The 51,314-nt window shown below is 55.9% G+C and carries 50 protein-coding genes and 1 tRNA gene (1 of these 51 cut by a window edge); 20 read left to right on the top strand and 31 right to left on the bottom strand.

From position 1 onward, the window contains the following. The coding region (locus GOV38_RS22230) for a hypothetical protein (protein ID WP_217352108.1) at positions 1-344 on the top strand (344 nt) is incomplete at its 5' end. Here GOV38_RS22230 and msrQ read toward each other — a convergent pair. Together msrQ and msrP are read right to left on the bottom strand one after the other, a co-directional pair. Beyond that, a complete protein-coding gene (msrQ, locus tag GOV38_RS19090) occupies positions 257-871 on the bottom strand; it encodes a protein-methionine-sulfoxide reductase heme-binding subunit MsrQ (RefSeq protein ID WP_171209258.1) in 615 nt (204 codons plus the stop codon). The genes GOV38_RS22230 and msrQ overlap by 88 nt on opposite strands. A 3-nt stretch (positions 872-874) precedes the next feature. After that, positions 875-1,777 (bottom strand): protein-methionine-sulfoxide reductase catalytic subunit MsrP, encoded by a 903-nt coding sequence (msrP, locus tag GOV38_RS19085; protein ID WP_171209259.1) that lies wholly within the window; start codon positions 1,775-1,777, stop codon positions 875-877. A gap of 150 nt (positions 1,778-1,927) precedes the next feature. Between msrP and GOV38_RS19080 the strand changes: the two genes are divergently transcribed. Further along, the gene (locus GOV38_RS19080; RefSeq protein ID WP_217352107.1) at positions 1,928-2,983 is read left to right on the top strand and encodes a hypothetical protein; all 1,056 of its coding nucleotides are present in this window, start codon (positions 1,928-1,930) and stop codon (positions 2,981-2,983) included. 63 nt (positions 2,984-3,046) lie between these two features. Here the strand turns inward: GOV38_RS19080 and clpB are convergent, their stop codons facing one another. Then, positions 3,047-5,665: an ATP-dependent chaperone ClpB gene (gene clpB / locus GOV38_RS19075; RefSeq protein WP_171209261.1), complete on the bottom strand. Its 2,619-nt coding sequence runs from the start codon at positions 5,663-5,665 to the stop codon at positions 3,047-3,049. A 128-nt stretch (positions 5,666-5,793) separates the two neighbouring features. Continuing rightward, positions 5,794-6,099 carry a hypothetical protein gene (locus tag GOV38_RS19070; protein ID WP_171209262.1) on the bottom strand — a complete coding sequence of 102 codons (306 nt, stop codon included), beginning with the start codon at positions 6,097-6,099 and terminating at the stop codon, positions 5,794-5,796. Positions 6,100-6,209: 110 nt separating this feature from the next. Between GOV38_RS19070 and pyrF the strand changes: the two genes are divergently transcribed. Then, positions 6,210-6,914 carry an orotidine-5'-phosphate decarboxylase gene (pyrF, locus tag GOV38_RS19065; protein ID WP_171209263.1) on the top strand — a complete coding sequence of 235 codons (705 nt, stop codon included), beginning with the start codon at positions 6,210-6,212 and terminating at the stop codon, positions 6,912-6,914. A 277-nt stretch (positions 6,915-7,191) separates the two neighbouring features. On the opposite strand, the gene GOV38_RS19060 is transcribed toward pyrF, so the two are convergent. Continuing rightward, a complete protein-coding gene (locus GOV38_RS19060; RefSeq protein ID WP_171209264.1) occupies positions 7,192-7,587 on the bottom strand; it encodes an NUDIX hydrolase in 396 nt (131 codons plus the stop codon). An 88-nt stretch (positions 7,588-7,675) separates the two neighbouring features. On the opposite strand from GOV38_RS19060, the gene GOV38_RS19055 reads away from it, so the two are divergent. Then, positions 7,676-8,929 carry a DNA polymerase IV gene (locus tag GOV38_RS19055; protein WP_171209265.1) on the top strand — a complete coding sequence of 418 codons (1,254 nt, stop codon included), beginning with the start codon at positions 7,676-7,678 and terminating at the stop codon, positions 8,927-8,929. A 3-nt stretch (positions 8,930-8,932) separates the two neighbouring features. On the opposite strand, the gene GOV38_RS19050 is transcribed toward GOV38_RS19055, so the two are convergent. After that, complete coding sequence (locus tag GOV38_RS19050) at positions 8,933-9,793, bottom strand: N-formylglutamate amidohydrolase (protein ID WP_171209266.1); 861 nt, start codon at positions 9,791-9,793, stop codon at positions 8,933-8,935. Between the two features lie 147 nt (positions 9,794-9,940). Between GOV38_RS19050 and GOV38_RS19045 the strand changes: the two genes are divergently transcribed. Together GOV38_RS19045 and ykgO are read left to right on the top strand one after the other, a co-directional pair. Beyond that, a tRNA-Val gene (locus tag GOV38_RS19045) sits at positions 9,941-10,015 on the top strand. Positions 10,016-10,105: 90 nt separating this feature from the next. Then, positions 10,106-10,231 carry a type B 50S ribosomal protein L36 gene (gene ykgO, locus GOV38_RS19040; RefSeq protein WP_008755722.1) on the top strand — a complete coding sequence of 42 codons (126 nt, stop codon included), beginning with the start codon at positions 10,106-10,108 and terminating at the stop codon, positions 10,229-10,231. A gap of 76 nt (positions 10,232-10,307) precedes the next feature. Here the strand turns inward: ykgO and GOV38_RS19035 are convergent, their stop codons facing one another. Continuing rightward, complete coding sequence (locus GOV38_RS19035) at positions 10,308-10,631, bottom strand: SemiSWEET transporter (protein WP_171102421.1); 324 nt, start codon at positions 10,629-10,631, stop codon at positions 10,308-10,310. A 319-nt stretch (positions 10,632-10,950) separates the two neighbouring features. Here GOV38_RS19035 and GOV38_RS19030 point away from each other — a divergent pair, with 319 nt between their 5' ends. The 3 genes from GOV38_RS19030 to GOV38_RS19020 all read left to right on the top strand — a co-directional run bounded on the left by GOV38_RS19030 (position 10,951) and on the right by GOV38_RS19020 (position 13,153). Beyond that, positions 10,951-11,967, top strand: a complete 1,017-nt coding sequence (locus GOV38_RS19030; protein ID WP_171209267.1) for a Fe(3+) ABC transporter substrate-binding protein — start codon at positions 10,951-10,953, stop codon at positions 11,965-11,967. A gap of 116 nt (positions 11,968-12,083) precedes the next feature. Continuing rightward, on the top strand, positions 12,084-12,638 hold the full coding sequence (locus GOV38_RS19025; protein ID WP_171102423.1) for a helix-turn-helix domain-containing protein: 555 nt from the start codon (positions 12,084-12,086) through the stop codon (positions 12,636-12,638). Further along, a complete protein-coding gene (locus tag GOV38_RS19020) occupies positions 12,635-13,153 on the top strand; it encodes a GNAT family N-acetyltransferase (protein WP_171209268.1) in 519 nt (172 codons plus the stop codon). Before GOV38_RS19025 ends, GOV38_RS19020 begins: the two co-directional genes overlap by 4 nt. A gap of 7 nt (positions 13,154-13,160) precedes the next feature. Here GOV38_RS19020 and GOV38_RS19015 read toward each other — a convergent pair whose 3' ends face one another. After that, complete coding sequence (locus GOV38_RS19015) at positions 13,161-13,415, bottom strand: BolA family transcriptional regulator (protein WP_171102425.1); 255 nt, start codon at positions 13,413-13,415, stop codon at positions 13,161-13,163. Positions 13,416-13,522: 107 nt separating this feature from the next. On the opposite strand from GOV38_RS19015, the gene GOV38_RS19010 reads away from it, so the two are divergent. From GOV38_RS19010 to GOV38_RS18990, 5 genes are all read left to right on the top strand, one after another. Beyond that, complete coding sequence (locus tag GOV38_RS19010) at positions 13,523-14,149, top strand: J domain-containing protein (protein WP_171102426.1); 627 nt, start codon at positions 13,523-13,525, stop codon at positions 14,147-14,149. Positions 14,150-14,184: 35 nt separating this feature from the next. Further along, on the top strand, positions 14,185-14,991 hold the full coding sequence (locus tag GOV38_RS19005; protein WP_171209376.1) for a ferritin-like domain-containing protein: 807 nt from the start codon (positions 14,185-14,187) through the stop codon (positions 14,989-14,991). A gap of 123 nt (positions 14,992-15,114) precedes the next feature. Further along, complete coding sequence (locus GOV38_RS19000) at positions 15,115-15,720, top strand: isoprenylcysteine carboxylmethyltransferase family protein (RefSeq protein ID WP_171102427.1); 606 nt, start codon at positions 15,115-15,117, stop codon at positions 15,718-15,720. A 145-nt stretch (positions 15,721-15,865) separates the two neighbouring features. Beyond that, positions 15,866-16,852 carry a cobaltochelatase subunit CobS gene (cobS, locus tag GOV38_RS18995; RefSeq protein WP_171209269.1) on the top strand — a complete coding sequence of 329 codons (987 nt, stop codon included), beginning with the start codon at positions 15,866-15,868 and terminating at the stop codon, positions 16,850-16,852. A 7-nt stretch (positions 16,853-16,859) separates the two neighbouring features. After that, a complete protein-coding gene (locus GOV38_RS18990) occupies positions 16,860-17,561 on the top strand; it encodes an aspartate/glutamate racemase family protein (protein WP_171209270.1) in 702 nt (233 codons plus the stop codon). 68 nt (positions 17,562-17,629) lie between these two features. Here the strand turns inward: GOV38_RS18990 and GOV38_RS18985 are convergent, their stop codons facing one another. Further along, positions 17,630-18,559 (bottom strand): PleD family two-component system response regulator, encoded by a 930-nt coding sequence (locus GOV38_RS18985; protein WP_171209271.1) that lies wholly within the window; start codon positions 18,557-18,559, stop codon positions 17,630-17,632. 563 nt (positions 18,560-19,122) lie between these two features. On the opposite strand from GOV38_RS18985, the gene GOV38_RS18980 reads away from it, so the two are divergent. Next, a complete protein-coding gene (locus tag GOV38_RS18980) occupies positions 19,123-19,872 on the top strand; it encodes an acyl-homoserine-lactone synthase (protein ID WP_254430573.1) in 750 nt (249 codons plus the stop codon). 278 nt (positions 19,873-20,150) lie between these two features. Beyond that, complete coding sequence (locus GOV38_RS18975; protein ID WP_171209272.1) at positions 20,151-21,236, top strand: PleD family two-component system response regulator; 1,086 nt, start codon at positions 20,151-20,153, stop codon at positions 21,234-21,236. Positions 21,237-21,239: 3 nt separating this feature from the next. Here GOV38_RS18975 and GOV38_RS18970 read toward each other — a convergent pair whose 3' ends face one another. Then, positions 21,240-22,577 (bottom strand): cytochrome P450, encoded by a 1,338-nt coding sequence (locus GOV38_RS18970; protein ID WP_256368676.1) that lies wholly within the window; start codon positions 22,575-22,577, stop codon positions 21,240-21,242. Between the two features lie 296 nt (positions 22,578-22,873). Between GOV38_RS18970 and GOV38_RS18965 the strand changes: the two genes are divergently transcribed. Next, on the top strand, positions 22,874-24,301 hold the full coding sequence (locus GOV38_RS18965) for a cell wall metabolism sensor histidine kinase WalK (RefSeq protein WP_171209274.1): 1,428 nt from the start codon (positions 22,874-22,876) through the stop codon (positions 24,299-24,301). An 11-nt stretch (positions 24,302-24,312) separates the two neighbouring features. Here GOV38_RS18965 and GOV38_RS18960 read toward each other — a convergent pair whose 3' ends face one another. The 5 genes from GOV38_RS18960 to xylF form a co-directional block, all read right to left on the bottom strand. Beyond that, positions 24,313-25,794, bottom strand: coding sequence for a hypothetical protein (locus GOV38_RS18960; protein WP_171209275.1), 1,482 nt, complete (start codon positions 25,792-25,794; stop codon positions 24,313-24,315). Between the two features lie 132 nt (positions 25,795-25,926). Beyond that, positions 25,927-27,234, bottom strand: a complete 1,308-nt coding sequence (gene xylA, locus GOV38_RS18955) for a xylose isomerase (protein WP_171209276.1) — start codon at positions 27,232-27,234, stop codon at positions 25,927-25,929. An 8-nt stretch (positions 27,235-27,242) separates the two neighbouring features. Beyond that, positions 27,243-28,046, bottom strand: coding sequence for an ATP-binding cassette domain-containing protein (locus GOV38_RS18950; RefSeq protein ID WP_171209277.1), 804 nt, complete (start codon positions 28,044-28,046; stop codon positions 27,243-27,245). Further along, positions 28,046-29,344, bottom strand: coding sequence for a sugar ABC transporter permease (locus tag GOV38_RS18945; protein WP_171209278.1), 1,299 nt, complete (start codon positions 29,342-29,344; stop codon positions 28,046-28,048). Before GOV38_RS18945 ends, GOV38_RS18950 begins: the two co-directional genes overlap by 1 nt. A 63-nt stretch (positions 29,345-29,407) precedes the next feature. Beyond that, entirely contained in the window at positions 29,408-30,427 is a 1,020-nt protein-coding gene (gene xylF, locus GOV38_RS18940) for a D-xylose ABC transporter substrate-binding protein (RefSeq protein ID WP_171102439.1), read from the bottom strand. 149 nt (positions 30,428-30,576) lie between these two features. On the opposite strand from xylF, the gene GOV38_RS18935 reads away from it, so the two are divergent. Then, on the top strand, positions 30,577-31,794 hold the full coding sequence (locus tag GOV38_RS18935; protein ID WP_171209279.1) for an ROK family transcriptional regulator: 1,218 nt from the start codon (positions 30,577-30,579) through the stop codon (positions 31,792-31,794). Beyond that, positions 31,784-33,295 (top strand): CRTAC1 family protein, encoded by a 1,512-nt coding sequence (locus tag GOV38_RS18930; RefSeq protein WP_171209280.1) that lies wholly within the window; start codon positions 31,784-31,786, stop codon positions 33,293-33,295. Before GOV38_RS18935 ends, GOV38_RS18930 begins: the two co-directional genes overlap by 11 nt. Here the strand turns inward: GOV38_RS18930 and GOV38_RS18925 are convergent, their stop codons facing one another. The 16 genes from GOV38_RS18925 to GOV38_RS18850 all read right to left on the bottom strand — a co-directional run bounded on the left by GOV38_RS18925 (position 33,296) and on the right by GOV38_RS18850 (position 50,208). Then, entirely contained in the window at positions 33,296-34,594 is a 1,299-nt protein-coding gene (locus GOV38_RS18925; protein ID WP_371808525.1) for a cytochrome-c peroxidase, read from the bottom strand. Further along, entirely contained in the window at positions 34,591-35,520 is a 930-nt protein-coding gene (locus GOV38_RS18920) for an aldose epimerase family protein (RefSeq protein ID WP_371808526.1), read from the bottom strand. The genes GOV38_RS18925 and GOV38_RS18920 overlap by 4 nt, the downstream gene beginning before the upstream one ends. 21 nt (positions 35,521-35,541) lie before the next feature. Beyond that, positions 35,542-36,999 carry a xylulokinase gene (xylB, locus tag GOV38_RS18915; protein WP_171209282.1) on the bottom strand — a complete coding sequence of 486 codons (1,458 nt, stop codon included), beginning with the start codon at positions 36,997-36,999 and terminating at the stop codon, positions 35,542-35,544. Between the two features lie 62 nt (positions 37,000-37,061). Next, complete coding sequence (locus tag GOV38_RS18910; RefSeq protein WP_171209283.1) at positions 37,062-38,216, bottom strand: Gfo/Idh/MocA family protein; 1,155 nt, start codon at positions 38,214-38,216, stop codon at positions 37,062-37,064. Then, positions 38,216-39,271 (bottom strand): sugar phosphate isomerase/epimerase, encoded by a 1,056-nt coding sequence (locus tag GOV38_RS18905; protein ID WP_171209284.1) that lies wholly within the window; start codon positions 39,269-39,271, stop codon positions 38,216-38,218. The genes GOV38_RS18910 and GOV38_RS18905 overlap by 1 nt, the downstream gene beginning before the upstream one ends. A 27-nt stretch (positions 39,272-39,298) precedes the next feature. Further along, the gene (locus GOV38_RS18900; RefSeq protein ID WP_171209285.1) at positions 39,299-40,357 is read right to left on the bottom strand and encodes a LacI family DNA-binding transcriptional regulator; all 1,059 of its coding nucleotides are present in this window, start codon (positions 40,355-40,357) and stop codon (positions 39,299-39,301) included. Positions 40,358-40,364: 7 nt separating this feature from the next. Further along, on the bottom strand, positions 40,365-41,987 hold the full coding sequence (locus tag GOV38_RS18895) for a dihydroxyacetone kinase subunit DhaK (protein ID WP_171209286.1): 1,623 nt from the start codon (positions 41,985-41,987) through the stop codon (positions 40,365-40,367). Positions 41,988-41,998: 11 nt separating this feature from the next. After that, positions 41,999-42,991: an ABC transporter ATP-binding protein gene (locus GOV38_RS18890; RefSeq protein WP_171209287.1), complete on the bottom strand. Its 993-nt coding sequence runs from the start codon at positions 42,989-42,991 to the stop codon at positions 41,999-42,001. Beyond that, the gene (locus tag GOV38_RS18885; protein ID WP_171209288.1) at positions 42,984-44,081 is read right to left on the bottom strand and encodes an ABC transporter ATP-binding protein; all 1,098 of its coding nucleotides are present in this window, start codon (positions 44,079-44,081) and stop codon (positions 42,984-42,986) included. The genes GOV38_RS18890 and GOV38_RS18885 overlap by 8 nt, the downstream gene beginning before the upstream one ends. After that, entirely contained in the window at positions 44,074-44,442 is a 369-nt protein-coding gene (locus GOV38_RS18880) for a VOC family protein (RefSeq protein ID WP_171209289.1), read from the bottom strand. The genes GOV38_RS18885 and GOV38_RS18880 overlap by 8 nt, the downstream gene beginning before the upstream one ends. Next, entirely contained in the window at positions 44,443-44,637 is a 195-nt protein-coding gene (locus GOV38_RS18875) for a hypothetical protein (protein WP_171133047.1), read from the bottom strand. Continuing rightward, complete coding sequence (locus GOV38_RS18870; RefSeq protein ID WP_171209290.1) at positions 44,634-45,572, bottom strand: carbohydrate ABC transporter permease; 939 nt, start codon at positions 45,570-45,572, stop codon at positions 44,634-44,636. Before GOV38_RS18870 ends, GOV38_RS18875 begins: the two co-directional genes overlap by 4 nt. Then, the gene (locus GOV38_RS18865) at positions 45,569-46,516 is read right to left on the bottom strand and encodes a carbohydrate ABC transporter permease (RefSeq protein ID WP_171102468.1); all 948 of its coding nucleotides are present in this window, start codon (positions 46,514-46,516) and stop codon (positions 45,569-45,571) included. Before GOV38_RS18865 ends, GOV38_RS18870 begins: the two co-directional genes overlap by 4 nt. A gap of 78 nt (positions 46,517-46,594) precedes the next feature. Next, positions 46,595-47,914 carry an ABC transporter substrate-binding protein gene (locus GOV38_RS18860; protein ID WP_171209291.1) on the bottom strand — a complete coding sequence of 440 codons (1,320 nt, stop codon included), beginning with the start codon at positions 47,912-47,914 and terminating at the stop codon, positions 46,595-46,597. Positions 47,915-48,244: 330 nt separating this feature from the next. After that, positions 48,245-48,934 carry a D-lyxose/D-mannose family sugar isomerase gene (locus GOV38_RS18855; RefSeq protein ID WP_171209292.1) on the bottom strand — a complete coding sequence of 230 codons (690 nt, stop codon included), beginning with the start codon at positions 48,932-48,934 and terminating at the stop codon, positions 48,245-48,247. Next, entirely contained in the window at positions 48,931-50,208 is a 1,278-nt protein-coding gene (locus tag GOV38_RS18850) for an amylo-alpha-1,6-glucosidase (RefSeq protein WP_171209293.1), read from the bottom strand. The genes GOV38_RS18855 and GOV38_RS18850 overlap by 4 nt, the downstream gene beginning before the upstream one ends. A 579-nt stretch (positions 50,209-50,787) precedes the next feature. Between GOV38_RS18850 and GOV38_RS18845 the strand changes: the two genes are divergently transcribed. Further along, a protein-coding gene (locus tag GOV38_RS18845; protein ID WP_171209294.1) for a LacI family DNA-binding transcriptional regulator crosses the window boundary here: on the top strand, positions 50,788-51,314 show its 5' portion. It continues 508 nt past the right edge of the window; 527 of the gene's 1,035 nt are visible here — the first part of the coding sequence; it begins with the start codon at positions 50,788-50,790; its stop codon lies off the right edge, out of view.

Here is a 51,314-nt window from a genome sequence, read left to right as displayed (position 1 = left end):
CCGTCACACCGTCTCTCCAGTGGGTCCGCACAACCTCAGCTGCGCCGGTGAAGGGCGTTCTAAGTAATACTCAAAACTTCCGCAAGAAGAAAAAACATGAAATCCGAGAAAAAGCGAAAAAATTATCAAATATATTATTTATCAATAGCTTAAATGCCCATCCACCAGCGAAACCTGTTGATGAAGGCAAGATCATCACCCCGGAGAAGAGCGGCACGATGCTTATACACATGGTTACCCACAGACTCAGGTCCTGTCAGGCGGAATCGATCCGTCTTGAGCGCGTCATCAAGCTTGAAAGCGGCAAGCGCAGCAGCAGCAGGCCGGATATGACCGAAAGGTAAATCAAGGGTTCTGGTTGAAACCCTTTGGCCAGCATCACGTAATGGAGCCCGCCTAACAAAACCGCCGGATAAACGAGGACATGCAGTTTGCGCCATCGCGGGCCCAAACGCCGAACAGACCAATTGTTCGACGTTACTGCCAAAGGAACCAGCAAAAGAAATCCAGCCATGCCGACGGTGATGTATGGACGCTTAAGGATGTCCGCCCAAATCTGACCCAGCACCTGAACATCCAGAAACAGCCAGACCAAAAGGTGCAGAGTGACATAGGAAAAGGCGAGAACGCCAATGGCCCGGCGGAATTTCAGCAGGTTCAAACCCAGATACTGGCGCAAGGGCGTTACTGCCAGGCCAAGGACCAACAATTGCAGAGCCAACTCGCCCAGCTTGTGTTCAAGCGCGGAGATCGGCTCGACGCCCAGACCACCCGTAAGCGCGCGATAGAGAAGCCAAGGAGCAGGTATCGCCCCAAAAAGATACACTGCCCAAACCGGGATTCTGCGAAGAGCCTGGTTCACTGCTGACATGGTTTAGTAGTTCTCCCTCAGGTCCATGCCTTCATAGAGGCCAGCAACTTCTGCTTCGTAGCCATTGAACATCAGCGTCGGAATGCGCTTGGCAAAGAGGCCACCGCCAACCTGGCGCTCGCTGGCCTGCGACCAGCGCGGGTGGTTCACATTCGGGTTTACGTTGCTGTAGAATCCGTATTCGTGCGGTGCTGACATGTTCCAGCTTGTGGGTGGTTCGTCTTCGGTCAGGGTGATCTTTACAATCGACTTGATAGACTTGAACCCGTATTTCCACGGAACCACCAACCGCAGAGGCGCGCCGTTCTGGTTCGGGATCGGACGATCATAGATACCGGTTGCCATGATCGTCAGCGGGTGCATCGCCTCATCCAGGCGCAATCCTTCACGGTAAGGCCATTCCAAAACCGGAAAACGCGTGCCGGGCATCTCGTCCGGGCGATAGGCCGTTTCGAAGGCCACGTATTTGGCACCTTCTTGCACACCTGCCATGTTAAGCAGGTCCGCCAGTTCGAACCCATTCCACGGGATCACCATCGACCAGGCTTCGACACAGCGAAAGCGATAGATGCGCTCTTCAACCGTCATCTCGGACATGATGTCTTGGAAATCATAGTCTCCAGGACGATCGACAAGGCCGTCGATTTGGACGCTCCATGGTTCGGTGACCAGAGTATGCGCGTATTTCGCAGGGTCGTCTTTGCGCGTCCCGAATTCGTAGAAATTGTTGTAGCTTGTGATTTCTTCCCAAGTGTTCGGCTCCAGCGCCTCTTGCGCGGCAGCTGAGCGTGCCATCGCCGTCAGCCCGACACCTGCCAGGCCGGCCATGATTTGTCGCCGGTTCAGAAACGCCGATCGCGGCGTTACGTCAGCATGTGTCAAAGTGTTGGTCCAGCGATGCGCCATTCCGGTCTCCGTCTGATAACTTTGCTCGGTGTTCGAGATAGCGTTTGTTAGCACAGAGCCAAGGAAACACGCGTAACGATTAAGAGACTAAGCTGTAATGAAAACCCAAAGACCGTTGCTGCGGCGCTAAAGCAACTCTGCGCAAAACGATTGCGAATTTTCCGCCATTCCTGTCGAAAGCATTCCTGCGATCGAATATCTTGCGTCGCAAACAAAGTTTATTTTGGGATAGTCGAATTGCTTGTGTTCAAAGCCTTCCCGCTGTCATTTTCCATATTGTGGCGGTTTGTTCTTGTCTTTCCGGTCATGCTTGTTGCCCTATTCCTGTATGGGCTGGCGGGCGGATTGGTGGGTTTGTTGATAAACCTGCTGCTATCAGGTCTCTATTTCATTGTTTTCTTTTTCATCAGTGTTTCATCTGCTGTGATCCCTATTCTGGTAGGAAACCGACTTGGGTTTCTGGCAAGAAACATGACCCCGCGTGGCGGTTACAAAAAGCTCGTGGCCCCCGCTCTTATGTACGGGGCAACCGAGGCTATCCTGGGCGGCTTGTTGTTGGCCCCAATCATTGGGCTGCAATTGACCACCTCACTAACCGGATTGAGCAACGGCTTCGAATCCGCTCCTGTCGAACCACTCAGCGCCGTGCTTTCAGAGCACAACCCTGTGGTGGCGCTGATTGTCATCTTGGGGTTCTCGGCAGTGCGCGCGCTTCTGATGGTGCCGATGGCAGCGGCCGCACTCGGCCTTGATCCCAATGACCGGCCCTACACACCGTTTAGAAATATCGGGAAGTCCTTTCTGCCTTTATTCAGTCTGATAACGCTAAGCTACGTGCTGATGGTGGTCCTGATTATCGCCGCAGGCATTGGGTTTGCTGCATATGCCGACGGAAACCCCGCATTTGCCAATCCGCCTGTGTATAAGGCCGATCCTTCCTGGTCGAATATGATAGCGGTGTTTCAGCACTATTGGGTCATAGTTGTAGCGGTCTTTATTATCGGTATTTGGACGCTCAGCCTACAATGCGCGGGTGGCGTTCTAGCCTATTTGAAACTTCGCGGTGGCGGTGCGTTTGTCCCAATGCCAGAGACTAAGGATCAGCCGCTTGCCGCGGCTCCATTTGGCGCACAACCTTCGGGCCCGCGAATGTCAGCTGAAGATCTCCGCGCCTTGCGCAAAAGTCGTGAATTTCGCGATAGCTAGCAAATTACCAAAATAGGTAAGCCCTGCCAGGGTGGCAGGGCTTGTCTTATTTATTCGGACAGATCAATGCACGACGGCATCGTCGGGACGTGGGCGTTCTGAAGTGCCCAGGCGATCCCCGATGATCAGCCCATCCGAACCGGCAGTCACAGGGATGGTCTCGCCGTCCTTGATCTCACCAGCCAGCAGCGCCTCTGCCAGAGGGTTCTGCAGCGCACGCTGGATCACACGCTTGAGCGGACGTGCCCCAAAGACCGGGTCATAGCCTTCATTGGCCAGCCATTCCCTTGCGCTATCGTCCAAAGCCAGCTCGATCTTGCGGGCAGCCAGACGTTTCTGCAAACGTGCCATCTGGATATCGACGATGCCATCCATATCGGCCCGCTTGAGCCGGTCAAAGATGATGGTCTCGTCCAGGCGGTTCAGGAATTCGGGCCGGAAATGCGCCCGGACCGCGTCCATCACATCCCGCCGTGCCTGTGCGCTATCTGCACCCTCGGGCAATTGGCTGAGCGCCTGAGACCCGAGGTTCGACGTCAGGATGATCAGCGTCTGTTTGAAGTCCACGGTGCGGCCCTGACCATCGGTCAGAACACCATCATCGAGAACCTGCAACAGAACGTTGAACACATCCGGATGCGCCTTTTCGACCTCGTCAAACAGCACGACCTGATAGGGCCTGCGCCGCACCGCTTCGGTCAGCACACCGCCTTCGTCATATCCGACATAGCCCGGAGGGGCACCGATCAGACGAGCAACCGCGTGCTTCTCCATAAACTCAGACATATCGATGCGCACCATCGCATTGTCATCGTCAAACAGGAAATTCGCCACGGCCTTGGTCAGCTCGGTCTTACCTACTCCGGTCGGCCCAAGGAACAGGAACGAGCCCAGCGGGCGCCCTTCGTCGTTCAGACCCGCACGCGCACGGCGCACCGCATTGGCCACGGCGGTGACCGCCGCATCCTGACCGATCACGCGGGAGTGCAGATCGTCTTCCATCCGCAGCAGCTTCTCACGCTCGCCTTCCAGCATTTTGGCGGTCGGGATACCTGTCCAGCGCTCGACCACGGATGCGATCTGTTCCGGCCGCACGGTTTCCTCGGCCATCATTGCGTTGCTTTCGGCGTTCTCGGCCTCGGTCAGCTGTTTCTCAAGCTCGGGTATGATGCCATAGGACAGCTCACCCGCTTTCGCCAGATTGCCTTCGCGCTTGGCGATCTCAAGGTCAGCCCGTGCCTTGTCGAGCTGCTCTTTAAGATCACGCGCGCCGGCAAGCTTGTCGCGCTCGGCCTGCCACTGGGCGGTCATCTCGGCAGATTGCTCCTGCAGGTCTGCCAGATCCTTTTGCAAGGTTTCCAGACGATCCTTCGACGCCGCATCATCCTCAAGCTTCAGCGCTTCTTCCTCGATCTGCATCTGCAAGATCTGACGGTCCAGCTGGTCCAGCTCTTCGGGCTTACTATCAACCTCCATCCGCAAACGCGACGCCGCCTCATCGACCAGGTCGATGGCTTTGTCGGGCAGGAAACGGTCGGTGATATAGCGATGCGAGAGCGTCGCAGCCGACACCAGCGCCGAATCCGAGATGCGCACGCCGTGGTGCAGTTCGTACTTCTCCTTGATACCGCGCAGGATGCTGATCGTGTCCTCGACCGTCGGCTCCTGCACCATCACAGGCTGAAAGCGACGGGCAAGGGCTGCGTCTTTTTCAACGTATTTGCGATATTCATCCAGGGTTGTCGCACCAATACAATGCAGCTCACCCCGGGCAAGCGCAGGCTTGATCAGGTTGGCAGCATCCATCGCGCCATCGGATTTACCGGCCCCAACAAGCGTATGCATCTCATCAATGAACAAGATGATCTCACCAGCAGCTTCGGTGACCTCGGTCAGAACCGCCTTGAGGCGTTCTTCGAACTCTCCCCGGTATTTCGCACCGGCAATCAGCGCGCCCATGTCCAGCGCGAGCAGTTTCTTGTCTTTCAGCGATTCCGGCACGTCACCGTTGATGATGCGCAGGGCCATGCCCTCGGCAATTGCGGTTTTACCGACGCCGGGTTCCCCGATCAGAACCGGATTGTTCTTGGTACGGCGCGACAGAACCTGCATCGAGCGGCGGATCTCTTCGTCGCGCCCGATGATCGGGTCGATCTTGCCTTCGGCAGCGGCCTCGGTCAGGTCACGTGCGTATTTCTTGAGCGCGTCATAGCCCTCCTCCGCCGACGCGGTGTCAGCGGTACGCCCTTTGCGGATGTCATTGATCGCCTCATTGAGTTTCTGGGCGGATACGGCCCCGGCCTCCAAGGCCTCTTTGGCTTTGGACTTCACCATGCACAGCGCCATCAGGACTCGTTCGACCGGCACAAAACTATCGCCCGCCTTAGTGGCTATCTTCTCGGCCTCGTCCAGAACCTTGGCGGTCTGACTGTCCATATAGATCTGGCTTGCATCACCGCTGACTTTCGGGATCTTGCCCATCGCAGCGTCCAGCGCTTCAACCACGCGGCCCGGCGCGCCGCCCGCGCGTGTGATCAGGTTGCTGGCCAGCCCCTGATCGTCATCCATCAATGCCTTGAGTATGTGTGTGGGCTCCAGCCTCTGGTGCCCTTCGCGCAGTGCAATGGTCTGCGCCGCCTGCACGAATCCCCGTGCCCGCTCGGTGAACTTGTTCAAGTCCATGCGTTCTCTCCTTTTCAAAGCGCCTCTTGTATTCTGCGCCCGCTTGGCGGCACGCATCGGTCGAGGCCTCACATTCAATCTGGGAAATATCTCTGCCGGTTCAAGAGGCTGATCCGCAAATTCCCACCCTATCTGCGAGGTACTGAATAGAGAGTGTATCCCCCTGTCATCGCAACCTCGCGAGCGCCATACATCTCGACCAAAGACCGCGCCACATCGCTGCCGGAAGGGCACGAGACAAGATCAGCCGCGTCATCCAGAAAATTCACGGTGAACGCGGTTTCACCGGTCAATTGACACTCATCATCTGTGGACCGATAGCCGCCGACAAATCGCAGATCGTCATTCGGAGGGACAACCGCATCAACCGAGGTTTCAGAAGGTGTTTCCTGACAGGCAGCCAAGGCAAGACAGAACAAAACCAGCTTTTTCATATCGGTCCCTTTCAAAGAATACCCCAGTTTATCACGAGACCGCACCACTTGCATGGACACAAGCGCCCGAACCCGCTAGGACGCAGACGTTTGCCAAAAAGGAGCCCCCCATGTCTGATGACCGTCTGATCGTTGCCCTTGATGTTCCCAACGCCCTGCAGGGGCTGGCACTGGCCGAACGGCTGGGCGACAGCGTGTCTTTCTATAAGATCGGGCTTGGTATGCTGACCGGTGGCGGGCTCGCTTTGGCCAATGAACTGAAACAAGACCATGGCAAACGCATCTTTCTGGATATGAAGCTGTTTGACATTGGCAATACGGTCGAAAACGCCGTGCGGGGGTTGGCGCAGTTTGATCTGGATTTTCTGACGGTTCATGGCGACCCACATGTGGTGCGTGCGGCAAAAGAGGGTGCCTCGGGGAAGGATCTGAAAATCCTGGCGGTGACAATTCTTACTTCTCTTAACCGAGACGATCTGGACGCCAGTTTGCTCAAAGCTGGCGATGTCCAGGATCTGGTTGTCGAGCGCGCGGCCAAGGCGCTGGAGGCCGGGGCCGACGGTGTAATTGCCAGCCCGCAGGAGGCCGCCCTGATCCGTTCCCTGCCCCAAGCCGATGGCCGTCTGATCGTCACCCCCGGTGTGCGCCCGGTAGGGGCAGCGTTGGGGGATCAGAAACGCGTGGCCACACCCGCCAGCGCCATCAGTGACGGCGCAGATCACATCGTTGTCGGCCGCCCGATCCATCAAGCGGATGATCCAAAAGCGGCCGCGCAGGCGGTTCTGAACGAGTTAAATTCTTTGACACGGCATTGAACGCACCGGCGGTTGGCCACAAAAATCTTACAGCTTCGCGGTCCAACAGGTTGACCTTACGTCAGTTTTGCCGATTCTACGCCAATTTGCCCCTGTGCCCGAAACCACACAACACATTCCGTAGATTGCACACATGCGGTTCCACGCTATCGAAAAACTGTGTTTTCGGCGATTCTAGCAGGGAATACTCCCCGCGGGCCGTGTCTTCCTGAGGTCCGTCACCTTCCCCCGCACTCTTTAATGCGGGGGGTTTCTTTCAAACAGATGATGTTTCGGTTCAGTGCTGGGTATCCGCAAGGTAGTCCTGCAGCCGTGTTATCAGGTGAGGAACTGCCAAAGGGTGCGCCTCGAATCCTTTGGGCGTCATCATCATCCATCCCTGCCCTTCGTCCCCGAACACGATCTGATCCCGATCTGTTTGCGGTCTTTGGGCGACAAAAAACCAGTTCTGATTGTATTGCCGTGACCAGACAAAATCAGAAGGCATCAAACTCAGCCCTAATTCCTCAAGCGTTTCGCGTATCACGCAATCCTGTGGGCTCTCGTCGTCCTCTCGGCCGCCTCCCGGAAAATCCAGATGCCCCGGAAACGGTATGGGTTTGTGACTGTCGCGTTGAATGACCAAAAGATCGGCGCCCAAGAACAACGCCACCTTCGCTCCGCTGAACTCCATCACTGGCTTTCCCTTTTGCACCCGACACATTAGCCTTTAGGGCATATCCCACTTCGCGCCAAAGCGCATTATACTGGATCAATGTAACATGCCCGGCCTGTGCCGAGATTGCCTGACATGTCTTGATGAGGACCGGCGCTGCCCCAGTTGCGGCAGCCCACTGGTCACCTCACATCCTGAACTGTTCGACCTCACCATCGCGCATATGGATTGCGATGCGTTCTATGCCTCGGTCGAAAAACGCGACAACCCAGAGCTGGCCGACAAGCCTGTGATCATCGGCGGTGGAAAGCGCGGGGTCGTTTCCACGGCCTGCTATGTGGCGCGTATTCGCGGTGTGCGCTCGGCCATGCCGATGTTCAAAGCCCTGCAGCTTTGTCCCGACGCCGTTGTGATCCGGCCGCGGATGTCGGTCTATGCCGAGGTGTCGCGGGAGATCCGCAAGATGATGGATGAGCTGACACCCGTGGTCGAACCACTGTCGTTGGATGAAGCGTTTATGGATCTGTCCGGCACGCAGCGTCTGCACGGTGCCTCACCTGCCGTCATGCTGGCGCGCCTCATCAAACGCATGAAGGATGAGCTGGGCCTGACCGGCTCGATCGGGCTGAGCCACAACAAATTCCTCGCCAAGGTGGCCTCGGACCTCGACAAGCCGCGCGGGTTCTCGGTGATCGGAAAGGCGGAAACGGCGTCCTTCCTGCATGACAAACCGGTACGTTTGATCTGGGGGATCGGCCCTGCTGCGCAAGAGTCACTGGAGCGCGCTGGCATTCGAACCTTCTCGGACCTCTTGCGCTGGGACCAAGAGGCGCTGACCGCAAGGTTTGGATCAACAGGGTATCGGCTGTGGCATCTTGCGCGGGGGCAGGACAAACGCCGCGTCTCGGCCCATGAACCGATGAAGTCTATCAGCAATGAGACCACATTCTTCGAAGACACTGCCAGCACCATCATACTGGATGGCCATATCTGGCGTATGTCTGAAAAAGTGGCCGATCGGGCCAAAGCCAAAGGGCTGGCGGGGCGCGTGGTCACTCTGAAGCTGAAGAAAGCCAATCACAAGATTATCACCCGGCGCGTGTCGCTGCGCGATCCGACGCAGATTGCAGACCGCATCTATCGCACCGCGCGCGCATTGTTCGATCAGGTTGGTGACGAGGGTCCCTATCGGCTGCTGGGCTGCGGCCTGTCGGATCTTTGCTGCGAAGATCAGGCCGACATATCGGGCGACCTTCTTGATCCCGGCGCGACCCAAAGGTCGCAGGCCGAGCGCGCGACGGATGAAATCAGAAAGCGGTTTGGTTCGGACGCGATCCTGAAAGGCCGCGCATTGCGCTGAACGCTATTCGGCTGCCAACGGTGTTTGGTTCTGGCACAGACGGCAAATGTCTGAGATCACGTCTTGCAGAACCTGCCGGAAGTTCAGGAAATTGGCATTCGGTTCGATCCGGTCTTCGTCCATATAAAGCGCCCGATCAATCTCTATCTGAACCGCGTGCTGATTCCGCATCGGGCGACCATACGTCTGCGTGACATATGCCCCGGCAAAAGGTGCATTCCGTGCAACCCTGAAACCGGCCGCGACAAAGGCGCTTTCGATATGATCGACAATCTCAGGTGCTGCAGACGCACCAAACCGATCACCCAGAACAATCTCGGGATGCTTCGAGTTGGTGGGTCCGCTCAGCGCGACAGCTTCATGTGGCATCGAATGGCAATCCACCAGAATCGCGTGCCCGAACCTTTGGTGAGACTCATGCAGAAGCGATTTGAGCCGCGTATGATAGGGGCGCCAATAGGTATCGATGCGCAAGCGCGCCTCATCCATTGTCAGCTTGCCCCGGTAGATGGCCCGCCCATTGGCGACAACGCGGGGAATCACACCCAGCCCTGACGCGACACGCGGATTGTGCCCCTGCCTCCGCGCGCCCTGGATCAAGGCGGGGTCAAGCTCTTCCGCGCTGCGATTCAGATCCAGATAAGCCCGCGGCATCGCAGCTGCGATCAACGGAGCGCCATGTGCTGGTGCCGAGGCAAACAATTGATCTACAAAGGCATCTTCCGAAGACCGAATCGCATGTTGCCCCAGTACCGAGTGCCGTAAAAGCGAGTCAGGATAGCGCCGACCGCTGTGAGGTGAAGCAAACACCACGCATGAACTGCGCGTTTCGGGCATATCCAGAACGTAGGCTGAACTGTGCATAAGGTCTCCTTGTCGGATACGAACATAGACTGGAAAATAGTTCTTCCAAACCCCTTGATCCCCTTTCCGACTCCTTTTATAGAGCCCGCTACCGGCGCGGGGTTCCGCGCCCCATTTCGTTATGGGGCAGGTCACGCAAAGGTTCATGGGCGGTTAGCTCAGCGGTAGAGCACTTCGTTGACATCGAAGGGGTCACAAGTTCGATCCTTGTACCGCCCACCATGATTTCACTGTTCCGGGCTTCCGGGACACCCGAGTAACCCAGGCGCTGGCCACGTCCTTGATGAAGGCGCCGCAGATTGGAGACAGACCATGAAGGTCAAGAACTCGCTCCGCTCGCTCAAGAACCGGCACCGCGATTGCCGTATTGTGCGTCGCAAAGGCCGCGTCTACGTGATCAACAAGACGCAGCGCAAGTTCAAAGCACGTCAGGGCTGAGAACAGCATAAATCGAATTCAAAAAAACCGCGCTTTTGGGCGCGGTTTTTTTGTTTTTGGCCCAAACGATTTCCAACTAGAACGTATAGCCCGCGTGCAACATGATTCCAAAAACCATAAGCAGGTTCAGGACCATGGAAATCCCGTTGCCCAGATAGATCGGCAATTTGCCCACCACCAAACCATAGACGAACCACAAAAGGGACAGCAGCGCATAGAGCGACCAGGATATAAGCGACTGGCCTTCGGCATGTTGGGAATGGGTGAAGTAGAGCTTGATAAGCTGCGGCACCGTCGCGAACGGGCCCGCGACGCCGACAAAGATCATAAAGCTTTCAAACCGCGCCAACCAATGGCCAAGATCCGACTTTTCCAGTTTTTCAGCAAGCGTTTCCGCCATGAGAACCCTCGTCGTCCATGTGATGCATCGTTCCGGCCGTGACCGAATAAAATCACGCAAACCCTAGCCCGAACACCCCCGACAACCAATACCTTTGAAATCGCAGTTTGCGCGACTTTTCTTGTGCGATGCCAGCTTCGCGTTCACCGGAACACGAGACATCAAGCCGGTGAAAACGTGGAAGAATGCCGAAGCGAAAACCGCCCCTGGGTTTAAGTTTACTAATTCTGTCAGTTTTACTTGCATCCTCAGCAAAATGGTATAATTGACTGAAACAGTCGGGTTGAAGCCCGCCACGAAATTCAACTTGGGAATCGATATGTTGAAATCTTCCACCTGCGTTGCTGCGGCGCTGACCGCTCTGATCGCAGCTTCAGCCGCCGCCGAAGGTGAGCTGAACCTATACTCTTCGCGCCACTATGACACGGACGAACGGCTATACACCGATTTCGAAGAGGCCACCGGCATCACGATCAACCGCATCGAAGGCAAAGCCGACGAGTTGATCTCGCGGATGGAGGCCGAGGGCGCGAACTCTCCTGCCGACATTCTGCTCACCGTGGATACGTCGCGTCTTGAACGCGCCAAGAACGCTGGGATTCTGCGAACGATTGACAGCGACGTGCTGGAAGATCGCATCCCTTCCAACCTGCAAGACAGCGATAACCAGTGGTTTGGCTTCTCGCAGCGCGGACGCATCATCTTTTTCAACAAAGAGACGGTTGATACTCCACCAGCCACCTATGCGGATCTGGCGAAGCCCGAGTTCAAGGGCATGGTCTGCATCCGCTCGTCGACCAACACTTATAACCAGACCCTGCTGGCATCGATCATCACGCATGAAGGAACCGAGGCCGCCAAAGATTGGGCCGCAGGAATTGTCGAGAACATGGCCCGCGACCCACAAGGTGGCGATACAGATCAGCTGCGGGGCATCGTTTCGGGTGAGTGCGATATCGCCGTTTCAAACACCTACTACTTTTCCCGCGCGATCCGCACGGATGTCAAAGGGGTTTCCGCCGAACGTGACATGATTGGGTGGGTCTTTCCCAACCAGGACAGCTATGGCGCTCATATGAACCTGTCGGGCGCTGGCGTTGCCGCGAATGCGCCAAACAAGGACAACGCGGTCCTGTTTCTGGAATACCTGGCCAGCGATCAGGCCCAACAATATTTCTCGGCAGGCAATGATGAGTTCCCGGCTGTCGTCAACGTCGAACTTGCGGACTCGGTCAAAGCTCTGGGTGAATTCAAGGCCGATGAGATTGATCTTTCGGATGTCGCCAAGAACATTCCCGAAGCGCAGAAGATCTTCAACGAAGTCGGCTGGAAGTAACCAAAATCCACTCACTGATCTACTGGGGGCGCAATTTCGCGCCCCTTTTTCTGTTGATTGTCGTATAGTTTTATAGCACTATTCTCATATTCGCGATTCATTCTCACTTTAGGTCGATGCTAGATAACCTGTCAAACCGCCTCGCTACCAGATTGAATGAGCTACGCCAGTCTCGCGATTGGTCCCTCGACCACCTGTCGCAGGCCAGCGGTGTTAGCCGGGCAACACTGTCCCGCATGGAACGGGGCGATGTCAGTCCAACAGCAGAAACGCTGGGGCGCCTTTGCGCCGCTTACGGCCTGCCGATGTCGCGTCTGTTGATGATGGTCGAAGACAGTTTCGATCCCAAGATCCCTTTTGAACGCCAACCCGAATGGCGTGACCCCGAAACTGGCTTTACACGCCGTTCGGTCTCACCGCCTGCGACGGGGCTGAGCGGCGAGGTGCTTGAGGGGCATTTGCCACCGGGTGCAACCATTTCTTACGAGACACCTCCGCGCCCGGGGCAGGAACATCATCTGATTTTGCTGGATGGCGCGTTGACGCTTACGGTGGACGGCACGGCACACGCACTCAATGCCGGGGATTGCCTACGCTATCATCTGGCTGGGCCAACGCGATTTGAAACCGGCCCCGCACGCGGGGCCCGCTATCTTTTGGTGCTGATATGATTACCCGCCTGACCGATGCCTATTTCGACAGCGCCGTGGATGACCTGACCGAGATATTGCATGCCTGTGTTCATACCGGTGCCAGCATTGGGTTCATCCTGCCCTTCCCGCGCGATCACGCGCGCAGCTATTGGCAGGATACAGTGCGACCTGGCGTGCAGACCGGGGCCGTGGACCTGTTTGCAGCTTACGAAGACGGGCGTATCCTTGGCACAGCACAGTTGATCCCGGCAGGGATGCCCAACCAACCACATCGCGCCGATGTCGCAAAGCTGTTGGTTCATCCAGAGGCGCGCCGGCGCGGGTTAGGCCGCAGCCTAATGCAATCGCTTTTTGACCGTGCCTCCGAACTAAACAGAACCGTACTTGTGCTGGACACCCGCAGTACCGATCCGTCGAAACTCTTGTACCAACAGCTTGGGTTTCAAATCGCGGGTGAAATCCCGGATTATTGCCGTAACCCCTTCGACGATCGATTGGAGCCTACAACCTATATGTTCAAGCACTTGGGCTGAACCTGCATCAGGTATCAATATCCAACGCAAGCGCATGAATACGCGGCACGATATCGCCCAAGGCCTTATGAACAGCGCGATGACGCGCGACACGTGACTGCCCATCAAATGCAGCCGCCCGAATCCGCACATTGAAGTGGCTTTCACCACCCTCTTGATACCCTGCATGGCCGCGATGGCTTTCGCTGTCGTCCACGACCTCCAGTTCAGTGGGGTCAAAGGCCGCCTGCAGGCATTCCCGAATTTCATCCGTCACAGTCATTTTTCCGCTCGACGGCAAAAAACTTGCCGCTCCCCTCTTCTACTTTCTGAGCCTTAGATTAAACTGCTGCCTCCGAGTCGAAAAGACGCGTTCGAAGGAGCAGGCCCATGACGAAATCAGATCCGTTCGGATTCGATATGTCCGTATCCAGCGCAAAGAAAAAGAAACCGCGCGGACGTCGGGGCATGTCGGGCGCGTCCGAAACTTCGGTCCGCATCTGTGACCACCCCGATTGCGAAGAACCGGGCAAGTTTCGCGCCCCAAAGGCACCTGATGTGTTGGACGATTTTTACTGGTTCTGTCAGCAGCATGTGCGCGAATATAACCAGAAATGGAACTTTTTCGACGGCACGACCGAGGCCGAGCTGAACGCACAACGCTCGAAAGACAAGGTGTGGGAGCGGGAAACCAAGCCCATGGGCGACCCCGAGGCGCGGGCCTGGGCGCGGCTGGGCATCGAAGACCCGCATCAGGTTCTGGGTGCAAACGGGACGCAGAACAAAGGCCGCACAGCCGGTACCGGTGGTCGCCGCCTGCCCCCGACCGAACGACGCGCGATCGAAATTCTCGAAGCCAATGACAGCTGGTCCAAGGCAGAAGTGCGCAAGGCCTATAAGAAATTGATCAAGGTTCTGCACCCTGACATGAATGGCGGTGACCGAAGTCAGGAAGAACAACTGCAAGAGGTCGTTTGGGCCTGGGATCAAATCAAGGACAGCCGGAACTTTAAGTGACTTTGGCCGAGCAACAGCCTCAGACGTTGACGGCCATGGCCATCGACGTGCTGACCACGGCAGATGGCCGTGAAAAAACCGCGAAGTCGCGAGACTATGCTGCGCGCTGGCAGGCCGCTCGGGCTGCGTGTGAACTGATTGAGATTGGCGCTGCAACGCCCCCCGATCACCCCTCGCGCCCGGAAAAGCCCGAACTGCTCAGCCCGCGCGATGTGCCAAAGCGCAAGCCGGGATCCCCGGCAGGGCGTATCGCGTTGCTGCATGCGGTGGCGCATATCGAGTTGAACGCTGTGGATCTGCACTGGGACATCATCGCGCGCTTTTCCCATGTGCCGATGCCCATGGGATTTTACGACGATTGGGTGAAGGCGGCCGATGAGGAATCCAAGCATTTCAACCTGATCTGCGATTGCCTTGAAAACATGGGCAGCTTTTATGGCGCCCTGCCCGCCCATGCAGGCATGTGGCGAGCGGCCACCGATACGATGGAAGATTTGCAAGGCCGCCTGGCTATCGTCCCCATGGTGCTTGAAGCACGCGGGTTGGATGTAACCCCTAGCATGATCGAAATTTTCCAGAAGGCCGGTGCAACCGACGCCGTTGATAGCCTGAAGGTCATCTATGCCGAAGAGGTCAGCCATGTGGCCTATGGGGCCAAGTGGTTCAACTTTGGCTGTGGGCGCGACAATAGCGACCCCAAAGAGGCGTTCCACGCGCTGGTCAGAAAATACTTCAAAGGCGGGCTGAAGCCGCCATTTAACGAAGAAAAGCGGGCCGAAGCCGGGCTGCCACCCGATTTCTACTGGCCCCTGGCTGATGAGTTGCCCGCTTACGTGCGCTGATCCAGCGCATAATCTGACGCCCCCTCCTTAGACGTCCTTTCTTTGTTACAAATGCCTGTTACCGCCCCGAGTATGGGCCGGTGTTCAGGCCCATATCCGATTTGTCCGAAAGGAGATTTAGATATGGAAAACCTGATCTTCTCAGTTCACGCGACGGCATTATGGTGCGCCTTGGGCGCGGCCCTGCTGCTTTGTGGTTATCTTTCCTTGAACCTGCAGCGCCCGCAACTTGGGCTCTGGCCAAGCGCCAGCGGCTGGCGACATCATACCGCCTTTGGATTGTTCCGGTTGTTTTGCGGGGCAACCGTAGTCTTTGCGTTTAGCGAGGTTTGGGTGAATGGTTGGGGCCACTGGATCCGCTATGCCATCGGCCTGCCCATCATGGTGCTGTCCTTTGGGATTACGCTTTGGGGTTATCGTTTTCTGGGCCTCGACAACACCTATTGCGAAAGCGAGGGTCTGGTGACCGGTGGCATGTATGCCTATTCCCGCAACCCTCAATATGTGACGTCGGTCCTGGCCACGGTTGGGTTAGGGATCACCAGCGGATCCTGGACAACGCTGATGCTGGCGGCGATCCTCTTCGTGATCTACTTTCTGTTTGTCCTCAATGAAGAGCGGTGGCTGCTGCAAGGCTATGGCCGCGCCTTTCAGGACTATATGCAATCGACCCCGCGCTTTGTGGACGAACGCAGTCTGATACGCGTGCGCGACGCCCTTCTCGACTAGGCTGGGCCTATCAATAAGGCCAGTTTGAAAGAATAATCCGTTCAGCTTGCGCCGGGGGCGGCTTTCCCTTGCCCTCACCCGGAATATGTTGCACCACACACAGGTTCAAACCCGGTGAACGGGCCACAGGATAAGGACAAGGCGCATGGCTGACGGATCGATTGACGTAAACGCAAAACCTACCGAAGAAATCTCGGTCCGTGATGTGTTCGGCATTGACAGCGACATGAATGTCAAAGGCTTTGCCGAGGCCACCGATCGCGTCCCAGCCATCGACCCGACCTATAAGTTCGACCCTGAAACCACGCTGGCGATTCTGGCAGGCTTTAGCCATAACCGCCGCGTCATGATCCAGGGCTATCACGGGACGGGTAAGTCCACCCATATCGAACAGGTCGCTGCCCGCCTGAACTGGCCTGCAGTCCGAGTGAACCTGGACAGCCATATCAGCCGGATTGACCTGATCGGTAAAGACGCCATCAAATTGCGCGACGGGAGGCAGGTGACCGAATTCCACGAGGGTATCCTGCCCTGGGCCCTGCGCAATCCTGTTGCGATTGTGTTTGACGAATACGACGCGGGCCGTGCGGATGTGATGTTCGTGATCCAGCGTGTGTTGGAACATGACGGCAAGCTTACCTTGCTGGACCAGAATGAAATCATTACGCCGAACCCCAATTTCCGCTTGTTTGCTACGGCAAACACCGTTGGCTTGGGTGACACAACCGGCCTCTACCACGGCACCCAGCAGATCAACCAGGCTCAGATGGACCGTTGGTCTTTGGTGTCGACGCTCAACTATCTCAGCCACGATGCCGAGACGATGATCGTTCTCTCAAAAGCGCCGCATTACAACACCGCTGAGGGCCGTAAAACCGTCAGCCAGATGGTCACCGTGGCCGACCTGACCCGGACCGCCTTCATGAACGGCGACCTGTCTACGGTCATGAGCCCGCGGACCGTAATCAACTGGGCGCAGAACGCCGAGATCTTTCGTAATGTTGGCTATGCCTTCCGACTGTCCTTCCTGAACAAATGTGACGAGCTGGAACGTCAGACCGTCGCTGAGTTCTACCAGCGTTGCTTTGACGAGGAACTGCCCGAAAGCGCAGCAAGCGCAAGCCTGGGGTAAAGCTGCTTTGCATATCGGGCTGATCGGGGGAATTGGTGTTGCTGCGACGGTGGCGTACTACCAGCGCCTGACAGCCGCAGTTTCCGCGCAGGGACAGGCGCTTGAACTGACCATTGTTCATGCCGACGTTCAGGAATTGATCCGCAACAACCTGGCGGATCAACGTGACGCGCAAGCGCAGGTATATGCCAGACTGATCGACCGGTTGAAGGCCGCAGGTGCGGATTGCGCAGCGATCACGTCTTTGGGTGGTCATTTCTGCTTTGACGAGACAGTGTCAAGATCATCGCTGCCCTTGGTTTCGGCGGTCAAGCCGCTTGATGCGTATTTCCAAACCCAGGGGTTTTCCAAAGTCGGCCTGCTGGGCACGCGCGTCGTGATGGAAACCCGTCTTTACGGTCAGCTTCAGCATACTCAAGCTGTTACATTGGACGATGAACTCGAGCCCCTTGCCCAAACCTATCAGGACATGGCGGTCGCTGGCGCCTGTAGCGGCGATCAGCGATCCCTCTTTCTGGATGCCGGACGACGCATGGTTAATGAATTGGGCGCGGACGCTGTTGTTCTTGCCGGAACAGACCTCAACCTTGCCTTTGAAGGCCAGTCACCAGGCTATCGCGTCGTCGATGCACTTGATGTTCATATCGACCAATTGGCCAAGCTGGCCGCAGGTCATCTCTCCCTGTCAGAAATCAAAGTAAGCGAATAGTCGAAAAAAAGGAGAGCGGGAGCTCTCCTTCTCTATTTAGGCTTGGTTTTGTTCGAAAACCGTTCCGATCAGCCGAATTGAGCAACCTGGTCCTCGATCATCTCGGCCATTTCAACTGCCTTATCGATCAGGAACAACGCTTCCATTTTCGAAGAGGCCTTAAGAGCGACTTCTTTTCCGACCTGGAACGCCATTGTGGTGTCTGTCGAGCTCGAGTCGGCAACTTCGCTCAGTGGTGCGCGCAATTGCCCAGGGCTGAGTTCCATTTCAGAGTCGAGCAGCAGCAGGAACACACCGTTCCCCCAATAGGTCGCAAAATTGCGTTCGTTCTTGGTCGCCATCAACAATGCGGCACCCGCAGCGCCCATGGTCTTGCGGAATTCCGCAGCACTGCTGGATTGGAAGATACGTTCAACATCAGCCACTTTGATGGCGACGATTTTTGAAACCATCGAATGCATGGTCGACAGTTGAATCACATAGTTTTCAAACTCGGAAAGACCCATACAACCCGGTAGATCGCCAAAGAACAACGGATCGCTAAGACGCATTTCGCTCGATAGTTCGGGCTCTTGCCACGTATACCCGTCTGCTTCGAATACTTCGATGGCCGCGCGTCGTTCAGCCGCCATGCGATATGCATCACCGAGGCGTTGCTTCAGATCCGAAAACTCAAACGGTTTGGTTACATAGTCTGTCGCGCCTGCCTCGAACGCTTCGTCAATGTACTGCTTTTGCACCATGGCGGTGACCATGATGATAGGCGTAAACGTGTAGCCCGGCAGCTTTCTGGCTTCCTCACACAGAGCGATACCATTCATTTGCGGCATCTGAACATCCAAAAGCAGGCAGTCGAACACCTCTTTCGGGTCATTCAAGATATCAAGTGCCTCTTGTCCACTTCTAGCGGTCACAATGTCTTCATAGCCAAATGCGGCAAGGACGCTTTCGAGAAGCTCCAGAATGCTTGGATCGTCGTCCACAGCAAGTATACGCATAACTTTTCACCAACCTCTTTGCACCGGGCATACCGAAGGCTTTTGATCACCATGAGTAGTTCGGAAATCCGGCGCGTGAAACATATAGGGTCTTAACAGTATGACTAAAGAAAGCGGCAAAAGGGTGACGTTAGATTGGCTCGCATATGTCTGCCCAAAACTTTTCGGCATTCCGGTACAGATCAGCGGGCGAACACACGTCAAACGGGAACGCTGAGGTGTTTTATCCAGAATGCAAGCCACCTCAGCACCTGATTTGGCCCGATCTTTTCGTTTCTCCACCCGCCACAATCAGACTGCGAGGCAGGTAAAACGAATCGAATTGGGAACAGTTTATTATGTTTATTTTCAATATTTTAACAGGCGCCTTCCGCGCTTGGACCTCTAAGGCCAGCATGCCCGGAGCGTTAATAACTGGGCTTTCTGTGACCCAAGTGCCACTCTACACGCCTTGAGGGAGGTGAAAGTGACACACAATCAGGAATTTCTGCCATTTACGTCACTAGGTTGTAGACAATCCGTGCTGAATCTTGTCATAAGTGTGGCGAATGTATGGGAAAAATATGGACCAACCACTCAGGTATGCGCAGGAATATCCGGCGCCGGACGCTTTTCCGGACCTGCAACCGGCCAATGACACTCGGGCCGCACCAACAGCTGGAGCGCAACGCAATTTATATGCGTTGAAGCGCAAGTCGCCGACACCTCATGGTGAAATCGGCGGGGTTCAGGCGACCGTCATGAACTTTCGCAACATCCATGAGCACGGCACTCTGCTCGCAAAATACCTTGAGATGCGTAAGCATATCTTTATCGACCGGCTGAACTGGCAGGTCGGTGAGGTGGACGGTATGGAATTCGACCAATACGACACCCCTGCATGCCAATGGGTGGTTCTACACGAATTCGGTGAGGTTCTTGGTGGGGTCAGGCTGATGCCTACCACCGCCCAATGCGGAATTTACAGCTATATGCTGCGCGATGCGCAACGCGGCATTCTGAAAGGTCTCCCGACAGACATATTGTTCATTGACGCACCCGTAAAAAGCAACGTTTGGGAAGCCTCGAGATTTTTCATCAGCGATAGTGTTTCGTCGTCGCGCAGATTGGCGATCCAACAAGAGCTTTTTCATCAAATGACACTCGCAGCCCGAGCCGGTGGCGCGACAAGAATTTTGGGAATCGTCCCTGCGGTTTGGGCGCGTTGGTCACGCCGTCTGGGTGTTGGCGCATCACCTATCGGTGCAAAATTCTCAATTGACGGGACATGGAGCCAATCGGTCTTGTTCAACATCGAGAGCTACGCCAGCTGAAAGAGATTTGTCAGCTTACCGCGCTGCAATCGCCCGCATTCTAACCGCACCTAATCTGCTCACGAGCGCGTGGCGCGCCTTGGCCTTTCGCTAAGGCTACTGTCGAAGCGCGCCTCAATAACGTCAAGAAATTACCCAAATTCTTGTGCGTTTTCTTGGATTTCGCCGCCGTTTTGTCTCAGTTGCTTCCTAGTGTGCCTAGGCTAGTCGAGTCAGAAGCGGTTACAAGTATGAAGCAGGTCAATCTCAGCAGCGATCGGTTCCAAAGCAAACTTGAGATGCGTGCACTCAAGCAGGCCACTCTCAGTGTGTTGGCCGTTGACGATGAACCCGGCATTCTTGAAATGCTCCAGTCTGCCTTGCCTGAATTGGAAAACTGTCAAGTCACGACCGCCACAACAGCCGACGATGCCTTGGAATTAATTCGAAGTGCCAAAACGCCCTTCGATTGTTTGCTTTTGGACATTCAGATGCCCGAAAAAAACGGCATCGAGTTGCTGCGCGAAATCCGACGCGAACCCGGCAACCAGGACACGCCTGTAATTATGCTCACGGCAATGGATGATCGCAAACATATCGAAGATGCGTTCCTCGAAGGTGCCTTCGATTACATCACCAAGCCCTTTGATTTCTTCGAGTTGCGCAGCCGCATGAATGCAGCACATCTGTTGATGATGGAGCGGATCAAAACGCAGACTTCGACAGCCTCGATCCGGAACCTGCGCGAAGAATTGGACCACAGTCAGCAGTTCAGGTTTGATGATCCGCTTACTCTTGATGGGCTACAGCGCTGCCTTCGTTGCGTTGAATTTAGCAACTATCTCGAACAGATGACGCGCGCGCGCCGCTCAGACACCTGGGTCACTGCCGTTAAACTGCAGGACGCTCAATATCGGTTTGATCTGGGCGACTATGGCGGCTTCCGTCGCGCCATCTCTGACATCGGAGAATGTATCGAAGGCGTAACGCGCGACAGCGAATCCATCTTCTCATATCGCGGCAGCGGTGTGTTCCTAATTGTGACCCACGGGCGCGAGTGTACCGATCAGATACCCTCAGAAGAGGTCTTGAACCAAAAGCTGGCAATGATCCTCAGCAACCGATGCGCCTCGGTCCATCTGAAAACTGTAATGAGCACGGCGGTTTCCATGCGTTCAATTTCCAAGGCCGGTGTCTCGGCAGCCCTAAACAAAGCCCTCGATCAGGTCAGCGAACGAGAGGACGCCTTTCGCAAAGGCACTATCGTACCGTTGCGCCCCGTTTCTAAGGATGTGTCGGACACAAAGAAAAAGGGCACAGGGCGTCTATTTGAAACGGTGATGCAAGAGCTTTACGGGAACAATTCCTATTTGGCTCGGAAATAAAACCTAGCTGACACGTTCGGCATTCAGGACAAGCGGCCCACTGGTGCGCATTGTGAATGTTAGAACCGGCTCGGGTATTTCAAAATCAGAAAGCGAGAAATTGATCCGCCTCAGCAGCGAGGCCATCAAGACCATGATCTCGGTTTCTGCATATTGCGCGCCGATGCATATTCTTGGGCCGTCTCCGAACGGAATATACTGCCCACGGGGCAAATTGGCATCGTTGAACCGTTCAGGTCGGTACTCGGCGGGCGCGTCCCACAGTCGCTCATTCCTGTGCAGTGAATAAACTGGATAGAAAAGCGCATCGCCCTTTGCGATCTTGATTCCTTTTATTTCAACATCTGCCGTCGCATCGCGCGCAAAGAATGCAGCCGAAGGATAAAGGCGCAGCGTTTCTTTGATATGGGCGCGAAGCAATGGCATCTTTTCAAGATCGGCAAATTCAATCGGCCCACTGGCGCGCACCGACAGGATCTCGTTTCGGATGCTGTTTTGGACTTCCGGGTTCAAAGCCAGCAAATAGTAACCCCACGCCAGAGCATTGGCCGAAGTTTCATGGCCGGCCACGACAAATGTCAGCAGGTTATCGACCGTCGTTTCCTTGTCCTCGAAATCCGTCTTCAACGCTTCGATCATGAAATCCAGAAAGTCTTGCGGCTCTTCCCGATTTTCCGCTCGACGTTGTTCAATGACCAGTCGCGCCAGATCGCGCATCTTGGTTACAGGTGCTTTGCTGACGACCCATTTCTTTCGCGGCAACCACTTGGGCAATCCCATCAGGTCAAAGAGCGAAAGATCGGAAATATAGTTAAAATAGGCGATGAGCCCAACACGGATCTGTTCAGCGCTGACCTCTTCATTTCCCGAGAAAATCACCCGAGAGATATTGGTCAGTGTAGACGCGGGCGCAATTTGAGCCATGTCCACGGGGCCTTCGTTTTCGGCCAGCGAGTCGGCTACCTCCATGCCAGTTTCGGCAAAGTGACGTGCAAGAACCGGCAGATTTCTGGCCGCGAAAAGCGGCGAATACCTGCGCCTCTGCTGGCGCCATTTTTCACCCTCAGACAAAATCAAACCGTTGCCGACGGCGGATCCGATGATGTCCTTGGTGAACTTCGCCTTTGGAAATGAGCGCCCCTGTCCAACAAGGAGTTCCGTGATCATTTCAGGATCACAAATGTAATGGATGTTCAAAGGGCCGCGAACATACGTCTCGCGCAACGTTTCTGCCGGTATGACTTCGAGCATGTTTCGCCCGGCCGATCTTGCAAATTGCAAAAGTGACACCGGTTCCTCGGCAAGCCTTGCCGAAACGGGGGTGACATCAAATTGCCTCATTTTCGTCATGCCAGCAGCGGTCAAACCGTAATTCCTTTAAGATTTTCGAGAACGCTCTGCCCCATTTACGGAGATATTTTCCGGATTGGCAACGTTATCGCCAATTTTTCGCCTCAACTCGGGCACTTAAGCAACAAGAAGTCTTTGGGCTCGACCGTTTCAACCAAACGGTTGCGCTGAACAATCATCGGGCTTGATTGATGACTATTGTCAAACTGTGAACCCAATTCCGACCAACTACGTCCTCATTGTTCAGCTAAGACCGAAACGAACGTTCGAATAACGAAGTTATTGCAATGACAGCCATCGAAGCAGCTCAACTGGCCCGGTCAAAGAACGAACCGGAAGACCGGCTACTGCAGAATATCAAAGACTACACGGCCATGAGCTTTGAGCTCTTGTGGCAGCGGCAAGCGATTTTTCTTGCCACGACGATACTGACCGCGTTCTTCTTTGATCCGATAAATGCGCTGTTGTTTTATGGCACAATCCTGATTTGCGAAGCTCAGGACCTTATCCTGGCCAAACGCGTGCCAAAGCTAAGGCCAGAACAGCACAAAGCCATCGCAATGATGGTCATGTGGATACTGCTAAACACTATCCTCAGTTCGATCGCCATTTGCTTGTACGCCGTCTCAGTCGCCTTCAAGCAAGAATCCGGTGGACATTTCACCCCTTTGTTCTTCCTTTTCGCAGCTGCCTTGTTCGCGGCGATGAACAACCATCAATTCGTTTGGGCAATGATCGTGCGACTGGCCATGTACGGCATTTCGTTCATGATCATTGTCGTCAAAGACCTGTGGGTCGTCAGGCCACCGCTGTCGTCCGAGCTTTGGCTGCATTTCTTCACAGTTGTCTTTGTAATGTACTTTCTGATCGATTGTTCGCTTGTTTTCCTCAAGCTCTATCGCAGAAATCTGGAACAGTTGGAGCGGTTGAAAGAAGAACATGAAAGAACAAAAGCGGCCTATGTCGCAAAAACCCAGTTCATATCGACAATTAGCCACGAGCTTCGCACACCCCTAACTTCGATCAAGGGGTCGATTGACCTGATAAATTCCGGTGCTTTGGGTGAGGTTCCCGACAAGATGCTGAACCTCGTGCAGTTGGCCGGAAAGAACAGTGAGCGGCTAGCCTCGTTGATCAACGACATCCTGGACATCCAGAAAATGGAATCCGGTGAGATGAGTTATCGCGAAATCACGATCAGCGCTCAGGCTTTGACCCGCGAGGCGATTTCGTCAAACCTTGGATTTGCCAGCGCCCACAACGTCGAAATCAAAGAAGATATTCCGAACTCGGAAGAACTGTTTGTGCAAGGCGATGACGTTCGTCTTCAGCAGGTCCTGACCAACATGATTTCCAACGCGGCCAAGTTTTCCTTTGACGGCGGGGAAATTACTGTCGGATGCAAGCGGATCGGCGACCGCGTGCGTTTCTTTGTCAAGGATCAGGGTATCGGAATACCGCAAGGCAGTCGCGACAAGGTGTTTGATCGTTTCTCACAGATCGACTCGTCGGACGAGCGTCATGCGGGTGGAACTGGGCTTGGCATGAATATTTCCAAGCAGATTGTCGAACACTTTGGCGGAACGATTGATTACGAAAGCACGCTTGGCAAAGGCAGCACGTTCTATGTAGATCTTCCGCTGTCCACCAAGGAAGAGCGCGCTGCATCCACTGTTTCGGTGATACCGCAAGCCAGAATAGTACCATCCGAGTAAGGCACCCGCTGCTACAAGTCCTTCAGGTCGAAGGCAGCCACTGGCTGAGCGCCATAAGACAAGCCCGCCTTGAAATGTAGCTCCGAGCCATCGACGCGCTTGATCTTGAAGGCTTTGCTTGTCAGATCTCGCGCCTCTTCGCCCGGCGGCAGTTCGCCATTCCATCCTCCAAGCGGATGATTGGCGCAGCGGTCAAAGTCGCAAAGATCGAATGTCTGAACGACCTTTACTGCACCGGGCAACTTTGTGCCTTCGCAGCGATACTGCTTTGGGAAACGGGGATCGTTGCAGACCATGTCTTGAACCTCGACGTCATCATTCCACTCGAAGCGATCAAAAGCCTCGCGCGGCGGGCCGGCATTTTCTGGATACTCGGCATTGAAGAGACCCAACAGCGTATAGCGATCATTCCATTCGCTTGTGCGCCCCTTTTTTGCATAGGTCGTCCGCGTCTGGGCCGAGTTGAAGATCGACCAGAACCCTTTGCGTGCCCGCGGTGGCATATTGCCCGTCTTGTCCGGCGGCCCCAGGAATTTGAAAACCTTGCCGCCCTGATTATCCTGCCCGATCAAACCCGGTCGGCGGTCATTCAGAACCCAGTTGGCCAGAACGATAAAGTCCCGCATCGCGACCCCATCGATCGAGAACGCGGCGTGGCAATTGTAGAACCGATTGTTGTAGATACACCAGTCCTCGGCCCCCATCTCTGGCTCGACGGCGTTATCACGGATAAAGGCAAAGCTATTGTCGTGAATGCGCACATTACGGTTCCGGGTTATACGCGGTTCTTTCTTGGTGCCCTCGATCCGCTTCTCGCGAATGTCCATTCGGATGGCATTGAACGCGTGGCTGATCTTGCAGTTTCGAACCACAACCTGGCCTTCTATGTCAAAAGCCCCCAACATCGCGCCGTTGAAAAAACTGGCGTCAAAATGGTCGCGCTTTCCCTTCACCTCGGGCCAGGTATGGCGCCCATCCCACATGTCATGATCAGGGTCCTGCACCCATGTGACGCCATCCAGAACCAGACCTTTGGTGGGTTTCTGATCTGTCTGTCGCGCATACAGGAAATACCGCCCACCTGTGCCGCTACATCCCCGCACCGTCACATCCCTGCAGGATCTGAGGTAGATCGCGTTGGGCCAGCAATTTTCAAAACTCAGGTTTTCGATCACGATATGATCTGCACCAAACAGTTTGAGAAAAGCAAAATCGCCATCCAGCGGCTCCAGCCCGCCATGTCGCCCGTCATCGCGTGTTTTTCCACCGTCCAGCACCGCGCGGCCCCGGCGTGGCCCGCGAATTGTGATGGGGTGCGTTTTGGTTCCCGAAATCGCAATCACCGCAGGGGTGGGATAGCGGCCCGGCAAAAGCTCAATCGTATCGCCGGGCCTGGCCTTGCCAATCGCCGTTTGCAGATCAAACGCCCAGTCAGACGACTGATCTGTGTTGTCGCGTCGACGCAAGCTGGGGGCCGCAAAAATCAATGCCATAGCGTATCCAATCAATTTTCCTGAAACAGGAAAATTGAACGAAATTCGACCGCGCGGCGCAAGTGTTTTGCAACAAGGCGGCACCAATGGCGCGGCTCACCGGACCTCTTACAGGATACTGATGACCAGCGGTTAGACGAACCTATTGACGTAGTTTTCCAGTTTCTCTTGCCGACCCGAGCGCGGATCCGGGTTGATCCCCTGGTCCAAGACGCGCGCGGTGATCTGGCCCAGATCGCTGTCCAACATCGCCTCAGCTTCCGGGTCGGACCAACCCGCATAGCGTTCGCTCAGCGCCGCCTCCAAACCGCCATCCTCGATCATCGCCGCAGCAGCTTTCAGACCACGAGCGCAGATGTCCATCCCACCGACATGAGCAGCCACCAGATCCTCGGCATCAATCGACTGACGGCGGATCTTGGCGTCAAAGTTGGTGCCCCCGGTGGTGAAACCTCCATCCTTGAGGATGTGGTAATAGGCCAGCGCCACCTCGGGCGTGTTGTTGGGGAACTGATCGGTATCCCAGCCCGACTGGTAATCGTTGCGGTTCATGTCGATCGACCCCAGCATCCCTTCTGCCGTGGCAACCGCGATCTCGTGTTCGAAACTGTGGCCAGCCAGAATGGCGTGCCCCTGTTCCAGATTCAGCTTCACCTCATTCTCAAGCCCATACTTTCTTAGGAACCCGATGCAGGTTGCGGCGTCGTAATCATATTGATGTTTTGACGGTTCCTGCGGTTTTGGCTCCACCAGAATGGTGCCTTTGAAGCCGATCTTGTGCTTGTATTCGACAACCATGTTCAGAAAGCGGCCCATGTGATCCAACTCGGCCATCAGATCCGTGTTGAGCAAGGTTTCATACCCTTCACGCCCGCCCCACAGCACATAGTTTTCGCCGCCCAGTTTATGAGTCGCATCGATGCACGATTTTACGGTCGCCGCAGCAAAGGCAAACACGTCTGGATCAGGATTTGTACTGGCGCCTGACATCCATCTGCGGTGGCTGAACATATTGGCCGTGCCCCAAAGCAGCTTGGTGCCGACCTGCTGCATTTTCTCACCGATATAGTCGGTGATTTCGTTCAACGTGCGCAGATTGTCAGCGAAATTGCCCTGCTCGGGCCGAACATCAACGTCGTGCCAGCAGAAGTAAGGCTGCCCCAGAATGTCAAACATCTCAAAGGCGATGTCCGCCTTCAGACGGGCGCGGGACATGTCGTCTTGCGGGTACCAAGGGCGCTCAAAGGTCGGGCCCCCAAACGGATCGCCCCCTTCCCATGCAAAGGAATGCCACCACGCGACGGCAAAGCGCAGGTGATCTTCCATACGCTTGCCCATCACGATTTCGTCTGGGTTGTAATGGCGGAAAGCCAGCGGGTTCTTGCTGTCCAATCCTTCGTATCGAACTTTTTCGATACCCTCAAAAAAACCGCTGGTCATGGTCTTACCTACTCTGTTTTTTGTCCTGGTTGCTTGCCCAGAATAATCATGGACAGCAAATCGTCATCTGTAACGTCGGCGATGTCGACCGTTCCAACCAGTTTCCCGTTTTTCATGACCGACGCGCGGTCACACAGTTCCATCACCGCATGTACATCATGGTCGATCAGGAATATTCCGATCCCCTGCGCCTTGAGCTGATGGATCAGATCCGCCACCATCTGCGTTTCATGAGGGCCCAAAGCTGCGGTCGGCTCGTCCATGATCAGGATACGTGCATTGAAGTAAACCGCCCGTGCGATGGCAACCGACTGTCTTTGCCCACCCGAAAGCGCCGAGACCGGATCGTTGAACTTTTGAAAGTTCGGATTGAGCTGCGCCATGATCTTGCGACATTCGGCCTCCATCGCGGCATCATTGACCAGACCCATTGGCGTGATCATCTCGCGCCCCAGAAACAGGTTCGAGGTCGCATCCAGATTGTCGGCCAGGGCAAGCGTCTGATAGATCGTCTCGATATTGTTGGCACGCGCATCGCGCGGGTTGCCGATCTCGACCGGTTTGCCATCAATCAGGATCTCGCCCTGATCCATCTGGTAAGCACCCGACAACACTTTGATCAGCGTCGATTTCCCCGCCCCGTTATGGCCCAGAAGGCCAACAACCTCACCGGGATAAAGATCGACAGAGACATGATCCACCGCCTTGATCCCGCCAAATGAGATCGAGATGTCCCGCATCTCAACCAGGGGCGGTTGGCCAGAGCCACGACCAGAACTTGAAACCTGATTTTGAGTGTCCTGCGTTTCCATCACTTGGCCCCCAATCGCTTGCGGTAGACGATGTCGATATAGACAGCCAGCACCAGAACGCTGCCGACAACGATGTTTTGAAACGGAGCATCAACCCCGACCATGGCCATGCCCGATTGCAACGCTTGCATGATCAACGCGCCCAGTATCGCGCCGTAGATCGTTCCAAGACCACCGGACAATGCGGTGCCTCCGATCACGGCCGCCGCGATCACCCGCAGTTCGTCCAGCGTCCCTATATCGTTCGAATGGTTGGCCAGACGCGCCGATGCGACAACGGCTGACACGGCACACAGAAAGCCCATCAAGGCAAAGATCTTTACGGTCAGCAGGCGCGTATTGATCCCCGAAAGCTCTGCCGCGTCCGGGTTCCCTCCGGTGGCAAAGATATACCGCCCAAACCGGGTTTTGCGCGCCACGACTGTCAGAGTGACGGCAACAATGATCAGAATAAGGACCGAAATCGGGATACCATATCCAACGACCAGCCCCTCGGGCATTACCTCACCCCGCGCCTCAAACATGCGCTCTAGCCGGCGCGTCGGGATCGCATAGCTGTTGACGATGTAGACATATCCTAGGATGGCGATCGCGATGATGGCCGCCAAAGTTGCCTCGGCCCAAACGGGTTTGACCGGGAAACCATGTGCTGCCTTGGCGCGCCGACTGCTCCACAAGGCCCAGATCGCTACCGCCGTCGCGGCAAATCCAAACAGCCAGCTTGTGGTTGTGCCCAACGTACCGTTGGTGCCACCAAACATGAGGAACGTGCTGTCCAGCGGGCCAATGGTCTGACCGCTGGTCATGTACCATGCCACGTTTCGCCAAACCAAAAATCCGCCCAATGTAACAATGAAGGCAGGAATTGTCAGATAACCCACCATCCATCCGTGGAACGCCCCGATCAGAGTGCCGACAAACAGACCAACGACAACGGTTATGGCCCATGTCAGCGGATTGTTCAGGCCCATGCCCAGGATGTTCGGCAATAGCTCGGTCTGCGTCATTGCCATTACGGCTGAGGTGGTCGCCAAAAGCGCACCGACCGACAAGTCGATATGTCGCGTCACGATGATAAAGACCATGCCACAGGCCATGATGGCCACCGAGACGGTCTGAATGGACAGGTTGAACAGATTCCGGGGTGTCAGAAAACGCCCGTCAGTGACGATGTTGAACCCGATGCAAAGGATGACAAAGGCGCCGATCATACCCAAAAGCCGCATGTCCAGTTCCAACTGCTGGAACAGGTTCTGCTTTGCTTTTTGAGGTACCGGCTGAGACGAAGTTTCGGTCATTTCCGATCTTTCATGTTCAGCAAAGGGTCCCTGGCCCAAAGCGCGGGCCAGGGACTTTTAGGTTTAGTTACAAGGTGCTGGGCCGTTCTCGACGCCCTGGCACAGATCCTCCAGAGGGATCCAGCCAGCATCTACAACAACCGACAGGTTGTCTTGTGTGATCGGAACCGGTGCCAGGAAGACCGAGTTCATTGTCGTGCCACCCGGCGAGGTCCAGCTGATTGCACCATCAACATCGCTCGGGCTTGTACCACCACTCAGGGCAACAGCAATCTCACCTGCCGCTTTGCCAAGCTCGCGCGCGTCTTTCCAGACGGACACAGTTTGCGTGCCCAGCGCAACCCGGTTCAGCGCCGCGTGATCGCCATCCTGACCCGAAACCGGAATACCTTCCATGCCTTGCGCGGTCAGCGCCGCAACAACACCACCCGCCGTGCCGTCATTCGAGGCAACAACCGCGTCAACGTTGTTTTCATTGGCGGTCAGGATCTGTTCCATGTTCCGCTGCGCGTTGGCTGGAAGCCAGCCATCGGTATAGGCTTCGCCGACGATGACGATGTCACCGCTTTCAACTGCGGCCTCGATGATCTCTTGCTGGCCACCGCGCAGGAAATCTGCGTTCGGGTCAGTGGGCGAACCCTTGATCATCACATAGTTGCCTTTGGGCATTGCTTCAAAAACGGCGCGCGCCTGCATGCGACCAACTTCGACATTGTCGAATGTCAGATAAAAGGCGCGATCGTCTTCGATCAGACGGTCATAAGCAATCACTGGAATGCCTTCATCCGCAGCCGCCTGCACGGCGGGGCCAATGGCCTGCGCGTCCTGCGCCAGAATGATCAGGGCGTCGACACCCTGCGCAATCAGGCTTTCGATATCCGCCAATTGCTTGGCGGAAGACGATTGCGCATCAGCCGAGATATATTCGGCACCTCCCGCCTCAAGCGCGGATTTGATCGCAGCCTCGTCTGTTTTCCAACGTTCTTCCTGAAAGTTGGACCAGCTTACGCCGACGACTGGCTCGGCGAATGCAACTGTTCCAAGCAGAACTGCAGCGGCCGAAAAACCGAGAATTCGTTTCATGATTTCCTCCCAATTGTCGAGCCAACGTCCTTGATTCGTGGCCCTCACGAATTTGGATAGCATATTTATTTCAGTCGGTAAAATATTTAGTGTTCAAAACCCTCCCACTTGGCTAAAAATGGGTAAGCTGCAGGAATCGGAACGGTAAGATGCTGAAAAGCAATGCTTCTCTAAAAACACTGGACCAAAGAAATGTAACGCGGCTTCGCGTTTTGGATCACATCAGGACGCGCGGATCGATTTCGCGGATCGACATCGCATCTGCTTTGAATACCAGTCCGGCAACGGTCACCGCTGCAACAGCCGATTTGATTTCAGCAGGCTTGATCCGGGAAGTTGAAGGCAATGCAAACCCGAATGCGGTAAAGCGTGGACGACCGCGTGTCTTGCTGCAGTTAGACGCAAGCGCCCATCTCGTTGCAGGGATAAAAGTGGCCCGTCAGTTTATCTCGGCCATTCTGGTAGATTTTGAAGGCAACGAAGTCGTCACGCATGAATACCCGCTGCAGAAGGCAAGAATGACGCCCACCGAGTTCGTTCAAACCATCGGTGCCGCATTGGATGAAACCTGTGCCAAATTTGGTGTCAGTGCCGATGCCGTGGCTGGTATTGCAATAGGTGTGGCCGGGCTTCTCGATGCAGAGCGAAACTTCGTCCATTGGTCCTCTTCGATCACCGAGCGCAATGTCGATTTCAGTAAACTGCTGACGGACGCTTTGCCCTGCCCAGCCTTCATTGAAAACGACGCAAACCTTGTGGCCAAGGGCGAGCAGCTTTTTGGTATGGGCAAGGGATTGAAGAACTTTCTGGTTGTGACGATTGAACATGGTGTTGGGCTGGGTATCGTCCTGGATGGCAAACTATTCCGTGGGGAACGCGGTTGCGGGGCCGAGTTCGGTCACCTCAAGGTGCAGCTCGATGGTGCATTGTGCCAATGTGGTCAGCGCGGCTGCCTCGAAGCCTATGTGGGCGACTATGCTCTGATCCGGGAAATGACCGTAATTGAGGCCGGTGAACAGTTGAAATCCGTCTCTGATATTTTCCAACGCGCGCATGCCGGCGATGATCGCGCTGCGTCCGTGCTTGCGCGCGCAGGCCAGGTGTTTGGGCTTGGAGTGTCCAATCTGATTAACCTGTTCGATCCCGAATGTATCATTCTGTCTGGAACCCAAGCCAATATCGACCACCTGTGCACCGATGAGGTGATGAACCGTATCGAACGCGGCGTGGTGAAGGTTGATGCCCCACTGCCTGAAATCAAGATACACCATTGGGGTGACCAGATCTGGACCAAAGGGGCCGCCGCATACGGAATCGAGCAGGTCTCGATCCTAAAAGTGAACGAGCTTGCCAAACATGCGTCTTAGTCCGGTTTTCACTCTTATCTTTGCAACAGCCGCAACTGCCCAGGTCGCGCTGCCAACGTTCGAACAGATCGCAATTCCCGAGCATGTCTATGACGGCGGATGGGAACACTTTGTCGGCGGGGGAGTGGCGGTGTTTGACTGCAACGGTGATGACCTGCCAGAGCTTTTTGTGGCCGGGGGATCCAACCCGGCGCAACTGTTCCTGAACACCTCGCAGAATGGGGTCTCATTTCGCAGCGCCACTCCCGACACTTTGACCTTAACCGGAGTCTCCGGGGCATACCCGCTGGATATCGATAGCGATGGCCTGATGGATCTGGCAATTTTGCGAGTCGGTGAGGATCTGCTGCTGCAAGGCAAACCAGACTGCGCCTTCGCGCCCTTCGAAGCCATAAGATTTCAATCCGCAGACCATTGGACAACCGCGTTCTCCGCCACTTGGGAGGCGGGCCAAACCCTACCGACTCTGGCCTTTGGCACCTATGTCGATCGGCTCAACCCAGATGGGCCGTTCGAAGCTTGCGGACCAACGCTGCTCTATCGCCCCGCAGGTACAACCTATGCAGAACCGCAGCATCTGACACCCGGCTATTGTGCGCTTTCCATCCTGTTTTCCGACTGGGCGCGGAGCGGGCGGGCAGATTTACGGGTCAGCAATGACCGGCACTATTACGTCCGAGGCGGCGCAGAGCAGATGTGGGCGATGGAACCTACGCCCCGGCTTTATTCTGCGGATGAGGGATGGTTGCCCTATTCGATCTGGGGCATGGGCATCGCCTCGCGCGATTTGACGGGCGACGGATACCCTGAGGTTTTTTTGACGTCGATGGGTGATCAGAAGTTGCAGGTGTTCGACCCGGTCGCGGATGGCCCGACATGGCGCGATGCGACCTATGACAAGGGGACCACGGCGCATCGACCGCATGTAGGGGAGGATGGACGGCCTTCGACCGGCTGGCACGCACAGTTTGCCGACGTCAATAATGATGGGCGTGACGATATCTTCGTGGCCAAAGGCAATGTCGAACAGATGCCGGACGCAGCGATGAGCGACCCCAACAACCTGCTTTTACAGCAACCCGATGGGCAGTTCGTCGAAGCCTCGGTGGATGCAGGTGTCGCCTCGATGTCCAAGTCACGCGGCGGAGCGGTTGTGGATCTGAACAACGATGGGCATCTGGATCTGGTGGTCGTGAACCGCGGCTCTGCGCTGGAGGTGTATGAGAACCAGACCGGCCCGGGAAACTGGCTGCTTGTTGAGGTCGAGCAACCTGGGACAAACCGCGCAGCCGTAGGAGGGTTCATAGAAATCGAAACCGAACAGGGACTGCAAACGCGCGAAATCACCATTGGCGGCGGCCATGCTGGTGGCATCGCGGGCCAGCATCATTTCGGCTTAGGCGACGCGGTTGAGGCCCGGTTACGGGTGATCTGGCCCGGTGGCACGGTTGGCCCATGGCAGAACGTAGCGCCCAATCAGATCATCCGCATTCAACGCTGATCATTGGTCGATAGGCAAACCGCTGGGCACCTGTTTCGGGACTCCCAGGCGAAGGGCCGGATCCTCAAGACTACCTAGAAAACTTATGATATCGCCGATTTCGGCGTCGCTCAGTTGGATCGGTTCCAGATCATTGGACGCAGCTATTGCATCGACAAGGGACGCGTCCAGCATCGGCTTTTCATCCTCAGCGCCGGGGAATTCGGGCAAATGCGCCGACGCCACGGCGTAGTCCCGCAGCGACTGCACCGGATCCAGATGATGGCGGACGACATCTTCCAACTCGGCATAGGCTCCGCTGTGCCCATAGGGCGCGGTCAGCGTAACGTTGCGCAGGGACGGCGTTCTGAATGCAAAGGCGTCGTCTGCATCACCAGTGACGCGCAATCGCCCGTCATCGCGGGCATGGTTTTCAAATCGCGCAGCTTTGCCCGGCCCGATCTGCGGCATGGCAATGGAATGAAACCCGTGATCTGTCTGGAACCAGCCGGAATGGCAGCTGCTGCACCCGGCTTCGCCATAAAATAAATCCATGCCGCGCTGCTGAGCGTCCGAGAGGTCGCCTGCACCACGCATTGCCCGATCAAACGCACTGTTATCCGCGCGCCACTCGAACGCGATAAAGTCGGCGATAACGTTGGCGATACCGGTAAATGAAATCTCATCGCCTGGATAGACGTCCTGAAACCGCTGCTGGTATTCTGGGATCTCGGCAACGCGCGCAGCGATCAAATCCCACGCACCACTTTCTTGCGACAGAAAGCCCAGCCGCACAGCTTGACTGATTTCGTTCTCCGAATAGTGTCCGGCCATTTCATCAGGCGACAGAACCGGGAACATGGCCTGTGCCGCCAGCGCAGATTGGAATCCCGATCTCATATGCGTGCTGAGCGGTGTTCTGATCCCGTCCGGTTCACCTGGCGCGGCCTCAAGCCGACCATCGTGAAAGAAGGTCGTGAACTCGGTTGCACCGAGGTTCCAAAGACCCGGAGAATTGCGGGGTATTCTCTGTTCCGGCAAGTTTTCGGGGTCAAGAACCCGCCCATTCCCAAGCCCTACCCCACCCTCGCCGATCCCCAGCGACAAGCCGTCCGTGGTTCCAAGATCGGGGTGATGACAGGTGGCACAGCTGATGTTTCGATTGCCCGACAGGATCGGATCGTAGAACAATAGCTGGCCCAGCTCGACCGCATTCAGATCCAGCTGCGGAAATTCGGGCTTGGGGCCAAGGTCCAGCGCTATTCCGACCGAACCCGTCAAACACAGCCCGGAAACCGCGCCGACCAAAACACGTTTCACACCCGATCCTCCACAATCTCCAAGACCAGCTTTTGATAGTAGGGCTTTTCAGGCGAGTACAATACTGAAGGGAATGACGGTGTGTTGACCGCATTAGGATAGCCCGACGGCTCGATACACAATCCGGCGCTATCCCAAAACGGATCAGACATCTGCGCCGCCGAATAGACCTGTGCCCCAGGTTGGTCGGAATAGACCCGCAATGTCAGACCGGATTCCGCAACAAGCTCGGCAACCGCTTCGTTGGTGGATCGCTTAGCATTGAAAACGAAAAAACTGTCCAGACCCTCTGCGCAGTCACCAATCGGACGCTCAGCAGTGAAGTCCCGCGTTGACCCCTTCACCTGGTGAATTGGCCCGTTTGCAACACCCTGAGCGTCGGTGGCCAAAATTCGGTCGGACATGATCCTGAGATGTGCATCGGTCATACCGCCGAGATTACCCAGAGTATAATAATTGTGCTGCGCGATGCTGATCGGAGTTGGCCGATCCGGCTTGGCCGTTATTTCGTAGGTCAGGCGCGGATATTTCAGCGTCACACGAACCTCAAATGCCACCAAACCGGGAAAACCACATTCCCCGTCTGGCGAGGCGTAATACATCACAGCCTGATTGCCGTTGGATTGTTGAATTTGCCAATAGCGGCGCGACAGAGCGTTGAAACCGCCATGCAAGCTATTCGCACCTTCATTTGCGTCCAATAGGTATTCAGCATCGTCCAGTCGGTACCGCGCCCCGCCGATCCGGTTGGCGACCCGTCCCACGATAGCGCCAAGATAGAACGGGTCTGACAGGTAATCCTGCGGGTCTTCATACCCAAGGATCAGCGGTGTTTCATCCAAAACCCAGCTTTGCGTGATCGCGCCATAGTTCAGCAACGAAGCCGACATGTCGTGATCTCTGAGAGTAACGCGTTCAATCTGCACGGCTTTGCCCCAGGCCTTTGTCTAACGCGCGGCCAAAGGGGCCACGGCTTTGTAATACTGCCTATACCGGTGATACGTTTTTTCATAGGCATCCAACAACTCGGGGCGCGGCTCTATATGTTCGGCAATCGATGGTGCAACCATTACGTCGCTTGGGGTGGCACCTGTGACCGCACAAGCCGCCAATCGCGCAGCGCCCATCGCGGCCCCGAACTCACTGCCTTCGGGCAGGGCGAGCGGGACATCAAGCACCGTCGCAAGGGTTTCCAGCCAGAACCGGGATCGCGCGCCCCCGCCCACAGCCAGCAATCGGCTTGGCTCCGTGCCCGTAGCTTTGAGCGCTTCAAGGCAATCGCGCATTGCGAAACTCACACCTTCCATCACCGATTGGGTCAAATCCGCCGGTTCCGATGACACGTCGATCCCAAGAAAGGCACCCCGAATGGCGCTGTCATTATGGGGCGTGCGCTCCCCCGACAGGTAAGGCAGGAACGTGATTGCAGAAGGACCGTTCACTTGATCAGGCAGCGCTCCAGCCAAGGCACTGACAGGTTGGCCGAGATTGCGCGACAACCAGTTCATGCTGTTTGTCGCCGACAGGATAACCCCCATCTGGATCCACCTGTCCGGCACCGCGTGGCAAAAACAATGTACCGCTGTTTCCGGGTCGGGCGCATAAGCGTTCTTGGCGACCAGCAGCACGCCAGAGGTGCCCAGAGACAAAAAGCCCGTGCCTTCGTCAATCGCCCCGATACCACAAGCGGCGGCGGCATTGTCACCAGCACCACCGGCAACGATAACCGGCCCGGACATCCCCCAATCATGCAACAACTCGGCCCGCACTTCACCACCTGGCGCATTGCCCTCAACCAGATCGGGCATCTGGCTGGCGTTCATATGGCTCAGCTCCAGCGCCTTGTCAGACCACGCGCGCTGCCCAACATCCAACCAGGCGGTTCCCGCGCTGTCGGACATCTCGCTGATGAACTCTCCCGTCAGCCAATAGCGCAAATAGTCTTTCGGCAGGAGGACCTTGGCTGTCTTGGCAAATATGTTGGGCTCGTGGGCCCGAACCCAAGCAAGTTTGGGCGCGGTAAAGCCGGGAAAGACGATATTCCCTGTGATCGCGCGCATGTCCGACAGGCCATCCAAAGCAGAGGCCTCATTGGCCGAGCGGGTGTCATTCCATAAGATGCACGGCCGCAGAACCTGCACCGCCTCATCGAGCAGGGTCGCCCCGTGCATGTGGCCGCTCAGCCCGATGCCACGGACCGAAGCCAGAGCGTTTGGGTTCGCCTGTTTCAGACCTGCGATGACGCGCTGACAAGCCTCAACCCAATCCGCAGGATCCTGTTCCGACCACCCCGGCGACGGGGTCGAGGTTTCTATTGCGGCCTCAGCCTCAGCGATGATCTGCATCTGATCATCGACCAGCAGCCCTCGCAGGCCCGAAGTGCCCAAATCCAGACCTAGAAACATGTTTGATCCTTCCCGATCACGCGCTTTTCAAGACAGCCGATGCCAGCCGCAATAGAACTCGGTCAATCCAGCTTGACCCAAGCTGAGTTGCGCGCCGCGCTTTGGACACAGGCACCTACGAATTTCACACCGCTCAGCCCATCCTGAACTGTTGGATAGACAACTGACGCATCCGGCGTCTTGCCGTTTCGATGCGCTTGAATGGCCTCTGCCGCTTCGCTGTAGATATTGGCAAACCCTTCCAGATAACCCTCGGGATGGCCCGGAGGCACGCGGCTTATGCGGTTTGCCGCATCCCCTGCCCCAGCCCCGTTTCGGGTGATCAGGCGCTTGGGTTCGCCATAGGGAGTGAACCACAGATAGTTCGGATCCTCCTGCGCCCATTCCAGACCCCCCTTGTCACCATAGACCCGCAAGCGCAGAGCATTTTCATTGCCGGGTGCCACCTGCGAACACCAAAGCATCCCCCGCGCACCGCCCTTGAAGCGCAACATGACATGGGCGTTGTCATCCACAGGCCGCCCGGGCACAAAGGCCTGCAAATCGGCGGCCAGGCTTTCGGCCTCCAGCCCTGTGACAAAGCAGGCCAGGTTATAGGCGTGCGTTCCGATATCCCCGGTTGATCCCCCCGCGCCGGAACGTTCGGGATCGGTGCGCCATTCGGCCTGTTTGAAATCCTGCTGTTCGGTCAACCAGTCCTGTGGGTATTCCACCTGCACCACACGAATGGTGCCGATGTCGCCATTGGCCACCATCTCTTGCGCCTGCCGCACCATCGGATAGCCGGTGTAATTGTGGGTCAGGATGAACAGAGCGTCCGAGCTTTCTGCTGCTTTGACCAGCTTTTTCGCGTCGCTCAGAGTCGAAGTCAGTGGTTTGTCACAAATGACATGAATGCCCCGTTTCAGAAACTCGCGCGCCGCCGCATAGTGAACATGGTTGGGCGTTACGATTGATACCGCTTCGATCCCTGATTTAAGCCGGGCCTCACGGATCGCCATCTGCTTGAAGTCATCATAAATTCGCGCAAGCCCCAAAGCCTCGCCGCTGGCCTGCGCTTTTTCCGGCGTCGAGGACAATGCGCCAGCGACAAGCTCGAACTTGTCGTCCAGTCGCGCGGCGATACGATGTACGCCGCCGATAAAGGCGTCGTTGCCACCACCGACCATACCAAGGCGAATGCGGCCCGCGTTTTCTTCGCTACGTCCAGTAACCATCAGTCGATCCCCAGCATCTTGCGGTTTGCAGCCTCATCGGTTCCGCCATCTGCGAAATCGTCAAACGCCTTTTCTGTAACGCGGATAATATGATCCGAGACGAATTGCGCCCCTTCCCGCGCGCCGTCCTCGGGGTGCTTCAGGCAGCATTCCCATTCGACGACCGCCCAGCCATCGAAGTCATTCGCGGCCATTTTCGAGAACACAGCCCCAAAATCCACCTGCCCATCGCCCAGCGACCGGAACCGGCCTGCACGGTCGACCCAGCTTTGATAGCCCGAATAGACACCTTGCCGACCGGTTGGATTGAACTCGGCATCCTTGACGTGGAACATTCTGATCCGGTCTTTGTAGATGTCGATATTGTCCAGATAATCGAGGCACTGAAGGATGTAATGTGACGGGTCATAGAGCATGCAGGCCCGTGCATGGTTGCCGGTTCTTTCCAGGAACATCTCATATGTGATGCCATCATGCAGGTCCTCGCCCGGATGGATCTCATAGCAGACGTCAACGCCGCACTCTTCGGCGTGGTTCAGGATCGGCAGCCAACGGCGCGCAAGCTCATCAAAGGCGGTTTCAACCAGACCGGCCGGACGTTGTGGCCAGGGGTAAAGATATGGCCAGGCCAGTGCGCCAGAAAAAGTCGCATGCGCGTTGATCCCCAGGTTGCGCGAGGCAGACAACGCCTTTTTGACCTGTTCCACCGCCCATTCCTGGCGGGCTTTTGGATTGCCCCGAACGCTTTCGGCAGCAAAGCCGTCAAAGGCGGTGTCATAGGCAGGATGCACCGCAACCAATTGCCCCTGAAGATGGGTCGAAAGCTCGGTGACTTCGACGCCGTTCTCCTGCGCCTGCCCCTTGAACGCGTCGCAGTAGTCCTTGCTGGTCGCCGCAGTTTCAAGATCAAACAGCCTGTCGTCCCAACTGGGAACCTGCACCCCCTTATAGCCGCATTCGGCCGCCCATTTGGTGATCGCGTCCCACGAGTTGAAGGGCGCCTCGTCTCCGGCAAACTGTGCCAGAAACAAAGCCGGGCCTTTGATTGTTTTCATGGTGTTTCCTCCCAGAACCCAAAACCCCTAACGGGGCAAATTTTCTTTCAGATAAATGTCAGTGCGGATACGTTCCTGTGCCCTGTTGAAAGGCACCTTGTCCGAAGTCGCGCGCAACAGGCGAACCGCAGAGCGAATGATATGCCCAGAATCTTGTGAAATTAGAGCGTCAAAAATCCCTTTTCGCAAGGCTTCGCGGCTGAGCGGGGTCAGTTCATGAGCAATGATCACCAGATCCTTGCCGATTCTGTGATCTGACAGAAACTGAACAAGACCTGCATTACCCGCAGCGGACGAATAAATCCCGACAAGATCAGGGTAGGTCTCGAAAATCTCGGGCAACAACTTGTAGATCAGTTTCGGGTCGTCACGACCTTCGACCGAAGCCACAACTTCGAGATGCGGAAAATCTTCCGCAACCACCAGGTCGAAACCCTGTCGACGTTCCAGGTGATCACGGGCAAGCCGCGATCCGGTCAGAACCAGAACCTTCCCTTTGCGATGCACAAAGCGCCCCATCAACTGTGCCGCAGTTCGCCCGGCCGAGACATTGTCGATCCCGACAAAATGATCCCGATCAGAACTTGGCAAATCAGACACCAATGCGACCACCGGAACGCCTTTGTCTCGGGCTCGTTTCACAGCATCCCGAACCGATGGGGTTTCTGGCCCGAACACTGCGACACCGTCTGTTTCCCTGCTATCGATCCCGTCAAGAAGATTGACGATTTCTTGCGGATCAAAGGGCGCGACTTTCTTGATTGAGATGCGGGTCCGCTCGATGAATTGGTCACGGGATTGCTCGGTAATCTGCGCGGTCAACGCCTCGATGAACTCATTGTCCGTGTCGGGCAGAATGAACAAAAACCTGTACACGCGCTTTCGCGCCAGATTGGCCGCTGCCGTATCGCGGACGTAACCCAGCTTATCGATCGCCTTTTGCACTTTCTGGACGGTCACAGAGCGCACTCCGGGGCGTCTGTTCAGAACCCTGTCGACCGTCGCAAGGCTGACACCGGCCACACGCGCGATGTCATTGACCGTTGGCTTTTTCACCAATTCTAGTTTTTGTTTCTGGTCTTCCACGTGACGTTCAGCCCTCAAGCTCCTGCGCCAAACCCTCGAATAATAGGGCGACAGCCTCGGCACCGGGATCGTTATGCCCGATCAGGTTTTCGGCCGGAACATAGGCGGCGCGACCGGCTTTGGCACGATGAATCTGTGCCGTTGAGTCAGCTCCTTTACGCGCTGCCTTGGCGGCCTCGGTCATGCCCGATTGAAGCGCTGCAAGCGCCGGGGCGAGCGCGTCAACCATTGTCCGGTCACCCACCTGTGCGCCGCCCACCTGACTGACCCTGTTCAACCCTTCAACCAGCGACTTGGAAATTGAGGCACCGCTGGCACAGGCATCGCCTGCAGCGTTGAAGAAGATCGCAAGAATAACACCGGATGACCCGCCCATGGTCTGGCTCAGCTCATTGCCCAGCGCCGGAAAAAGCTGCGTAAGGTCAGCCAGCGGCATCCGGTCTATGCTGACTTGCAAGGCGCGCGCTGCGGTCGCCAATGTGCTACCGGTGTCCCCATCCCCGGACTTGGCGTCCAACTCGTTCAGTCTGCTTTCCGCATTGATCAGCAGTTCCGACAGGCGCAAAATCGTCTCGCGCGTCGCCGGGTTATTCGACGGGATCGGATCGATTGGGGTCAACCCGTCGGGCAGCGGTGCAACCGGCACGGGCTGGATGGCGTTGACACCTGGCCATGCGGGTAAATCAACTGGGGTCTGGAGTGCCGCCAGATCATCGGTGGCAACTGGCAGGATCGACACGGAAAATCCATGCATATCCAAAGACGTCATCATCGGAGCAGGTCCGATGATATGCTGTGCGATACCCGTCTCGGTCAGCGCATGGGTCAGCACCGACATCTCAAGCGGCGTGGTCGAACCCAGGTTGTTGACCAGCGCGACACAGTCGCCCGAACCCACACGCTGTTTCAGCTTTTCGACCACAGTAGACATCGCCGTGACCGCGTTCGAGAAATCGACCTGTTCCACCCCCGGCTCACCGTGGATGCCCAACCCAAGCTCGGCCTTGCCCGGCGCTATTCTCTCTTCTTTGGGCGATCCCGGTACGGTACAGGTATCCAGGCTCATCCCAATGCTGACGACCTTGTCGATCACGGCTTTGGCTGCAGTCGTAACAGTGGCCAAGTCAGCCCCGCCTTCTGCCAACGCGCCCGCGATTTTATGCACAAACAAAGTTCCCGCGACGCCACGTGGTTGCGGCAGGTCCGGCAAGGCGATGTCGTCATCGACCACAACCATCTCGACCTTGCGCCCCAGCGCCCGCGCCCTTTCGGCTGCCAACCCGAAGTTCAACCGGTCGCCGGTATAGTTCTTGACGATCAGCAGGCAGCCCGCCTCGCCCGTGACAGCAAGTATCCCGGCAAGTACCGCCTCAACCGATGGCGACGCGAATACCTCTCCGCAAACAGCGGCGGTCAACATGCCCGCGCCGACGAACCCGGCATGGGCCGGTTCGTGCCCGGACCCACCACCCGAAACCAGCGCCACTTTCGACTTGTCCCAGTCCGACCGGTATACAACCTTGATATGCGGATACCCGTCCAACCGTGTCAGCGCGCCGCCGGACGCGGCCAAAAGGCCATCGATCGCATCGGTCACAAGGGTTTCTTTGGTGTTGAGGAACTGGGCCATGCTTTTGCTCCTTAAGTCACACGCGCACCGGACGCGTCAAAGTATAACGGGTTCTGTGGGCGGATTTTTATCATCTTTCCAGTAGGATAGTCCTGATGGACATCAATCAGGGTCACCACCTGATGCCCCTTCAGATCCAGATGCAACCTAGTCTGATCGCCCAAATGCTCGGCACGGATGACGCGGGCATCCGCACCTTCACCTTCAACGATGTTTTCCGGGCGCAGGCCGATCTGCGGGCCTTTGTGACTGCCACCGAACAACTCGGACGGAAGAATGTTGATCCGCGGCAGGCCCAACCGGCTGGCGACATAGACGCTGCCGGGATTCTCGTAAATGTCGCGCGGTGTGCCGTATTGAACCAAGCGGCCGTCTTCCAACACCCCGATATGGGTCGCCATTGTCATGGCCTCGACCTGATCATGGGTTACATAAAGCAGGGTCGAGCCCAGATCAGCCTGAATGCGCTTAAGTTCTACCCGCAGGTCGGCGCGCAGTTTGGCATCCAGAGAGCTTAGCGGCTCGTCCATCAAAAAGATCTGCGGATCACGCACCAATGCGCGCCCGATGGACACGCGCTGCATTTCACCGCCCGACAGCTCTGTGGCTTTGTTGTCCAGCTTATGCGGAATCTGCAGGATTTCCGCGACCTCGTTTACCTTGCGCGTGATTTCATCCTCGGGCGTCTTCAGGATCGGCGAGCGCAGTGGGAAGGACAGGTTATCGCGCACCGTCATATGCGGATAGAGCGAGTATTGCTGAAACACCATTGCCACGTCGCGCTGAGCGGGCGTGTCCAGGCCAACATCGCGTCCACCGATGTGAACCGAACCCGCATCCAGTTTCTCAAGCCCTGAAATCAGACGCAGTGTTGTGGTCTTACCAGCCCCGGTTGGCCCCAAAAGAACAACAAACGCACCGTCAGGGATGGTCATCGAGATATCCTTGACCGCTTCAACATTCCCAAACGACTTCGAGATATTCTTCAACACAACCTCAGCCATCGCCCAACACCTCATCGTTCAGCACTGATCGCAACGCCCGGCCCGATGACTTCTCGAACAGCGTGACTGTTGGAGAGCGGAAATCCAGACCCACGAGATCTCCGGGGGTAACCGTTTCGCGGGCATCGATGCGGGCTTTCAACTCACCATTGGGGCTTTCAAGCGTCACGATCTGGGTCGTCCCCAAATATTCTGCCGCCAGGACCTTGGCACGGTAGTTACTGGCATCGGACAGGAACACATGTTCCGGGCGTACACCAAAGACCAACTCGCCTTCGGCTCCTTCCAGCAGTTTGGGCACCGCCTCATCATGACCGTTGAGCCGCACGGATTCTGTACCGGGCACCACCTTGCCCTGAAATGGTAGGAAGTTCATTGAAGGTGAGCCGATGAAGTCAGCCACAAACATGGTCGCGGGTTTGTCATAGATCTCTTGCGGTGTTCCAAACTGTTCAATTACCGCGTTGTTCATCACCACGATCTTGTCGCCCATTTGCATAGCTTCAAGCTGATCATGGGTGACGTAAACTGTTGTTGCGCCCATACGATCATGCAATGCGCGCAGTTCTTCGGCCATGTGTTCGCGGAACTCGGCGTCCAAAGCCCCTAGCGGCTCGTCCATCATGAAGGCCTTGGGCTCGCGCACAATGGCGCGACCAAGGGCCACGCGTTGCCGGTCACCACCTGACAACCCACCCACCGGGCTGTCCAGAATGTCGGTGATCCCCAGAATGCCCGCAACCTCTTCGACCTTCGCCTTGACCGCTGCGCGCGGCATGCCCTGAGAGATCAACGGATAGCTGATGTTCTTTCGCACATTCATATGCGGATAGAGCGCAAACATCTGGAACACAAAGGCAATATCACGCTCAGACGGCGGGCTTTGACTGATCTCTTCCCCGTCCAGATAGATCTCACCCGATGTCGGCAGCTCGAGACCGGCAATCATGCGCAACGTGGTTGTCTTGCCGCAGCCCGAGGGGCCAAGCAGCATGAAGAACTCGCCGTCCGCAATGGTGAAAGAGCTTTCACGGACGGCCGTGAAGTCCCCAAACATCTTCTTTACGTTTTTGACGACGATCTCAGCCATCCGCAATCACCTCACCAATACGCAAGAGATTGCCATCAGGATCCCATAGCGCGGCCTCTCTCATGCCCCATGTCTTGTCTTCAGCGGGTATGAACTTGGGAAAGGCCCCAGTCTGCGGCAGCCCCAGCTGCGCGACACGATCTGAAAACTCATCAACATTGGTCGGCCGAATATAGACACCATGGTCGCAAGTTTCGGGCCGATTTTCGGGCTTTGCGAAAAAGCGAAGCTCTACCTTTTCATTGTTCATCAGCAGATAGCCTTCATCCTTGTACCAAGTGTCGAAACCAAGATCGGCATAGAAGTTCTGGGTCGCGTCAAAGTCGCGTGACGGCAGGATTGGGCAAGCTTGTTCCCACATCTATTCGCCCTCCGGAAAATGGCTGACGATGATGAACATGACGGTTCCAATCAGCGTGACGATGAAGGAATAGGTGAAGGCCCACAGGACAAAAGGCTGCATCAGCATCAAGACCCCGACAGCGATCAGGATGGTTGCCACCATTTCCCAGGGTCCACGGCGCAGCCGCAGCAATCCGTTCAGAAACTTGGTCATTTGCGCACCGCTCCGAAAGTGATCCCGCGCAGCAGGTGCTTGCGCATCAGGATGGTGAAGATCATGACCGGGATCAGGAAGATCGTGGCCCCTGCAGCGACGGCGGGCCAATCGAGTCCACCGATCCCGATGATTGTGGGAATGAAGGGTGGCGCTGTTTGGGCATTGGCCGAAGTCAGCAGTACTGCAAACGCATATTCGTTCCAGGCAAAGATCAGGCAGAAGATCGCGGTTGAGGCAATACCGGTCGCGGCCTGTGGCAGTACCACCTTGTAGAAGGCTTGGAACCGCGTGTAGCCATCGATCAGAGCGGCTTCTTCATACTCGCGCGGGATTTCGTCTATGAAGCCCTTTAGCAGCCACACTGCCAGCGAGATATTCACCCCGGTATACAGCAAGATCATCCCCAGATGCGTATCGCTGAGGCCCAGATTGCGGAACATCAGAAAGATCGGGATCGCCACCGCAACCGGTGGCATCATCCGTGTACTCAGGATGAAAAACAGCAGATCGTCTTTCAAAGGCACCTTGAAACGGCTGAACGCATAGGCAGCCAAAGTGCCCAGAAAGATGCTCAAGAAGGTCGATCCGAACCCGATGATCACCGAGTTCATGAACCGTTCACCAAATTTCGAGGGTCCGACGATCACCATGTCGTATTGACGCACGATCTCATCCGCCCAGTTCTGTGGCGGGTTCGCTTCCAGAAACTCCTGTGTCTGCCGCGTGCGTGTGGTGAACAGGTTGACATATCCCTCAAGCGTCGGGTCGAAGACAAGCTTGGGCGGATAGCTGATCGCATCTGCGGGGGATTTGAACCCGGTCAGCAAGATCCAGACCAGCGGGATCATGGTTATCAGCGCATAGGTGATGACCAGTACACCGGCGATCCACTTCGACCGTTTGGTCGGTTCGGTAACAGAAAAGCCGCTCATCTCTGTTTCACCTTGTTCAGGGCTTTGACATAAATCGACGCAAGGCCGAACACGGTGACGAACAAGATAATTGCATAGGCAGACGCATATCCCGTTCGCCATTTCTCGAAGGCTTCACGTTTCAGATTGATCGAGGTCAGCTCGGTCGTTGATCCTGGGCCACCCCCGGTCAATTGCACCACAAGATCGAACATCTTGAAGTTCTCGATCCCGCGGAAAAGAACCGCCAGCATCAGGAAAGGCAGTACCATGGGAATGGTGATCGTGAAGAACTGCCGCAGCTTACTGGCACGGTCGATTTCGGCAGCCTCATAGATATAGTCGGGGATACTGCGCAGCCCGGCCAGGCAGATCAGCATCACAAACGGTGTCCACATCCAGGTGTCGACGATCACGATGGACCACGGCGCCAGTTTCACCGATCCCAGCATCTCGAAACTGGAGGGTTCTTTGCCCGTGAACCAAGAGATGATGTAGTTGAACAAGCCGATCTGCGGCTGGTACAGAAACTTCCAGAAATTTCCAACCACAGCAGGGGACAGCATCATCGGCAGCACGATGATTGTTGTCCAAAGATCGTTGCCCTTGAATTTCTTGTTGATCAACCAAGCCAGGGTGAAGCCGATCAGGACCTGAAAGAAAATCGTCCAGAACAGGAAATGCGCCGTTGCCTGCATATTCAGCCAGGTGTCAGAATCCGTCAGGATCCTCTCGTAATTTCTGAACCCTACATCCTTGATCTCGCGTCCGATCCGGTTGGCTTTGTAATTGGTAAAGCTCAGTTGGATGGTCCAGATCAAAGGAAAGATGTTGATCGCAAGCAGCAGGAAGATCGTCGGAGCAATGAATATCCAGGCGATCGCGCGGTCCGAAAGCCCCCGGATTTTTCGCGCAACTCTCACGGGCGTTGCCTGCGCAACGCGGTCTATGGTCCTGTCAGACATGTCTTGGCCAGTTCTTTTCGGTTTCGGACCTGAGGGTCGCAGAGCGGGCGACGGCCCGCTCTGAACCATTGTTCAGGACTACAGTTTGCCTTCGTCTTCGAAGACTTCGGTCCAGTCTTCGATCAGAAGATCAAGCGCTTCCTGAGCGGTGCCTTGGTCAGCAACCACATAGTCGTGAATGCGCTTTTGCATCGCCAGCAGCAGTTCCGCATAGGCTGGCTCTTGCCAAAAGTCCTGCACGCCCGCCATCGCTTCTAGGAAGTCGCCGGCAAAGGGCTGGCTGTCGACGAAACCGGGATCTTCCAGCACCGAATTATGCGCCGAATATCCACCCAGCTCCCACCACTTGGCCTGAACCTCGGGTTGGGCGAACCACTTGATATACTCAAGCGCTGCGTCCTGCTTGTCAGAATAGCTGACAACAGAAATGCCCTGCCCACCCAGGGTCGAGCCCGGCTGGTTCTGCGGCGGGTTCACGAAGAAGTCGATCTTGCCACCGCCGGTGTTCGGATCAGCATAAAGCCCCGGGAAGAACGCAAACCAGTTCATCGCCATAGCGACCTGACCAGACTTAAAGGCGTCCAGGCTCTCACCCATGTAAGAGTTGGTATAGCCCGGAGGTGTCGCGGTCTCGTAGAATTCTTTGTAGAATTCCAAAGCTTCCACCGCCTCGGGCGAGTTTACCGCCCCTTCCATGTCGTAAGATCCCGGCGTGTTCTCATACTTGAAGCCCCAAGGGTACAACGCGCCGGTCACGCCCATGGTGATCCCTTCGGACCCACGCTCGGTAAAGATAGCCGCACCATAGACGGTTTTGCCGTCAATCTCGCGGCCTTGGAAGAACTGGGCAATCTGCAACAGCTCTTTCTGAGACTGCGGTTCGCGCAGGTCCTGGCCGGTTGCTTCCTTGTAGGCGGCCTGAATTTCAGGATCTGCAAACCAGTCTTTGCGATAGAACCACCCGTTTGCATCACCCATGGCAGGCAAGGCGTAATAGTTCGGCGTACCTTTTGGCCAAGTCGAATAAGCGTAGACGGTCGCCGGGGCGAAATCATCCATGCTGATCCCTTCTGCATCGAAGAAATCATTCAGCTTTACGTAATGCCCGTTTTCGGCACCGCCGCCGATCCATTGGCTGTCACCAATCAGCAAGTCACAAAGCTTGCCGCCCGAGTTCAGCTCGTTCAGCATCCGGTCTGCAAAGTTCGGCCAGGGCACAAATTCGAAATTCATGGTGTGGCCAGACTGGGATTCGAATTCCTTCGAAAGCTCAACCAGTGCGTTGGCCGGATCCCACGCCGCCCAACACAGTGTCAAATCGTCAGCATTTGCCTTGGTAGAAAGAGTAGTAGCGGCAAGGACTATTGCGCTGGCCGGAGCCAGTTTTGTGTAAGTCATCCATTCCTCCCTTTTTGCGCCGTCGACCGAGGATGTGCGAATCGCGGCATATGTCCAAGGCTATTTGAGGTACGCACCTCAAGTCTAGGAATTTTTGAGGTTCGTACCTCAACCCAGGAAAAAACTCACGTTTCCGGTTCAAACAAAAGCTTTTGGATTTGATGTTTGCATCCGGAAACGGCGCAAAGTTTCAACGAACTATCGATACGACAGTCGCGCGATTCGTGACTACACTCGCCAGCCAGCATTTCAAGCGAACGGCAGCTTCAAATGATCAAACTCTATTAATTTGACCACCGTCGAGACAGGGTATTGGACTTAGAAGTTTGCTCAGCCTTCAAGCCAGGTGCCATAGTCGCTGACCAGCAAGTGCGTGGGCGCCTGGTCTTCTTCGACGTTCGAGAACCGACCAATCGGTTCGCGGAAGATGTTGTCAGTCTCGTCGTCATTGACGGTTGAGACCTCTCCGATCAACACATCGCCGCCTTCGCCCCAGAACGCGTGCCAGTCACCCGGTTGCAAGGTCACGCTTTCGCCCGGTGCCAGTTTGAGTTTCTCGCCCGGCCCATACGAGCGTCGGATGCCGTCACACCAAACCGTTCCCCCCTGGTCCGCCGCAAAAGAGCCATCCTCGTTCGAGCCAAAAAGCTCGATTACCAGCGTGGCACCACCGCGGTTGATGATGTCTTCGGCCTTGATGACATGTGTGTGCATCGGCGAAAGCTGATCCTGACGCGAGATCAAAAGCTTTTCGGCATAACACATGCCCCGACCCTGCTGCAGATCAGCCAGACGGCCATTTCGCAATGTGAACAGGAACAGTCCCATTTCATCAAAGCGCCCATCGCCATAGTCGGTAATATCCCAACCGCAGCGCGCGTCGATCAGATGCTGCGCCTCGGCGCGCTTTGCCTTGAACTCATCGGGTGTCCAATAGGCAAAGGGGGGCAAGGTAAAGCCAAAGTGACGGATCATCTCGTCAGCTTCGGCCATGATTTCATTGATTCTGGACCGCTTCACGCGACTTCTCCTGTGAGTTTCAAGAACTCTATTACCATCGCCGCCGTCCATGTGAAATGTGGACCACCGCAGGGGGCGCCATTCATCGGGTCAAAATATTCGGCAAAGCCACCGATATGGATCAGCTTCATGCTGTCGGCGATGATACGGTCAGCGGTATCTTTGTGACCATCCCGTAGCAACCCGTCAGAGATCATGTAATTCACGATCAACCAGGACGGCCCGCGCCAATAGCGGGCACCGTCATAGCCTTCGACATCGGGATCGTGGCTGGGGATCAGGTATTTGACCCGACGCCCCAGGTCATCAATGCGTGCCGCAATCGCGTCGGCGCGAGATTGTTCGATCCGCGCGAACACGGGCAAAAGTCCTCCGATGGACGGGCTGTCGATCAAAGCTTCGGCCGCGCGGTCGAAACACAAGTACTGCTGATGTTTGTCGCTCCACAGGGTCTCCATCGCGGCAAGACCTTTTTCTGCAAGACGGCGTTGCTCGGTCGCCAGGACATCATCGCCAAGCTCTTCCGCCAAAGCGGCAAGATCGGCGCAAGACCTCAGCAGGATGGCGTTAAAGCCAGGATCGACCACCCTGAAGGGTGATGCATCATGCAAAAGCGAGTTATCCCACCCAAGACTGCGGAAATGCTGCACAAGCCAGATATAGCGCTGATACTGCTCTTTCGTCGGCCGATGTGCCGGATCCGCGTGCATCGTGTCGCGACGGGTGAACTCTCCGACACCCTCTGTCGGAACGCGCGAAAAGGCATCATCCCAATCGATCGAATTGTCGCGCCCGGATTCCCAAGGGTGAATAATCGCCACCAGCCCCGTGCCATCCGGATCACGGTTGGCAAAGAACCAATTGTGCCAAGCCGCGATCTTGGGCAACAAAGCCTTGGCTCGCCGCTGCGCCATATCCTTGTCATGCGCCCGATCGTATAGGCGGCGAATGGCAAACCCGGTGACGGGCGGCTGTGTGATGCCCGAGGACGGAACCTTGCGATTGGTCGCCCAAACCTCGGGGCCAGGGAAGTATCCGTCATCTTCTTTGTGAAAGATGATATGCGGCACCATCCCGTCTTCCCACTGATGCTCGAAAAGAGTTTCTATCTCCGTCCAGGCGCGGGATTCGTTGATGTAATACTGACCCAACGCGGACAGGGCGCTGTCCCAATTCCACTGGAACGGATAGAGCCCATGGGTCGGTACCGTGTAATGGCCCAAGTCATTGCGCTCCAAGATCTCGACAGCTTGGTCATAAAGGACGTTATTCATTTTTGTCTCCGGCGATCAGGCCACGGCAAATTGCGACTGTGTGTCGAACCAACGAAAGCACCTGTTTTGTGATGTTCCAGCGACCCTACTCCTCGAACCACTCTTCACGTTACTCTTTGGAATGAAACTGCAGACGTTACTCGCCACACCGCAAGTCCCTAACCAAAGGCTCACTCAGGTTTCAAGCTGATGTTGCTTTGCAGGTGATCAGCACGAGACCCCACAGGGCGTTCGTTAGAAGAACCCTGGGAGAGATCGAAGCGCAAACAAGACCTAATCGACAGTGTATCCTCGAGTTGCATTGCTACTCCCAAACAAAGCTCAAAACCAGGTAATAGGACTCAGCCATCCGTGGCTCTGTGCGTTGCAATCGGATCGCACGCACAATCATAGTTACCTAACGCATATTTCTTGCAGATCCGAGTGAGTTTACGGGCAATCTGATATAACGTTATACCTGATGTCAACTCAAATCCATGGACCGGAGAGTTGCTTCGCCGAGGTTCTCGCTCCGAACGCCTTGCAAGCTCGCCTGCTTGAATTCAAAATCTGCCGCAGTTGTATTTCCAAGTGAGACCGATGGCTGAAAAACCAAAGCTCGAAACCGTGGCGAAAAAGGCCGGTGTTTCCATTGCCACGGCAAGCCAGGTCATGCGCGGCACAGGACGAATATCGGACAAAACCAGGACAAAGGTGCTCGAAATCGCGCGCATTCTAAACTACGTGCCAGATGGGCGCGCGGCGTCGATGCGATCTGGCGAAAGCCGCGAGATCGGGTTTACGATTCACCAGATTGCCAACCCGTTCAACGCTGAGGTTATCAGTGGGGTGAGCGACTTGCTTGAGACCGAAGGCTACCTCGTCTCGGTGCTTGACTCGCAAGACGATCCCAAACGCCAGAGGAACCAGCTGGAAACCTTCATACGTGGTTCACGCGGAGGTTTGCTTTGGGTCCCTGCCAGAAATACTCCGCTGTCTACTCTGGAACTGCTACGCACCCATCGAACGCCGACCGTTTCGTTCTTGCGCCGCGGAGACACCTCTGAATTTGATCACGTAGGGATCAAAAATTTTGAGGCGACACAAACAGCTACTCGACATCTTTT

It is taken from the genome of Ruegeria sp. HKCCA5839 (genome assembly GCF_013035585.1).
Lineage (GTDB): Bacteria > Pseudomonadota > Alphaproteobacteria > Rhodobacterales > Rhodobacteraceae > Ruegeria.
This window is presented reverse-complemented; position numbering and strand designations above follow the sequence as displayed.

Coding starts and splice junctions, on each gene's coding strand:
- GOV38_RS18985 (WP_171209271.1), bottom strand. CDS start 18,559: ATGCGTATACTTGCTGTGGACGACGATCCAAGCATTCTGGAGCTTCTC.
- GOV38_RS18895 (WP_171209286.1), bottom strand. CDS start 41,987: ATGGCCCAGTTCCTCAACACCAAAGAAACCCTTGTGACCGATGCGATC.
- GOV38_RS18850 (WP_171209293.1), bottom strand. CDS start 50,208: ATGAATAACGTCCTTTATGACCAAGCTGTCGAGATCTTGGAGCGCAAT.
- GOV38_RS19030 (WP_171209267.1), top strand. CDS start 10,951: ATGTTGAAATCTTCCACCTGCGTTGCTGCGGCGCTGACCGCTCTGATC.
- GOV38_RS18965 (WP_171209274.1), top strand. CDS start 22,874: ATGACAGCCATCGAAGCAGCTCAACTGGCCCGGTCAAAGAACGAACCG.
- GOV38_RS18875 (WP_171133047.1), bottom strand. CDS start 44,637: ATGACCAAGTTTCTGAACGGATTGCTGCGGCTGCGCCGTGGACCCTGG.
- cobS (WP_171209269.1), top strand. CDS start 15,866: ATGGCTGACGGATCGATTGACGTAAACGCAAAACCTACCGAAGAAATC.
- ykgO (WP_008755722.1), top strand. CDS start 10,106: ATGAAGGTCAAGAACTCGCTCCGCTCGCTCAAGAACCGGCACCGCGAT.
- GOV38_RS19025 (WP_171102423.1), top strand. CDS start 12,084: ATGCTAGATAACCTGTCAAACCGCCTCGCTACCAGATTGAATGAGCTA.
- GOV38_RS18975 (WP_171209272.1), top strand. CDS start 20,151: ATGCGTGCACTCAAGCAGGCCACTCTCAGTGTGTTGGCCGTTGACGAT.
- GOV38_RS19050 (WP_171209266.1), bottom strand. CDS start 9,793: ATGCACAGTTCAGCCTACGTTCTGGATATGCCCGAAACGCGCAGTTCA.
- GOV38_RS18970 (WP_256368676.1), bottom strand. CDS start 22,577: ATGAGGCAATTTGATGTCACCCCCGTTTCGGCAAGGCTTGCCGAGGAA.
- xylF (WP_171102439.1), bottom strand. CDS start 30,427: ATGAAACGAATTCTCGGTTTTTCGGCCGCTGCAGTTCTGCTTGGAACA.
- GOV38_RS18935 (WP_171209279.1), top strand. CDS start 30,577: ATGCTGAAAAGCAATGCTTCTCTAAAAACACTGGACCAAAGAAATGTA.
- GOV38_RS19005 (WP_171209376.1), top strand. CDS start 14,185: ATGGCCATCGACGTGCTGACCACGGCAGATGGCCGTGAAAAAACCGCG.
- GOV38_RS18860 (WP_171209291.1), bottom strand. CDS start 47,914: ATGACTTACACAAAACTGGCTCCGGCCAGCGCAATAGTCCTTGCCGCT.
- GOV38_RS18945 (WP_171209278.1), bottom strand. CDS start 29,344: ATGACCGAAACTTCGTCTCAGCCGGTACCTCAAAAAGCAAAGCAGAAC.
- GOV38_RS18905 (WP_171209284.1), bottom strand. CDS start 39,271: ATGAAAACAATCAAAGGCCCGGCTTTGTTTCTGGCACAGTTTGCCGGA.
- clpB (WP_171209261.1), bottom strand. CDS start 5,665: ATGGACTTGAACAAGTTCACCGAGCGGGCACGGGGATTCGTGCAGGCG.
- xylB (WP_171209282.1), bottom strand. CDS start 36,999: ATGTTTCTAGGTCTGGATTTGGGCACTTCGGGCCTGCGAGGGCTGCTG.
- GOV38_RS18870 (WP_171209290.1), bottom strand. CDS start 45,572: ATGAGCGGCTTTTCTGTTACCGAACCGACCAAACGGTCGAAGTGGATC.
- GOV38_RS18980 (WP_254430573.1), top strand. CDS start 19,123: ATGGACCAACCACTCAGGTATGCGCAGGAATATCCGGCGCCGGACGCT.
- GOV38_RS19010 (WP_171102426.1), top strand. CDS start 13,523: ATGACGAAATCAGATCCGTTCGGATTCGATATGTCCGTATCCAGCGCA.
- GOV38_RS18885 (WP_171209288.1), bottom strand. CDS start 44,081: ATGGCTGAGATCGTCGTCAAAAACGTAAAGAAGATGTTTGGGGACTTC.
- GOV38_RS19015 (WP_171102425.1), bottom strand. CDS start 13,415: ATGACTGTGACGGATGAAATTCGGGAATGCCTGCAGGCGGCCTTTGAC.
- xylA (WP_171209276.1), bottom strand. CDS start 27,234: ATGACCAGCGGTTTTTTTGAGGGTATCGAAAAAGTTCGATACGAAGGA.
- GOV38_RS18880 (WP_171209289.1), bottom strand. CDS start 44,442: ATGTGGGAACAAGCTTGCCCAATCCTGCCGTCACGCGACTTTGACGCG.
- GOV38_RS19070 (WP_171209262.1), bottom strand. CDS start 6,099: ATGAAAAAGCTGGTTTTGTTCTGTCTTGCCTTGGCTGCCTGTCAGGAA.
- GOV38_RS18865 (WP_171102468.1), bottom strand. CDS start 46,516: ATGTCTGACAGGACCATAGACCGCGTTGCGCAGGCAACGCCCGTGAGA.
- GOV38_RS19060 (WP_171209264.1), bottom strand. CDS start 7,587: ATGGAGTTCAGCGGAGCGAAGGTGGCGTTGTTCTTGGGCGCCGATCTT.
- GOV38_RS18950 (WP_171209277.1), bottom strand. CDS start 28,046: ATGGAAACGCAGGACACTCAAAATCAGGTTTCAAGTTCTGGTCGTGGC.
- pyrF (WP_171209263.1), top strand. CDS start 6,210: ATGTCTGATGACCGTCTGATCGTTGCCCTTGATGTTCCCAACGCCCTG.
- GOV38_RS18930 (WP_171209280.1), top strand. CDS start 31,784: ATGCGTCTTAGTCCGGTTTTCACTCTTATCTTTGCAACAGCCGCAACT.
- GOV38_RS18960 (WP_171209275.1), bottom strand. CDS start 25,794: ATGGCATTGATTTTTGCGGCCCCCAGCTTGCGTCGACGCGACAACACA.
- GOV38_RS19000 (WP_171102427.1), top strand. CDS start 15,115: ATGGAAAACCTGATCTTCTCAGTTCACGCGACGGCATTATGGTGCGCC.
- GOV38_RS18910 (WP_171209283.1), bottom strand. CDS start 38,216: ATGGTTACTGGACGTAGCGAAGAAAACGCGGGCCGCATTCGCCTTGGT.
- GOV38_RS19055 (WP_171209265.1), top strand. CDS start 7,676: ATGCCCGGCCTGTGCCGAGATTGCCTGACATGTCTTGATGAGGACCGG.
- msrP (WP_171209259.1), bottom strand. CDS start 1,777: ATGGCGCATCGCTGGACCAACACTTTGACACATGCTGACGTAACGCCG.
- msrQ (WP_171209258.1), bottom strand. CDS start 871: ATGTCAGCAGTGAACCAGGCTCTTCGCAGAATCCCGGTTTGGGCAGTG.
- GOV38_RS19035 (WP_171102421.1), bottom strand. CDS start 10,631: ATGGCGGAAACGCTTGCTGAAAAACTGGAAAAGTCGGATCTTGGCCAT.
- GOV38_RS18890 (WP_171209287.1), bottom strand. CDS start 42,991: ATGGCTGAGGTTGTGTTGAAGAATATCTCGAAGTCGTTTGGGAATGTT.
- GOV38_RS19020 (WP_171209268.1), top strand. CDS start 12,635: ATGATTACCCGCCTGACCGATGCCTATTTCGACAGCGCCGTGGATGAC.